At 42.7% G+C, this 57,671-nt stretch carries 48 protein-coding genes (1 of these 48 running past the window's edge); 15 read left to right on the plus strand and 33 right to left on the minus strand.

All coding sequences use genetic code 11. The annotated features are described in order from the left end of the window. Both speB and NST31_RS05745 read right to left on the minus strand, forming a co-directional pair. Window positions 1–354 carry the start of an agmatinase gene (speB, locus tag NST31_RS05740; protein ID WP_339164481.1) on the minus strand. The gene continues 597 nt to the left of window position 1, outside the view, so 354 of the gene's 951 nt are visible here — the first part of the coding sequence; it begins with the start codon at window positions 352–354; the stop codon falls past the left edge of the window. A gap of 26 nt (window positions 355–380) precedes the next feature. Then, entirely contained in the window at window positions 381–1,331 is a 951-nt protein-coding gene (locus NST31_RS05745; protein WP_339164483.1) for a D-2-hydroxyacid dehydrogenase, read from the minus strand. Window positions 1,332–1,485: 154 nt separating this feature from the next. On the opposite strand from NST31_RS05745, the gene NST31_RS05750 reads away from it, so the two are divergent. Beyond that, a complete protein-coding gene (locus tag NST31_RS05750) occupies window positions 1,486–2,373 on the plus strand; it encodes a LysR family transcriptional regulator (RefSeq protein ID WP_339164484.1) in 888 nt (295 codons plus the stop codon). A 91-nt stretch (window positions 2,374–2,464) separates the two neighbouring features. Here NST31_RS05750 and NST31_RS05755 read toward each other — a convergent pair whose 3' ends face one another. The 6 genes from NST31_RS05755 to NST31_RS05780 form a co-directional block, all read right to left on the minus strand. Next, complete coding sequence (locus NST31_RS05755) at window positions 2,465–2,794, minus strand: DUF3870 domain-containing protein (RefSeq protein ID WP_077113158.1); 330 nt, start codon at window positions 2,792–2,794, stop codon at window positions 2,465–2,467. 13 nt (window positions 2,795–2,807) lie between these two features. Further along, window positions 2,808–4,028 (minus strand): L-2-hydroxyglutarate oxidase, encoded by a 1,221-nt coding sequence (gene lhgO, locus NST31_RS05760; protein ID WP_339164485.1) that lies wholly within the window; start codon window positions 4,026–4,028, stop codon window positions 2,808–2,810. 21 nt (window positions 4,029–4,049) lie between these two features. Next, the gene (locus tag NST31_RS05765; protein WP_339164486.1) at window positions 4,050–4,715 is read right to left on the minus strand and encodes a GntR family transcriptional regulator; all 666 of its coding nucleotides are present in this window, start codon (window positions 4,713–4,715) and stop codon (window positions 4,050–4,052) included. Between the two features lie 129 nt (window positions 4,716–4,844). Further along, complete coding sequence (locus NST31_RS05770) at window positions 4,845–6,242, minus strand: APC family permease (protein ID WP_339164488.1); 1,398 nt, start codon at window positions 6,240–6,242, stop codon at window positions 4,845–4,847. A 71-nt stretch (window positions 6,243–6,313) separates the two neighbouring features. Continuing rightward, on the minus strand, window positions 6,314–7,762 hold the full coding sequence (locus NST31_RS05775; RefSeq protein WP_339164489.1) for an aldehyde dehydrogenase family protein: 1,449 nt from the start codon (window positions 7,760–7,762) through the stop codon (window positions 6,314–6,316). Between the two features lie 1,226 nt (window positions 7,763–8,988). Then, window positions 8,989–9,444, minus strand: a complete 456-nt coding sequence (locus NST31_RS05780; protein WP_339164491.1) for an N-acetyltransferase — start codon at window positions 9,442–9,444, stop codon at window positions 8,989–8,991. Window positions 9,445–9,616: 172 nt separating this feature from the next. Between NST31_RS05780 and argJ the strand changes: the two genes are divergently transcribed. Beyond that, window positions 9,617–10,774 carry a bifunctional glutamate N-acetyltransferase/amino-acid acetyltransferase ArgJ gene (argJ, locus tag NST31_RS05785; RefSeq protein WP_339164493.1) on the plus strand — a complete coding sequence of 386 codons (1,158 nt, stop codon included), beginning with the start codon at window positions 9,617–9,619 and terminating at the stop codon, window positions 10,772–10,774. Window positions 10,775–11,279: 505 nt separating this feature from the next. Here the strand turns inward: argJ and NST31_RS05790 are convergent. The 4 genes from NST31_RS05790 to NST31_RS05805 all read right to left on the minus strand — a co-directional run bounded on the left by NST31_RS05790 (window position 11,280) and on the right by NST31_RS05805 (window position 14,408). After that, the gene (locus NST31_RS05790) at window positions 11,280–12,005 is read right to left on the minus strand and encodes an amino acid ABC transporter permease (RefSeq protein ID WP_339164495.1); all 726 of its coding nucleotides are present in this window, start codon (window positions 12,003–12,005) and stop codon (window positions 11,280–11,282) included. Between the two features lie 14 nt (window positions 12,006–12,019). Further along, on the minus strand, window positions 12,020–12,718 hold the full coding sequence (locus tag NST31_RS05795) for an amino acid ABC transporter permease (protein WP_139345696.1): 699 nt from the start codon (window positions 12,716–12,718) through the stop codon (window positions 12,020–12,022). A 77-nt stretch (window positions 12,719–12,795) separates the two neighbouring features. After that, on the minus strand, window positions 12,796–13,644 hold the full coding sequence (locus tag NST31_RS05800; protein WP_077113148.1) for a transporter substrate-binding domain-containing protein: 849 nt from the start codon (window positions 13,642–13,644) through the stop codon (window positions 12,796–12,798). 11 nt (window positions 13,645–13,655) lie between these two features. Beyond that, on the minus strand, window positions 13,656–14,408 hold the full coding sequence (locus NST31_RS05805; protein ID WP_077113193.1) for an amino acid ABC transporter ATP-binding protein: 753 nt from the start codon (window positions 14,406–14,408) through the stop codon (window positions 13,656–13,658). A 187-nt stretch (window positions 14,409–14,595) separates the two neighbouring features. On the opposite strand from NST31_RS05805, the gene NST31_RS05810 reads away from it, so the two are divergent. Beyond that, a complete protein-coding gene (locus NST31_RS05810) occupies window positions 14,596–15,753 on the plus strand; it encodes an acyl-CoA dehydrogenase family protein (protein ID WP_077113147.1) in 1,158 nt (385 codons plus the stop codon). A 373-nt stretch (window positions 15,754–16,126) separates the two neighbouring features. Further along, window positions 16,127–16,363: a hypothetical protein gene (locus tag NST31_RS05815; protein WP_077113146.1), complete on the plus strand. Its 237-nt coding sequence runs from the start codon at window positions 16,127–16,129 to the stop codon at window positions 16,361–16,363. A 426-nt stretch (window positions 16,364–16,789) separates the two neighbouring features. Here NST31_RS05815 and NST31_RS05820 read toward each other — a convergent pair whose 3' ends face one another. Beyond that, a complete protein-coding gene (locus tag NST31_RS05820; RefSeq protein ID WP_321189690.1) occupies window positions 16,790–18,196 on the minus strand; it encodes a sigma 54-interacting transcriptional regulator in 1,407 nt (468 codons plus the stop codon). A gap of 321 nt (window positions 18,197–18,517) precedes the next feature. On the opposite strand from NST31_RS05820, the gene NST31_RS05825 reads away from it, so the two are divergent. The 6 genes from NST31_RS05825 (at window position 18,518) to NST31_RS05850 (ending at window position 28,585) form a co-directional block, all read left to right on the plus strand. Then, window positions 18,518–19,774 carry a M20 family metallo-hydrolase gene (locus NST31_RS05825; protein WP_077113144.1) on the plus strand — a complete coding sequence of 419 codons (1,257 nt, stop codon included), beginning with the start codon at window positions 18,518–18,520 and terminating at the stop codon, window positions 19,772–19,774. 31 nt (window positions 19,775–19,805) lie between these two features. Then, on the plus strand, window positions 19,806–21,410 hold the full coding sequence (locus NST31_RS05830; RefSeq protein ID WP_077113143.1) for an amidohydrolase: 1,605 nt from the start codon (window positions 19,806–19,808) through the stop codon (window positions 21,408–21,410). 29 nt (window positions 21,411–21,439) lie between these two features. Continuing rightward, window positions 21,440–22,882, plus strand: coding sequence for a sodium:solute symporter family protein (locus tag NST31_RS05835; RefSeq protein WP_077113142.1), 1,443 nt, complete (start codon window positions 21,440–21,442; stop codon window positions 22,880–22,882). 1,067 nt (window positions 22,883–23,949) lie between these two features. Beyond that, window positions 23,950–25,581, plus strand: coding sequence for an amidohydrolase (locus NST31_RS05840; protein ID WP_339164497.1), 1,632 nt, complete (start codon window positions 23,950–23,952; stop codon window positions 25,579–25,581). Between the two features lie 74 nt (window positions 25,582–25,655). Continuing rightward, window positions 25,656–27,011 carry an amino acid permease gene (locus tag NST31_RS05845; protein WP_339164499.1) on the plus strand — a complete coding sequence of 452 codons (1,356 nt, stop codon included), beginning with the start codon at window positions 25,656–25,658 and terminating at the stop codon, window positions 27,009–27,011. Between the two features lie 248 nt (window positions 27,012–27,259). Then, the gene (locus tag NST31_RS05850; protein WP_339164500.1) at window positions 27,260–28,585 is read left to right on the plus strand and encodes an aspartate aminotransferase family protein; all 1,326 of its coding nucleotides are present in this window, start codon (window positions 27,260–27,262) and stop codon (window positions 28,583–28,585) included. A 284-nt stretch (window positions 28,586–28,869) separates the two neighbouring features. On the opposite strand, the gene NST31_RS05855 is transcribed toward NST31_RS05850, so the two are convergent. The 8 genes from NST31_RS05855 to NST31_RS05890 all read right to left on the minus strand — a co-directional run bounded on the left by NST31_RS05855 (window position 28,870) and on the right by NST31_RS05890 (window position 40,249). Continuing rightward, complete coding sequence (locus tag NST31_RS05855; protein ID WP_339164501.1) at window positions 28,870–30,225, minus strand: aromatic acid/H+ symport family MFS transporter; 1,356 nt, start codon at window positions 30,223–30,225, stop codon at window positions 28,870–28,872. 1 nt (window position 30,226) lies between these two features. Continuing rightward, the gene (locus NST31_RS05860) at window positions 30,227–31,900 is read right to left on the minus strand and encodes a long-chain-fatty-acid--CoA ligase (RefSeq protein ID WP_339164503.1); all 1,674 of its coding nucleotides are present in this window, start codon (window positions 31,898–31,900) and stop codon (window positions 30,227–30,229) included. Continuing rightward, the gene (locus tag NST31_RS05865) at window positions 31,839–33,014 is read right to left on the minus strand and encodes an acetyl-CoA C-acetyltransferase (protein ID WP_339164504.1); all 1,176 of its coding nucleotides are present in this window, start codon (window positions 33,012–33,014) and stop codon (window positions 31,839–31,841) included. The genes NST31_RS05860 and NST31_RS05865 overlap by 62 nt, the downstream gene beginning before the upstream one ends. Window positions 33,015–33,230: 216 nt before the next feature. Further along, a complete protein-coding gene (locus NST31_RS05870; RefSeq protein WP_339164505.1) occupies window positions 33,231–34,937 on the minus strand; it encodes an acyl-CoA dehydrogenase family protein in 1,707 nt (568 codons plus the stop codon). Between the two features lie 141 nt (window positions 34,938–35,078). Further along, entirely contained in the window at window positions 35,079–35,885 is an 807-nt protein-coding gene (locus NST31_RS05875; RefSeq protein WP_339164506.1) for an enoyl-CoA hydratase-related protein, read from the minus strand. Continuing rightward, entirely contained in the window at window positions 35,869–36,726 is an 858-nt protein-coding gene (locus NST31_RS05880) for a 3-hydroxyacyl-CoA dehydrogenase NAD-binding domain-containing protein (RefSeq protein ID WP_339164508.1), read from the minus strand. Before NST31_RS05880 ends, NST31_RS05875 begins: the two co-directional genes overlap by 17 nt. A gap of 388 nt (window positions 36,727–37,114) precedes the next feature. Beyond that, window positions 37,115–39,298: a helix-turn-helix domain-containing protein gene (locus tag NST31_RS05885; protein WP_339164510.1), complete on the minus strand. Its 2,184-nt coding sequence runs from the start codon at window positions 39,296–39,298 to the stop codon at window positions 37,115–37,117. 387 nt (window positions 39,299–39,685) lie between these two features. Continuing rightward, the gene (locus NST31_RS05890; protein ID WP_339164513.1) at window positions 39,686–40,249 is read right to left on the minus strand and encodes a hypothetical protein; all 564 of its coding nucleotides are present in this window, start codon (window positions 40,247–40,249) and stop codon (window positions 39,686–39,688) included. 844 nt (window positions 40,250–41,093) lie between these two features. Between NST31_RS05890 and NST31_RS05895 the strand changes: the two genes are divergently transcribed. Together NST31_RS05895 and NST31_RS05900 are read left to right on the plus strand one after the other, a co-directional pair. Further along, entirely contained in the window at window positions 41,094–41,906 is an 813-nt protein-coding gene (locus tag NST31_RS05895) for an IclR family transcriptional regulator (protein ID WP_339164515.1), read from the plus strand. Beyond that, window positions 41,903–42,661, plus strand: coding sequence for an IclR family transcriptional regulator (locus tag NST31_RS05900; protein ID WP_339164517.1), 759 nt, complete (start codon window positions 41,903–41,905; stop codon window positions 42,659–42,661). The genes NST31_RS05895 and NST31_RS05900 overlap by 4 nt, the downstream gene beginning before the upstream one ends. 175 nt (window positions 42,662–42,836) lie before the next feature. Here the strand turns inward: NST31_RS05900 and NST31_RS05905 are convergent, their stop codons facing one another. Continuing rightward, window positions 42,837–43,451 carry an FAD-dependent monooxygenase gene (locus NST31_RS05905; protein WP_339164519.1) on the minus strand — a complete coding sequence of 205 codons (615 nt, stop codon included), beginning with the start codon at window positions 43,449–43,451 and terminating at the stop codon, window positions 42,837–42,839. Between the two features lie 107 nt (window positions 43,452–43,558). On the opposite strand from NST31_RS05905, the gene NST31_RS05910 reads away from it, so the two are divergent. Continuing rightward, window positions 43,559–43,918: a hypothetical protein gene (locus NST31_RS05910; RefSeq protein WP_339164521.1), complete on the plus strand. Its 360-nt coding sequence runs from the start codon at window positions 43,559–43,561 to the stop codon at window positions 43,916–43,918. 143 nt (window positions 43,919–44,061) lie between these two features. Here the strand turns inward: NST31_RS05910 and NST31_RS05915 are convergent, their stop codons facing one another. From NST31_RS05915 to NST31_RS05925, 3 genes are read right to left on the minus strand one after another with little or no spacing between them, the layout of a single operon-like run. Further along, window positions 44,062–45,174 (minus strand): cupin domain-containing protein, encoded by a 1,113-nt coding sequence (locus NST31_RS05915; RefSeq protein ID WP_339164522.1) that lies wholly within the window; start codon window positions 45,172–45,174, stop codon window positions 44,062–44,064. A 14-nt stretch (window positions 45,175–45,188) separates the two neighbouring features. After that, window positions 45,189–45,683, minus strand: a complete 495-nt coding sequence (locus NST31_RS05920) for a DinB family protein (RefSeq protein ID WP_339164523.1) — start codon at window positions 45,681–45,683, stop codon at window positions 45,189–45,191. 5 nt (window positions 45,684–45,688) lie between these two features. After that, on the minus strand, window positions 45,689–46,621 hold the full coding sequence (locus tag NST31_RS05925; RefSeq protein ID WP_339164525.1) for a fumarylacetoacetate hydrolase family protein: 933 nt from the start codon (window positions 46,619–46,621) through the stop codon (window positions 45,689–45,691). A 159-nt stretch (window positions 46,622–46,780) separates the two neighbouring features. Here NST31_RS05925 and NST31_RS05930 point away from each other — a divergent pair, with 159 nt between their 5' ends. Then, entirely contained in the window at window positions 46,781–47,548 is a 768-nt protein-coding gene (locus NST31_RS05930) for an IclR family transcriptional regulator (RefSeq protein ID WP_339164527.1), read from the plus strand. Window positions 47,549–47,560: 12 nt separating this feature from the next. Here NST31_RS05930 and NST31_RS05935 read toward each other — a convergent pair whose 3' ends face one another. Further along, window positions 47,561–47,695 (minus strand): hypothetical protein, encoded by a 135-nt coding sequence (locus tag NST31_RS05935; RefSeq protein WP_339164528.1) that lies wholly within the window; start codon window positions 47,693–47,695, stop codon window positions 47,561–47,563. Between the two features lie 856 nt (window positions 47,696–48,551). On the opposite strand from NST31_RS05935, the gene NST31_RS05940 reads away from it, so the two are divergent. After that, the gene (locus NST31_RS05940) at window positions 48,552–49,841 is read left to right on the plus strand and encodes an AMP-binding protein (protein ID WP_339164531.1); all 1,290 of its coding nucleotides are present in this window, start codon (window positions 48,552–48,554) and stop codon (window positions 49,839–49,841) included. 46 nt (window positions 49,842–49,887) lie between these two features. Here NST31_RS05940 and NST31_RS05945 read toward each other — a convergent pair whose 3' ends face one another. From NST31_RS05945 to NST31_RS05975, 7 genes are all read right to left on the minus strand, one after another. Continuing rightward, window positions 49,888–50,430 (minus strand): hypothetical protein, encoded by a 543-nt coding sequence (locus tag NST31_RS05945; protein ID WP_339164533.1) that lies wholly within the window; start codon window positions 50,428–50,430, stop codon window positions 49,888–49,890. Window positions 50,431–50,459: 29 nt separating this feature from the next. After that, window positions 50,460–51,686: an NAD(P)/FAD-dependent oxidoreductase gene (locus NST31_RS05950; protein ID WP_339164534.1), complete on the minus strand. Its 1,227-nt coding sequence runs from the start codon at window positions 51,684–51,686 to the stop codon at window positions 50,460–50,462. A gap of 484 nt (window positions 51,687–52,170) precedes the next feature. Next, the gene (locus NST31_RS05955) at window positions 52,171–52,587 is read right to left on the minus strand and encodes an acyl-CoA thioesterase (RefSeq protein WP_339164536.1); all 417 of its coding nucleotides are present in this window, start codon (window positions 52,585–52,587) and stop codon (window positions 52,171–52,173) included. A 138-nt stretch (window positions 52,588–52,725) separates the two neighbouring features. Next, a complete protein-coding gene (locus NST31_RS05960; RefSeq protein ID WP_339164538.1) occupies window positions 52,726–53,655 on the minus strand; it encodes a 2-dehydropantoate 2-reductase in 930 nt (309 codons plus the stop codon). A gap of 70 nt (window positions 53,656–53,725) precedes the next feature. Next, window positions 53,726–54,997, minus strand: coding sequence for a TRAP transporter large permease (locus tag NST31_RS05965; protein ID WP_339164539.1), 1,272 nt, complete (start codon window positions 54,995–54,997; stop codon window positions 53,726–53,728). Beyond that, complete coding sequence (locus NST31_RS05970) at window positions 54,991–55,485, minus strand: TRAP transporter small permease (RefSeq protein WP_339164540.1); 495 nt, start codon at window positions 55,483–55,485, stop codon at window positions 54,991–54,993. Before NST31_RS05970 ends, NST31_RS05965 begins: the two co-directional genes overlap by 7 nt. Window positions 55,486–55,653: 168 nt before the next feature. Then, the gene (locus NST31_RS05975; protein WP_339164541.1) at window positions 55,654–56,703 is read right to left on the minus strand and encodes a TRAP transporter substrate-binding protein; all 1,050 of its coding nucleotides are present in this window, start codon (window positions 56,701–56,703) and stop codon (window positions 55,654–55,656) included. Between the last annotated feature and the right edge of the window lie 968 nt (window positions 56,704–57,671).

Below are 57,671 nucleotides of genomic sequence, written 5' to 3' on the forward strand. Positions count from 1 at the left end.
AATCGGGACGATTTCCTTTTTATACATAGGAGCCAAAACTTCGACTATATTCTTATATGTTTCTTGGATAAATCCCGGGACAACCGGAATATCTCCATAATCTACAGCGGAAATATAATCAAATATATTGATTTTGTGGTGATTCGAAGAGCAGCGCACAAGCGACGAGAAGTTGCGAATGGCTTGCGGTCCAAACCTTGCTCCTGTTCTGAATGTTTGCCCCGTATCAAAAGGGACACCTATGATGGCCACGTCTACATTTTCCAATGTCTTCACATGCGGAAGCCTCATAAAAGTACTGATCCCACTAAACCTGGGCTCCTTAAAAGTTGAATCTTGTCTGTATTTCACCATGTGCTTTCCCTTCTTTCTACATGACGTTAATGAAAATCCACCTTATTGACCATAAACTGAAGAGCATTCTGTTGATAATAGCGAAAATTTTCAAGGAACATTTGAAGAGCACGGAACATGTACATATTCGTTCTGGCGGAAGCATGAGGTGTAATCAACACATTTTTCATTCTCCAAAATGGATGTTGAGCTTCAAGCGGCTCGCTTTTAAACACATCCAAAGCCGCACCGCCTATTTTTCCTGTTCTTAAAGCTTCTAACAAATGCTCTTCAACAATGACATCCCCTCTGCCGACATTCATAAAAATGACTTGATCCTTCATCAGTTGAATGATATTTTTGTCGATGAGATTTCTCGTCTCATCAGTAGATGGAAGCGCACTGCAAATATAATCACAACATGGGACTATTTCCTTCAACCGCTGAACACGATGGACTTCATCAAAGCCGGCCATATGACGTCCGCTTCGATTTACTCCGATTACTCTCATGCCAAGCGCCCTTGCTTTTCTGGCAATTTCCAATCCAATTACACCCGTTCCCAGCACTCCTAACGTTTTGCCATAAACTTCAGACATTCCAGCAGTATATGACCAGCTCTTCTGTTCCTGAAGCTTTATAAATTGTGGTATATGTTTTGCAAAATAAAGAACGGCGAAAATCACATACTCACTGATCGGAATCGCATGAATCCCTTTTGATGAAGTGACGAGAATGTTCTTATCTTTGATTGGGGTTATCGGCAATTGCTCCGTCCCGCTGCTTAAGACGTGGATCCATTTCAACCCTGGAAGCTTCCGCAATTCCTCAACGGTGACAGCATCATCAAAGTTTCCATAAGTGATCAGAATTTCCACAGCATTTTTCTCCCTTTTGCTCAGTTCATTGATTGTTCTTTGAACGACAGGAACTTGCGTTTCTTTCGCTATTTTTTGTCTCATTTCAGCGGATAAGTCTGATGTTGTACAAACAATCACACAAACACCCCCATTACATTTAACATAGCATGGTGCATATTGATTGAGAAATTGAACTTTTTGATCGTTTTCATCAATCGCTTCTATGGATACATTTCTATTGGCCGATCTATGGTAAACTGTTGGCAATATGATGTACAGAGGTGGCGCGGGAATGGAATTGAGGAATTTAAAAACGTTTCAGGTGGTGGCAGAGTGCTTGAATTTTACGAAGGCGGCGGAGAAACTGAATTTTACCCAGCCAACTGTTACGGCTCAGATTCAGTCACTGGAAAAAGAGTTGAATCAACTATTATTCTTTCGTGTTGGAAGAACCAATCATTTAACGCCGGCCGGCAAGCTGTTAAAGAAGTATACTGATGAACTTTTTTTGATCGTGGATCGAATGGAATCCGCCTTTGAAGATCTCGAAAAGCCAAACGGTTATCTTCATATTGCTGCTTCTGAATTTTATTGCACCAACTACTTTCCTTTCATTGTATCTGAGTTTTTAAAGACATTTCCCGATGTCCATATCAACTTAGCTTCTTGTAACAGTAACGAGGTCATAAAAGGAATTGAATCCAACACTTTCGATTTAGGCGTTATTGCAGGGGAAATAGTAAGAGAAGAAATAGAAAATATCATTTTAGATGAAGAAGAGCTCTTATTAGTCGCAGCAAAATCTGTCTCTGAGCAATTGTCAGTGAACGAAATCATCAACAACTTGCCTTTTATCAGATACAGAATCAGCGGGAACTACAAGGCCCTCATTAACCACTATATACAACAAACAGACTTTTCTCCGAAAAAAAATATTGAATTCGGCAGTGAAGAAGCAATCAAACGCGCTGTCTTAAAAGGAACAGGCTATGGACTGCTATCTAGCAATCTCATAAAAAAGGAGCTAAACAATGGAATGTTGATTCCTATCGAGTTGACGGATCAAAAGATCAGCTTTAAAACATCTCTTATATATTTGAAGAAAAAAGAGGAGAAAGAGGAGTTACAGTCTTTCACAGAAGTTGTCAAATCCTTGTGGGTAAAAGCACCCGAAGAATAAAAGCTCAACAATGCCCGTCAAGGGGCTCGCTGAGCTTTTTGATCAAATGGTTCCTTATAACGATTCCACACTTCAGGAGGAACTCCTCGCCTTATTTTTCCCCTTCAGTGATTTGCTTGAAATGCAAGTGCAAATCTTTCATGGCCGCAATAAGCGCGTTGGTCGCTTTCCCTTTATAATACGTTTGAATGGCTTCTATCTGTTCATCAATGCCATCCTTCAAACTGGTTCCTCTTAGAAGCCGCCCGATAAAATCACTTCCATGTTCAGTTGCAAGAGTAGCGGAGGCTTTTAGTATGACCCCATACTTTACATCAATTTCTGCTGTAATGGTCAGTGTCTCGTAGACGCTTTTGGCAGCCATTCCTTGCGGCAGGCGCGCATGGCCTGCAATGAACATCGTTTTTGCATTAAACTCCATCGATATCCCCTCTTTATTGAATTGTGACAGCCGCTTCTTTAAGGTGTGACTGTTCAGGAATTCTTCGTGCCACTTCTTTTCCGATTTCTATTGATGCTGTTGCAGCCGGTGATGGTGCATTACATACATGGATCGAGCGTTGCCCCATAATAATGTGGAAGTCGTCCACCATGGAGCCATCATCTTTTAATGCCTGGGCGCGAACGCCGGCAGGTGCCGGTACAAGGTCATCCTCTTGGATTTCCGGAATTAATGCTTGAAGGCTCTTCGTGAACTGAGCTTTGCTGAATGACCTGATATATTCTTCCATTCCCTCTTTCATAAACTTGGACGCAAGTTTCCAAAAGCCGCCGTATGTTAACGTTTCAGCCAAGTCTTTAGGATTGAAGTCCGTTTTCTTGTAACCTTCTCGTTTAAATCCAAGCACAGCATTGGGGCCCGCATCCACTTCGCCATCGATCATGCGGGTAAAATGGACGCCCAAAAACGGAAACTTGGGGTTTGGAACCGGGTAAATCAAATGTTTAACGAGATACCGCTTTTCCGGTTTCAACTTGTAGTATTCCCCACGGAAAGGCACTATTTTCATGTCCGTTTTATAGCCTGCGGCAGCAGCAACCCGATCACTGTGAAGGCCCGCGCAATTAATGACAATGCCGGCTTTTATCGTTCCATTATTCGTTTCGATAACGACCTCATCATTTTCTTCATTGATTTTCTCTACTTTTGTGTTTAACAAAATATCGCCGCCATGATCGGCAATGATTTCTGCAAACTTTTCACTCACTTGCCTGTAGTTGACGATACCAGCCATAGGTACGCGAATGGCCGCAAGACCCGCCACATGAGGTTCAATTTCTTTCAATTCGGCTGACTCAATTTTTTCAATAGCCAGTTCATTTTGCAAACCGCGCTCATACAAGTTGTCAAGAAGCGGCAGTTCTTCAGGTTTCGTCGCCACAATGACCTTGCCGCATATGTCGTGATCAATATTGTGTTTCTGGCAAAATTCAGTCATTGACTGGCTTCCTTGTCTGGCAAAACGCGCTTTATAGCTCCCTGGCTTATAATAGATTCCCGAATGGATGACCCCGCTGTTATGTCCTGTTTGATGCGTGGCAACAGCGGATTCTTTTTCAATCACAACCACTTTGGCATTTGGAAATCTGTCATATATGGCCATGCCTGTTGAAAGCCCTACAATACCGCCGCCTACAATCGCAAAATCATACATATTTTTATACCCCCGTCCAAGTTAAGTATGTTTTTTCATGTGTTCCATGCACTTGATCAAATTATTTTTTGTCCGCAAAATATGATACTCCACCGCAGCCCTTAGCTCAGCAGGATCTCCCCGTAACGCCGCTTCATATATAAGGCGATGTTCCCTTTGCGTTTCTTGATAGTAGTCGATTAATAAATTGGGGGCGATTGGTGAAATCCCCAACATTTCGACCATTTTCTGAACGCGGGGCCACGGACAGCCGCTTCTGAGTGTCTGATGGAAGGAAGCATTCAGTTGGATATATTGATCATTTGTTTCATCTGTTAACTCGAGTGTCTCCATTTGAATTAAAATATCATATAAATGTTGTTTATCTTTCTCGGTTAAATAAGGAAGAGACTTTTCCACCGCCAGTCCCTCCAGCATGGAGCGAAGGTGATATATTTCTTCTATATTGTCTTTTGTAATCGGTGTAACGACTGCTCCTTTATGAGGAACAAGCTCGACTAATCCTTCAATTTGGAGTTGCGTCAATGCTTCACGTATGGGCATCCTGCTTACCTTGAGGCGTTCTGCCCATTCCTCCTGGATTAAACGATCGCCTTCTTTTAACGTACCATCCAAAATGGCTTTTCTAAGCCGTTTCGTGACGTTTTTGACAATCGTCGATTTATTTGACGCGGCATCGTTCGACAATGATATCCACCTCTCTTTATTTTGGATACAATCCATAGTTTATCATAGAAGTTTAACGTTTTCAATCAGGAATTTTACAAAAAAATGAATCCAATCTTCATCAAATTGGATTCATTTTACTTTATATGACTATCCTATTTTTTTGTTGTGATGATAGCGAATTTCACCGGATGAAAAATTTTTTCTCATGGACAACATGAGCAAGAAACCGAGAAGCATCCAACCGGCAAAAATAGCCCACTCATATGGCCAAATGAGAGCCGCCGGCATTCCGGGCATGTATAGAATAACGAAGAAAATACTCATAAGAACGGCCAGCCACCCGACAATGCTTGACTTTCCGGCTTTAAATGGCCTCTCCATTTCCGGTTCGTTTTTGCGGAGCTGAACAAAAGCCACCGCAGCCAGCAAATAAGCAATAACAATAGCAAGTCCACCCGCGTTCACAAGCCAGAGAAGCATGGGCCGCCCAAGTAGCGGGCTTACTGTTGCCAAAGTACCGATAAATAAGACAGCGTTTACCGGAGTTCCGTGTTTGGGATGAAGCTTGCCAAACCAAGAAGGAATCATCTTCTTATCGGCCATCGCATACAAAATCCGGCTTCCTCCGATAATAAACGCGTTCCAACTCGTAATAATACCCGCTATTCCTCCGAGTATCAATATAATGCCAAAGATGTCGCTTCCAAACAATTTGGCCATTGCATCAGCCGTCGGGAGTGTAGAATTGGCCAGAGTATTATGATCAAGGCCCAGTCCAACCGCAAATATAATGGCAACATACCAAACAACGGCCATTACAACAGATACGATTAAAATTTTCCCAATTGACCTGGCGGGAACGTTCATTTCTTCCGCTGTTTGCGGAATCACATCAAAACCGACAAACATAAATGGCGTCATAATCGCAACGACCATAATACCGCCAACTCCGCCAATGAATAGCGGCTCGGCATTGGCAGCTTCACCGTTAAAAACACCACCAAAAATGAGCATTAATCCAATAATAGCGATAATAATCGTCAGTACCATTTGTAAAAAGGCGGCGGATTTGATGCCGAGATAGTTTACAATTGTCACAAAGATGGAACCGACCACACCTACAAGAACCCAAGAAAGATATACATCATAACCATTAATCGTATACATGAAACCGACTTTATAGTTTGGAAAAATATATTCGATCACTGTAGGCAGTGCCACCGCTTCAAATGCTACAACCGAAATGTAACCGAGTGCGAGCATCCATGAAGCTGTAAAGGAGCTTTTAGGACCAATTCCCCTTAAGACATATATAAGCGCACCACCTGTCGTAGGCATGGAAGATGCGAGTTCTGCATAAGTCAGACCAACAAATATAACGAGGACGCCTCCGGCGACAAATGCAATCATCGCTCCAACCGTACCGGCTCCAAGAATCCACTCTCCGGATAACACGACCCAGCCCCAACCAATCATGGCGCCAAAGGCTAAAAACAGGACATCCCAACGAGATAAAACCTTTTCAATATTTCGATCTTTTTGCATTACCTTTCTCCTTTATTCATTTATAAGAGATTCTGCTGAAAGACTGTCCGCTTTCAGCAGAGAACATGTTATTACTTCGCGAATGGGTTAAAAGTTACCGTTTTATTTGTTGTAAAGAATTCAGCCGCAGCCTGTCCCTGTTCTTTTGGTCCTTGGCCGGAAGCTTTCGTTCCCCCAAACGGAGCCTGTGGCTCAGCACCGCCAGTCTCTCCGTTTATTTGCACCATGCCCACTTCACTGTTTTCGATAAAATGAAATGCTTTTTCCAGGTTTGTGGTGAAGATCGCTGCGCTTAGTCCGTAAATCGTATCATTTGCTTTTTCAAGAGCCTCTTCATAATCGGCCACTTTCATGACTGCCACAACCGGCCCAAAAATTTCCTCTTTGGCAATTGTCATTTCATGAGTAACATCACCAAAGATCGTTGGTTCGATGTAGTAACCGCCATTAATATCAAGCGTTTCACCACCGTATAAAAGCGTGGCGCCTTCTTCTTTCCCTTTTTGGATATAACCTGTAACTGTATCGAACTGTTTTTTGGAAGCAACGGGTCCCATCGTGTATTCCTCTTGTAAACCGTCGCCGATTTTGATTTGCTTTGCTTGTTCAATTACTTTTTCAACGAATTGATCATGAACAGGTGCTTCAACATATACTCTGCTGGTTGCTGTACAACGTTGGCCTGTTTGTTTCATTGCCCCTTCTACGACGAGACGAGCGGCAAGATCCAAATTGGCATCCGCAAGTACAACCGCCGGATTTTTGCCCCCAAGCTCCAACTGATATTTCTTTCCGTTTGCCGTTGCCTGTTGAGCGATTGTTTGCCCAACTGCGTTTGAACCAGTAAACGTAACAGCCGATACATCTTCATGCTCTGTCATGACTTCTCCAATAACAGAACCTCTCCCTAACACAAGGTTTAGTACGCCTGCCGGAAGACCTGCGTCCGCAAAAACCTTGGCGATTTTTGCAGCAGTGATACCCGTTTCTTGTGCCGGCTTCCAGACGACAGGGTTGCCGAATACGAGTGCGGGAGCCAGTTTCCAAATGGGAATGGCGATTGGAAAATTCCACGGGGTAATCGCCGCCACTACCCCGACAGGAACACGCAGCGCAAGCAAAGTCGATCCGGCGTTCGCCGAGGGTAAGACTTCACCAGTTTTGCGGTACCCTTCCTGTGCGTAATATCGCAAAATGGATGCCCCGCGCAGAGCCTCCCCCTTCGTTTCAATAAAGCGTTTTCCCATTTCCAATGTGGCTGACTTGGCGATATCATCTGCCCGCTCTTCCAAAATATCAGCAGCTTTACGAAGGATTTCTCCTCTTGCCACCGAAGAAGTCGCTTTCCAGCCTTTGAAAGCAGATTTTGCCGCTTTAATGGCTCTATTCACGTCTTCGGGTGTTGAGACTTCAGTTGAACCGATACATTCATTTGGCTTCGCCGGGTTAAAATGTTCGTGCTTTTCTCCTGAAACAGAACCAACCCATTCGCCGCCAATAAAGTTAAGATAATTTTCCATACGTACTCTCTCCCATCTACATCATTTTTCTCTCTTGTCATTTGTACTTCTTTTTCCAATGTTCAATCCTTTTCAACGACTACATACAGTAGAGGCAGGCACTAAAAAAATCATTCCAGTTTACCGGAGTTTGCATTGCTTTTCTGTCGACAAACCCAATGGAACAAGTCGGACCAGCCGGTTCGATGCACCGTATTTCGGAAAAGTTATTTGATATAAAAGGATTCCAGCTTGTACTGCCCAAACGTACTGTTTTCAACGAAGTGCTTCTCTTTCGTTTCCTCTATTGCGGCCAGGGAAGCTTGGTACAATCTGATTTCCGGAAAATATATTTCCGAATCGGATGCCCGTTCTTTCTACCAACACCGAGTGCCCAGTTTAGATCAACCGCAAATCCCCATCGAAAACAGTTTCCAGACGAAGAAAACTCCTTGTATTTCACTAGAGATGAATCCGATAACATTTTATTCGTAAAGCCTTTCATAAAGTGTAAGAAGGAATGGTGAATCGCCCCTAACAGGCCCGATGACTTTTCTCTTAAAGGGGTTTCACATTTGAAAAAGCTAGAGATCTTCCCGCCAAAAAATGGGAACAGCCCCTTTTTTTGAAAAGGTCACAATATTAAGAAGCATCCGACTGTTAAAAGCAAGTCAAAGCGGATCATATCGCTTCTTCCCCCAAAGTTTCGCGGCTACGCTGACAGGAATCGTCTGAAAACTCTTTACAAATCGGAGGGAATGCGGAAAAAGCGGATACAGGATGAAGGCGAATGCGTTTTCGCTACTTTCTCCTGTCCGGCCTGTTTTACATTGATGAAGTCTGATTCCCATTGGCAAAATACGCTCTGGTGACAGATACATAGATGACGGCTTTCTTCCTCTATTCCAGAACTCTTCTTTCCCGCAGTCACCTTCTTTTTCATCAGTCATCATGTTTTGTTGAGAAAAGGATATACAGTTAGAAAAGTTTTCCAATGAAAAAAGCCAGCAACTACTGTAAATGGATAATCCGCAAGACGTGTTACTATCATTTACATTCGTTTACTGGCTCTAAATCTACGTAATGCTTTGTTTACGTTTTCTCAACAAAGTCTGGTTAGATTTGACAGTTTTAAACTTATGTTTATATTATTTTTAATGTTATTTACAAGATAACGATTATTACTATAACAATAAGTTCACGAATCTGTCAATGTTGTTTTATATTAATGTAATTTTTGAACAATATCACAAATGGATGGCCATGGCTACTTCATCACATGCTGGAAATTTTGGACAATGAATGCAATCGGTCCAAACCTTTTGGGGCATCTCCGTTTTTTCGATGATTGTAAAACCGCATTTTTCAAAAAAGACAACTTGATATGTCAACGATATCAACTTGGAGATACCAATATTTTTCGTTTCTTCTATAATTTTCTCAACAAGCATCTTTCCTATTCCACGGCCTTGTGCTTTTTCGGAAACAGCAAGTGATCGAATTTCCGCAAGGTCTTGACCAAGAATGGCCAGGCAGGCAACACCAACCACCTCTCCACCCTCACTTGCTACAAAAATAGACTGGATGTTGATGACGAGCGATTCGCGCGTCCTTGGCAGCAGTAATTCTTCCTTAGCATATTTATTCACCAAATCATGTACTTGATCAATATCTTTCAAAGTTGCTTTGCGGATTTCGACCATTGATTATCACCTTTTTATTTAATATATAACTTATCTTACTGAACGACAGGTGAAAGTCAATACATTTATTCATATTTATGCACATTTTTAAATAATTATTCAAAAATCCCTTTCTTTCACGTCTGTCCATTGTATAATATAAATAAAAACAGATAAGGCAGGGATGATTCTAATGGAAAATCCGCTTACCTTCCCGAAAGGGTTTTTATCTTGCGCAAAAAATGTGGGCATTAAAGATGAAACACTTGATTTCACCGTCATATACTCCGAAGTCCGCGCGGCGGCGGCGGCGATGTTTACGCAAAATCAATTTTGCGGAGCACCTGTCGTTGTAGGCAAAGAACATATCAAAAATGGTTATTTGCAAGCATTTGTCATTAACAGCAAAAACGCCAATGTAGCGACCGGGGAACAAGGCATCGAAGATGTCCATCACATCATTGATACTCTGGCGGAGGAGCTTGCCGTCAATCCGGAGGACATTTTGCCATCTTCCACCGGTGTGATCGGAGTCCCTCTACCTGTCAAAAACATATTGGCAGGCATTCCCGGCTTGAAAAAGGAGTTAACAAAAGAGGCACTACAAAAATCCGCCGAAGCCATCATGACGACAGACACCTTTCCAAAATATCGTAAAGAGCAAGTGGGCAATGCCACTGTATGCGCGATTGCCAAAGGGTCCGGCATGATTGAACCAAACATGGCGACCATGCTCAGCTATATTGTGACAGATGCCGAAATTGCCCCTGAACATTTACAAAAAATATTAAAAAGAGCGGTAAATGTATCGTTCAATATGGTTTCAATTGATGGGGATACGAGCACGAGCGATACTGTGGCGATCATGGCCAATGGCCTGGCAGGCCCTGTCGATCTTGATGAATTTGAACGAGTATTGACCGCGATGCTCATCAGCTTGGCCAAAGACTTGGCCCGTGACGGGGAAGGAGCAACAAAGCTTGTAGAGGTGAGCGTGTCAGGGGCCAACAGTGAACCCGAAGCTAAAAGAATGGTCAAGGCGATCATTAATTCTCCCCTTGTCAAAACAGCCATCTTTGGGGCCGATCCGAATTGGGGCAGGATTATTTCAACGATTGGAAATGCGGATTTCACCATTGACCCAGCTAAAGTATCCGTTTCATTTGGTGATCTCATCGTATTTAAAGAAGGAGAACCGACAGCGCCCAACCAAGAAGAGCTGGCGAAATATTTGAAAGGGAACAACATCGGGATTTTTGTTAGTCTCGGTCAAGGCCCAGGGAACGCCACAGGCTGGGGATGTGACTTATCCTATGATTATGTACGCATTAATGGAGAATATACTACGTAAAAAGAGACGCCTAAAAAATCTCTAACATCAATCAGTTGGAAGAAAACAAAGTGCTTCCCACCGACTGTTTTTTAGTTGGGGGATCTCCCTGCCGGCGCATGCCGTCATTTATGGGAAGTTGCGGACCGGTGTCGCTTATGATTTTTCATGCCCCGAAACAATAATTGAATAATGAAGAAACCCAAAACAGAAGATGGAGCGTTTTTTTTCGGTTGTCTATATAAACCCGAGATCGTTTTGATCCACTGTATTCATCTGGATCATCTTGCTGTGCGCCGTACAGAACGCGGGAATTTCAAATTGCAGCGACTTCCCGGCCCGTCTATATTGATCGCAGAAGGCTGTTCGACTTGAAAAAAAGAGCACGCCTATCGTCTAGACGAACAGGCATTGTGCGCGAACATCGATACAGGGGGCAATCCATTTCGTTTCTGGATCGGGCCATGCTTCTATTAAAAACGATGAGAAATGAAAAGGCCCATCCAGTCCCCTTTCAAAAAAGTCTTCACGCCGCCACTTTTGCATCCGAATGAGATTCGTGGCGGCGCATTCTTTTTTCAAGCTTCGCGAAAACAACCTCAAAAAACAGGCAGATGACCCAATAAATAATGGATGCCACTAAATACATTTCCAGAAATCGGTAACCGTCATTAGCAATAATTTTAGCAAGCGCCATGATCTCCACGACTTTAACGGCAAAGGCAAGCGACGTCGCCTTCATCAAACTAATAAATGTATTGCCTAAATTGGGAAGCGCGACTAGAAACGCTTGGGGCAGTATAATCCTCCGCAAGCCTTGTGCCGTTGTCATGCCAACAGAATAGGCCGCTTCCATTTGTCCAACATTCAGCGCATTGATGGCAGAACGGAAAATTTCCGCCTGATACGCCGCCGTATGAAGCGTATAGGCGATAAACGCATAAATAAGCGGTGAAATACCTTGGGCATCCATGTTCAGGCCGAACTTCGCATTCAAGTAATCTATGAGAACGGGAACACCGTAAAAAAACACATACAGCTGAACCAAGAGCGGCGTGCCTCTTATAAAGGAAATGTACAAAATAAGAAAACGATGTAACACCGGAACGCGGTAAATTCTGCATAAAGCGATCAACAAGCCAAAAATCGAGCCAAACACCATCGCGACAACCGCAATCGACAGCATGACAGGAACACCCTTCAATACGTCCGGAACATGTTCCAAAGCAAATTCCAAATTAATGATAGACATTCATATCACTACCTTTATTCAGATAAGCTAACCCGCCCTTTTTTAAACAGTTTTTCCATAAAACCAATCACGCTTTCAATCAAGATGCACGTTCCCCAATACACGAGGGAAATGACGACATAGATTTGAAACATTCCCATGCCATGGTTGTTTCCCAATATGATGCGCACTTGCCCCATAATATCGATAATGCCAATCGTAAAAGCGAGTGACGTATCTTTCAGGAGCTCGATGATGTTATTTCCGAGGTTCGGCAACGAAATGACAAACGCCTGCGGCAAAACAATCCTTGTTAAAGCCTGGGAATAGCTCATTCCGACACTGTAAGCAGCTTCCAATTGGTCCTCTCCGACAGCAAGATACGCGGACCTGAAAACTTCCGACAAGTAAGCGGCCGTATGAAAAGAAAAGGCCATCACAAGAAAGACAAGCCGGTCCCAACTATTAATATCGATATGGAAAGCAAGCAGTAATTGCGGCAGGCCAAAATAGACGAGAAAAAGCTGTACGAGCAGCGGCGTGCACCTTGTGAAAGATAAATAAAAGGTAGCCAACTGATACAACATCGGCTTTTTCTGAATACGGATGACCGCGATTACCAACCCGAGAATGATGGAAAAAAACAAAGAAAGGCCGAGCATCAGGAGTGTGAGCGGCAATTTCTCCAATACTTTGACAAATAAATCAAGCCAGCCTGCAAACCCCGAATTCATATTCATTCACCACCTGAAAGACGCTATGATCATGAAAGTCCGCGCCGGGCGGCACCGGGCGGCCCAACACGGAAACATTATGGTTCAAAATGAAATCCTTCTTCATTCATGTAATCAAGATCTTTAAAGAAATCTACGCCAAACCATTTTTCGGCCAGCTTGGACAATACGCCGTCTTCCCGCAATTCAACCGTGGCTTCATCTATCTTTTTGGCAAGCTCTGTATGGTCCTTATGGTATACCGTCCATATCGGTTCTTTTGATATAATGCCGGCCACTTTCAAGTCAAGATCCAGCTCTTTTTGAATTTCATTGAACGTTGTGACGTTCATAAACATCGCGTCGGCCTTGCCTTTATCAACAAGTTTGAGATTTTCCGCATTGGAAGGAGCATCCATGCTTTCAATCGTTAATGGACGGTCCTTATGTTGTTCGTTATAAGCGTTTAAAATAGTGCGAAGACCTCCGCTTGGAGACATCGGCGGGAATTTTTTCCCCACCATATCATCCAATGTTTTAATATCATCTCGATCTTTTTTTGTAACGAGCGCTGTCAATGAATAGCCAAATTCATGCTCCGGATACAGAAACTTTTCTCCCCTTTCCGGATTTTTAAAGAACCAGTTAATGGCAAAGTCATATTTTCCCGTATCAACGCCAACCAAATTGGATTCTTCCTCTCCCCACACATATTCAAAGGTATATTCCGGAAGCTTTTTTTCTATTTCTTTCATATAATCCATGTCATATCCAATCGGATTGTTATTTTCATCGGCATACAGAAACGGAGGATTCACTTCATCACTAATCGCTACCTTCACCACTTGTTTACCATCTGTTTTTTCTGAATCTGCTGAACTTTGCGAGCAGCCCCCCATAAAAGCAAAGAGCGTGAATAAAGCGGCTCCCAGTAAAACTTTCTTCATTCCCTTTCCCCCTAGATTGCGTAATCTTCTTCTCTGACTAATCTCTTTAAAAATTGCTTTGTCCGATCATGTTTTGGGCGAACAAGAATTTCCTCCGGCACGCCTTCTTCGACGATCTGGCCTTCGTCCATAAAAACGACACGGGTCGCCACCTCGCGAGCAAATTCTATTTCATGGGTCACAACAACCATGGTAATCCCATCACGCGCAATTTTTTTAATGATGGACAGAACTTCCCCAACCATTTCCGGGTCAAGCGCAGATGTTGGTTCATCAAATAAAATAACGGACGGATTGAGGGCCAATGCCCTTGCTATACCAACGCGCTGCTGCTGCCCGCCGGAAAGCCGCGACGGGTACTCATCCATTTTTTCTGCAAGGCCCACCTGCTCAAGCAACGAGATCCCAATCTCCCTTGCTTCCTGTTTGGATACTTTTTTGGCCACAATCAGACCTTCTGTTACATTTTCCAAAACGGTCTTATTTTTAAACAGATTGTAATGTTGAAAAACCATCGCTGTTTTTCTTCTCAGCGCCAATATATCCCGTTTGGAAGGATGATTTCCCTTCACTGTAAAACCGTCTATGGTAACTGTGCCTTCATCCGGGCGCTCCAAGTAATTCATACATCTTAATAACGTTGTCTTTCCGGAACCGCTCGGGCCGATGATGACCAGCACATCCCCCTTTTGGACTTTCAAGTCCACCCCTTTTAATACTTCATTCTTTTTGTAGCGTTTGGTGATATTTTCCAGTTCAATCATAACCATCCCTGCACTTTTCGAATAGTATATAAAAGACGTTAACATAATTATTCTTACCTGTAAAGTAAGGATTAACCTGAATGCCTTGACGCTCCTAGTAAACTCAGATATATTTAAGCCTATAAAACAAATAGGAATTCTTCATTTATCATATATATGACATATAAAAATCCGGGGTGAGTATGACTTGAAACAAATATTTATCAAAACCAATACGCAAAAGAAATGGCTGCAAACATTAAGCGAAGAAGGTACAGAATTCAGCACTCGTTCAGCCGATACCGATGAACAGAGTAAATTTCCAAAAGAAAATATCGATGTGCTAGTGAATCTTGGTTATACAAGTTTGCCACTTCCGCAAACATACGGAGGAAAAGGCATCGGCATTTATGACATGGTGCTATTCCAAGAAACAATCGCAAGCAGCGATGCCGCAACAGGACTTTCGATTGGTTGGCATATGGGCGTAACAGGTGAGCTTTATGAAAAAAAATTATGGGATGACAGCAAATTGGCATTTTTTGCGGAAGAAGTGCTGAATGGCGCTCTCGTTAACAGGGCTGTCAGCGAAGCCCAAACAGGCAGTCCGACAAGAGGCGGCCGGCCCGGTACAACAGCCGTGAAAAAAGGGGGAAAATGGGAGATATCGGGCCGAAAAACATTTACGACCATGTCCCCGGCTTTAACTTATTTTCTCACTTCTGCGTGGATTGAGGAAAAACAAGCCATCGGGTTTTTCCTCCTTCATAAAGAATCGGAAGGTTTATCCATTGAGGAAACATGGGACGTGATCTCAATGAGAGGGACGGAAAGCCATGATTTAGTGCTCGATCGTGTCACCGTAGATGACTCCATGCTGATGGAAATCAACGAGGGCCCAAGAGGAAACAAAGTAAACGGATGGATTTTACACATCCCGGCCTGCTATCTTGGCATTGCGCAGGCTGCCCGCGACTTCGCCCTCCGTTTCGCGCTGGAGTATTCCCCGAACAGTATTGAGGGAACGATCAGTGAACTTCCCAATGTGCAGCGCCTGCTTGGGGAGATGGACTTGGAGCTAACCAGGTGCCGGCACTTTATATACAACGTGGCGGAAGCATATGATGATGAAGCGCGGAGACCATACATGACAAACGAACTTGGCGCAGTCAAATATACCATTACGAATTCGGCCATTGACATTGTTGATAAAGCGATGCGTATCGTCGGCGCCAAGAGCCTCCAGCGCCAGAACCCATTGCAGCGCTACTACCGCGATGTCAGGGCCGGTTTGCATAACCCGCCGATGGATGATGTCACCATACTAAAACTGGCGCAAACAGCCATCCAAAAAGGAGCGAATTGAAAGAGAGCGGCTGCATCTCCTCTTCAAGTCGATAATAATACCCCGAAAGACGAGAGGTAAGTGAAGAGTATTTTCTAATACCGAGAGTAAATATAAAAAATGGAAAGTAACTTCCGAAAAACGCAAATAAAACAAAATAGTAGAGAGTATTTTCCAAAAGGCAAGAGCAAAAATCGAAATAAGGAATAGTATTTTCATAAAGACGAGAGGGAATCTAAATAGCAGAGAGTATTTTCCAAAATTCAAGAGGGAATCTAAATAGCAGAGAGTATTTTCCAAAATTCAAGAGGAAATCGAAATAAGGAAGAGCATTTTCATTGCGACGAGAGGGAATCTAAATAGTAGAGAGTATTTTCCAAAAAGCGGATAGTAAATGAAAAAAGTCGCCGGGGATCTCAAAAAAGACGAGCATTCCCAAAGGGTGAACGGACTTGCCGTGATGAAACATCAAAGGTTTCTCAACAGCCTGGAAGCGGCCGAATCCGCTCACTTTTTAAATGAAAACCAATCATTTCTTTCAACAAGGAAATGCTCAGACACTCTTCTATTTCGTGATAAAGCAATATACTACGCAGATGTTCCAGAACCTATTCGTTATAAAACAAATTGAAGCGATTTCCGCCATGGAAGAAGGGTTTTGTGGCAATATGAAAAAGAGAGCGGCTGAATCCGCTCTCTTTTCCTCACTTTTTCTTCTCTTCTGTCTTCGTTTTTTTCGAGCCTTTGCAGTTACCGCATAGTTTGCAGCCTGATTTTGCGAGACACATCTTCTTTTTCCTCCCCAAAGAATAAATGTCCGTTGAATCAGAAAACCGGCATAAAAAAACCAGCCGTCATTTACAATGAAATGTAAATGAACGACTGGGTTATTCTGCGTGACTCCTGCGGTCTTCCCGCTGGTTGACAGATTTGGCAGTCTTCTCATTAACGATAAGAATGAAAGGCGTACTATTTTGCCGAACCTAGTAAAAGGAAGTTTCACCAGAAAGCAAATTTTGTACGTCTACCTTTATTGTACAGGCTTTCAAAAATGGTGTCAATTGTCTCTTTGCAGCTTGATGTTATATTTCTTCAGCCTTCTCATTAAAAGTGATTGTGTAATGCCCAATTGTTCCGCCGTTTTTCGGGTCGTTTTAAATTTTGCATAAGCCTTGCCGATGATATCTTTTTCCACTGATTCCAGTATATCTGTCAACGAATCCCCTTCCCCATAATGGGCGAGATGGAAAGAAGGTTCTTCCTCCTTTTTCATATGGAGCGGTAAATCTTCCAATTGAATGTAGTCGCCCGAACTGATAATGACCAGGCGTTCCATTAAATTTTCCAATTCACGAATATTCCCCGGCCATTCGTATGTTTGTAAGTTCGCAACTGCCTCGGAAGTCAGCCGGTATGACCGCTTATGCTTTTTATTGTACTTATCCAGATGAAATTGCAATAACCCCGCAATATCCTCCTCCCTCTCCCGAAGTGAAGGCACACGTATTGGTAAAACATTCAACCTGTAAAACAAATCTGAACGAAAGTTGCCTTTCTTTACTTCTTCCACTAATTCAAGATTGGTGGCAGCAATAATTCTTACATTTGCGGAATGATATGCTGTGGCGCCTACCGGAAGAAATTTCTTCTCTTGCAAAAATTGCAAAAGCTTTGCTTGAAGGTGGATGGGAAGTTCGCCAATTTCATCAAAAAACAGCGTTCCTTTATCAGCCAGCTTGATCAGGCCTGCTTTTCCCCCTTTATTCGCTCCGGTAAAAGCCCCCTTCGCATAGCCAAACAACTCTGACTCTATTAGAGATTCCGGTATCGCCCCGCAATTTATTTCAATAAACGGTTCGCTTTCCCGTTCACTTAATTCATGAATTCGCCTGGCAATTACATTTTTTCCAACACCTGTTTCGCCACTCAGCAGAACCGTCGAATCTGTGGGGGCAATTTTGTCAACCGTATTCAACATAGCTTGATAAATCGGACTGTGACTAATAAAAAAATGCGAACCCGCTAAGTTTTTCTCGTAATGTATTTTCGCAATTTCCTGGCTGTACCTTTTTAACAATGCCTGTGTTTCTTCCAGTTCGTTAGTAGTATGGACAATTTCCGTAATGTCCTTCGTCTGAGCGATGATACAATCTATTTTTCCGTCTTCATCTGTAATGGGATACCCGGTGACAATGAATCTGAGGTCTTTGCCCTCAGATGTTTGTACCGTGCTTACTAATGCTTGCTTTTCAATAACCATTTTTGTGACTGATGGCTTAAATATACCTAGTTCTTCCAGTAAGTAAACACTTTTCCCGATAAAAAACGACTTCGGTTTGTTTGAGAAATTTGCACACGCTGTATTCAGCCATAATACCTGACCTTCTCCATCAGAAATCAAAACTCCGTCAGAGAATGCATTCAGAATTTTTGTGAAATATGGATGTTTCAAAAGCTCTTGCACTTTATTCAATCCATTCACCCTCTCCATCTGTCATTAGAGTAAAAATAACAGCCCATTTTGATTTGAAAACGATTCAAAAGAGAAATTTACCGTTGTTTTTTAAGAAATAGTTGAGTCAATATCGACTCAAATCTGTATTTCTTGAGTCGCTTTTGAACAACAATTGTAAACGCAATCATCGTAATCTGTCAAAACGGGGGCGTTTTTGCTCCCATAACCAAAAAATCTTGGCACAATTATTGCTCTTAGTAAAACCCATAGAACGTGCCAATGAAACAGTATTTCATAAAATATAAAGGTGATAAGGAGGTTGGCGAAGTCATGAAACGAGATTTACAGATTCATATGGACCGCCTCATGAGAACAATTGACAAAAGTGCCGATATCGGCAAACTCCCCTGCGGGGGAATACGCCGGCTCGCGCTGACGAATGAGGATAAGAACATGCGGGATTTATATATACGCTGGTTGAAGAACATTGATTTGGAAGTTCGTGTCGATGATTTTGGCAATATTTATGGCAGGAGGGAAGGAAAAAATCCCAATGCCGCTCCGGTGTTGATTGGTTCCCATCTTGATACACAGCCCGAAGGCGGAAGATACGACGGAATACTCGGTGTGCTAGCTGGACTGGAAGTTTTAACCGTATTGAATGAAAGCGGTATACAAACAGACAGACCGATTGAACTCATCAATTTTACAAATGAAGAGGGAGCCAGATTTGAACCGCCAATTTTAGGTGCCGGTGGACTATCGGGACATTTCGATCACCAATTTGTTTACTCTCGTACAGACCGGGAAGGGAAAACCTTTTTAGATGAATTAAAACGGATCGGCTATCACGGTTCAAAAAGAAACCGCATTCAAAACGCTTATTGCTATTTGGAGCTCCATATTGAGCAAGGTCCCGTATTGGAACATAAAAATGTGGATATCGGCATCGTGACCGGCATTCAAGGAATGAATTGGCTGGAAGTGAAAATCACCGGGCAATCCGATCACGCAGGACCAACGCCGATGAACATGCGGAAGGATGCCCTGTACGCGGCTTCCAAGATGATACAAATGATTAAACAAACAGCCGTAAACTTTCATCATGAAGCTACGGCTACAGTAGGCAGGCTTTCTATTAAGCCAAACTCGATCAATTGTGTGCCCGGGGAGGTCACTTTCTCTGTCGATATCCGCCATTCGCATGACACCATCAAAGAACAATTGACCCAATTATTAATAGAAAAAATCAGCGTTTGTGCTGCCGCTGAAAAAGTTTCAGTTCAAATCGATAAAATTTGGGAAAGTTCCGCGACCCGCTTTTCCGAAAGTTTGATTAACATCATTGCCGAAAATGCCGACAAGCTTGGTTATAGCAACCAGAAAATGATCAGCGGAGCCGGGCATGACGCAAAATATATGAATCGAATAACCCCGACAGCCATGATATTTGTTCCAAGTGCTGATGGAAAAAGCCACTGCCAAGAAGAGTTTACCACGCCGCAAGAGATTGAAAAAGGTGCCAACTTGCTTTTGAAGACAGTCTATCAGTTGGCAAATCATCATACTAACGCTTCCTTCCTGTAAGAAAGCGCCACATCAAGAGGAGGTATATGAAATGTTCGCAGATGTAATCTTTTATAACGCCAACATTTACACGATGGATGAAGTCCGCCCTAACGCAACTAAAGTGGCAGTCAAGAACGGAAAAATGATTGCTTTTGACGAGAATACAAACCAGATGAAAGGTCCTTCCACAAAACTAGTAAATGTAAATGGAAAAACGGTCTTACCAGGATTTATCGAAAGTCATGCACATCCGTTACAGTACGCGGCAAAATTGCTGCAACTTGACTTGAGAGCAGAAGTAACACCCGACATTGAAAGCATTCTTCATGCAGTAAGGGAAAAAGCAAAAGTAACGCCAAAAGGAGAATGGATCCTTGGGACGGGATGGGACGACAGCAAAATAAAGGAAAAACGCTTTCCTACAATGGACGAGCTAAGTGAAGCCGCGCCAGATCATCCCGTATTCCTAAAAAGGACTTGTTCACATAATGCTGTGGCCAATAGATTGGCTTTTAAGGCGAGCGGCCTGCCTGATCTTCCTAAAGATCCTGAAGGAGGTCATTTCCATATTGATCCTAAAACCGGCAAACCAAGCGGTCTCATACAAGAAAACGCCATGCACGAGTTTTCTGTCCCTCTATTTTCTATTGAACAATTAAAAGACGCGATGATGCAGGCACAGAAACAATTTTTCCAGTGGGGAATTACGACTGTGCATGAAATGGCCGTCACTAAAAACGACATGATCGTGTACCAACAGCTTCAAAAAGAAGAAAGTTTCCGTTTGAAAGCCCGCCTTTGGCTCTGGGCAATTGATTTAATGGGCTGGACCGGTGTCCAAGATGAGGCTCTGAAACTTGGAATTGAAAGCCATTTAGGAAATGACCGCCTGAATATTCAAGGCTTAAAGTACATGCTCGATGGAAGTGTCGGCGGCAAAACAGCAGCATTGAACAGGCCTTATGAGAATGATGACAATAACAACGGCATTCTATACATGCAGCAAGACCATTTAAACAAGCTCGTATCCCAATCTATTAAAAACAATTTGCGTGTATCCATCCATGGGATTGGTGAGCGGGCAATCGAAATGGCTCTGAAGGCTATTTCAAATGCGGCCACCCCCGAAGAAAACAAGAGAATGCGCAACAGAATCGAGCATTGTACCTTACCGACAGAAGAACATTTAAAGCAAATAGCGCAATATGGAATCATTGCCGCTTCTTCCATTGGATTTATATACTCGATTGGAGACAGCTATTTGGCAAACCTTGGAAAGCAGCGGGCAGAAAAAGTATTTCCGCATGCTTCCTTTAAGAAATATGGAATTATGTCCCCGGGAAATTCAGATTTACCGGTATGTGACGGCAATCCGCTGCTTGGCGTCTATTCTGCCGTCGTCCGCAAGACGATTGGCGGTCAACAACTTGGAACAGCAGAAGCCATTTCAGTGGAAGACGCGATAAAAGCTTACACCATTGACGCCGCCTTTTCAGGCTTTGATGAAAACATAATCGGTTCACTTTCCATTGGAAAATATGCGGATTTCATCGTATTGAACCAAGACCCATTTAAAACGGATCCGGAATCACTCAAAGACATGAAAGTAACTCAAACAATTGTTGAAGGAGAAATCGTCTTTAGCGACACTTAAAAATATCCCTGAAACGAGGAGAAATCAATATGTATCATTCACAAGAACAAATGATTTTGGGTGGACTTGTCATTGTCTATTTCCTGTTTCTATTTGGAGTCTCTCTCTATATAAATCAAAAAAGTATCAAAACGTATGATGATTATAACGTAGCCGGAAGATCCGTCTCCATTTTCCCATTAATCCTGACGTTCGTCGGCACCGCTGTCGGCGGGTCCACTTTGCTCGGCTATATGGAAAATGGGTACAGGTTTGGCATGGGCCAGCATTGGCTGAACTTCGGCACCCTTTTTGCGGGTATCATTTTAATGTTTTTCTTTGTTAAAAAGATTCGCCAATATGGAGAAAAATACAATATGGTTACGATTGCCGATTTTACAACGTTGCGCTTCGGGGAAGGGGCCCGCTTTCCAACAGTCATCAGTATTTTAATTGCTTACAGTGCCATAACCGGCATGCAATTTGTTGCCATTGCGACTATTTTGAATTTGACCATCGGACTTAGCATCACAACAGGAATTATCATTAGCTGGATTATGCTGACGCTCAAAACGTACTTTGGCGGGATGAAATCCGTTATTTGGCAAGACGCCTTTCATGGAACAATCCAGACGATTGGAATTTTCACATTGTTTGTTGTTGTTATTATTGCATCTGGCGGCTGGGGAAATATGACAGAAAACGCCCTGGCAATGAATGAAAGAGCCAATTTGAGCGTCTTCAACATTTCGGCCACGCAAGTTTTCGTCTATTTATTAACGATTGGCGCCTATCAATTTGTCAGACAGGATCTATGGCAACGATTTTGGGCGGCAAAAGATTTGAAAACGACCACACGCGGCTACTGGATTTCCATCGTACTGGCATTTTTAACAGGATTTTTCGTGATTACGATTGGAGTAGCAGGCAAGTACGGCTTACAGATGGGAGACATTAATCCGACATTGAGCTACTATGAAATCATCGGGAATGTTTTCAATTTTCCAATGATTATTGTAATGATCATTGCTTTATTGGCTACCGTTATTTCTACGGCGGACTCGTTTTTCATGGCAGGGGCCTCTTCTATTGTCAACGATATTATTAAGCCGCGTCTCAAGCTTCAAAACGATAGAAAGCTTCTAGCATACAGTCGTTTATCAGTCATATTTGTTTCCCTATTTTCTTTGCTGCTCGCATTATATATTCCGCAACTCGTTAATTTGTGGGTAACGGGAACAGCGATGTTAGTTTCCTCCCTGCTGGCACCGGTCATTTTCGGGTTATTTTGGAAGGGCGCTACGAAAGCGGGCGGCACATGGGCAATGTGGATCGGGCTGTTTATTGCGGTAGGTTGGCAAGTAGCAGGACATCCATTCGGCATTCATCCCGTTTTTATTGGATTGCCGGTGTCAACCATTTTGGTAGTCGTTATTTCATTACTGACCAAATCCAACAACTCAAATGTCCATTATGAAGAAAAAGTCGTTTAATATTATAAATGTTTCATGTACCTTTCCATCAAAGATGGAAGTGTGCAGGAAACACAAAGGGACCGGGACATAACTAAATCAGCTGTTAAAAAACGAACAATAAAGTGAAACTTCATTCAGTAGGTCTTCTACTGAATGTTAGTTGAACCAATCGGGCATTTAGGTGCCGTTTTCTCACACTTAGACCTTTTGTATTCACGCAAGATTTTGAAGTGGGAGGCTTACGGCACCTTACATGCCGGATAAATTGTCCTAGGTATATACGCAAGCTTTTAGCGTAGTCAAAATATGTTGACGTAGAGATGATAGGGATTTTTTTGCTATTTAATATTTGCTTGTGTCTCAACCCCTTTAATTTGATCAAAAACACAAATCCCCGTTTTCCGATTTGCTGGACACATAAGTGTACACTTGGCACTTGCGATTCGGATTTTGTCTGGAACGGAAGAGTACCCGTTTATGCTGATGCTGGCTGGAACATTGTATCATGGGTCCATCATTGAAAAATACATGATGCCCTTTATGGATGAAAAATGATATATATTAAGCAAATCTTTTAGCCGCCTTTCCAACGAGGTGAACAATCTTCCATAAATATGTTGGACCGCGGAAATACATCCATTCTAATAGGCTTCCTTGCCATTCATGACCTCAAGCCGTTTGTAATAGACCTCTTAATGCAAGGCCATTCCCCAAAGCTCATGTACGAAATCTTCCTCTCGCTTTGCGAACATCGGCATTTTCTGAACCCCGAAGCTTGATGCGCCAATCAGCGACTCTCTCATTTAATCAATGCAAAATTGAATAGGTTATGTAAAATCGCATTATCGTATTATTCAAAGAGCAATTTTATGATTAATAGCATAAAAGATTACTTCAACCTCCTACTATAGCCGGACAACTGTTTTTTTGCGTGATCGCAAGATCTTTTTTACACAGAATGCTCGGGAAATAGGTATAAGAATAGACACGACTTAAGTAAATTTATAGTTGGCATAATAATTGCATCATAATTATATGTAAATCCCAACCACTATAAACATATCAATACTTGGGAGGAGAAAAAAATGAAAGCGGATCTGATCATACAAAGTAAAGCCGTTTTTACAGGCTTAAAAGAACATCCTGAACACCTGGCTGTCGCCATAAAGGATAATAAAATCCTTGCTGTATGTAAACCTCAGGAAGCAAACAAATACATGAGTGATGAAACGCGCCTGATTGATGCCGGGGAAAAGCTCGTTTCGCCAGGTTTTTTTGATTCACACATTCATATTATGGCCGGGAGTCTCTTTAACTACTATGCCGTTCCTTTAAGTGATACGTTATCTGCCAAAGATGCTGCCGAAAAAGTGAAAGCGTATGCAGATGAACATCCTGACAGCTCATGGATTATTGGAACCGGATGGGATTATACCGCATGGGGGGACAAGCATTTTCCCGATCGGCACATCCTTGACCAGTATATTTCTGACCGGCCTGTTTTTCTGATTCATGCAGAAGGGCATTATGGCTGGGTCAATACGAAAGCGCTTGATATCGCCAACATAAAGCCGGACACGGCCAACCCGGATTATGGAATCATTCATAAAGATGGGGATGGTCATCCAACAGGCATTTTAATTGAATCCGCGATGTCACTCGTTGGCGAATATGCCTATAACTTTTCTGATGAACAGAAAAGAAAAATGGTACAGCTTTTCTTGGACCACGCCGCAAGCTTTGGTGTGACCGCAGTGAACGACCTTTATTTGTCCCGGGCCCATGAACAGTTGGAAGGGTACGCCACTTTTAAAGAATTTGATGAAAACGATTTATTAACTGTCAGAATCCATCTATATCCACCGCTAAATGGTGATTGGGAACAAGCAAATGAATTCCGGACAACATTCACTTCATCAAAGCTGAAAATGTCCGGTTTAAAGCAATTCATTGACGGGGTTGTGACCGGCTATACCGCTTACATGCTTGATGTGTATAAAGATAAACCGGAAACAAGAGGTGAAATCGGCTTTTCCGAAGAACAGCTTCAAGAATGGGTCACAGCCGCCGATAAGGAAGGTTATCAAATTAAATTTCACACAATCGGAGATGGCGCTGTCCGGCTTGGCCTCGATCTATACGAAAATGCTCAAAAAGAAAATGGCAAGCGGGACTCACGCCACACCCTTGAACATATTGAGGTCATTGCCCCGGAAGATATACCAAGATTTAAACAATTAGGCGTGCTTCCTTCGGTCCAGCCTTACCATATGGCCTTAATGCCGAGAGAAAGCCATACAGAAAGGGTTTCAAAGGAAAAGTTCCCTTATATTTATCCGAACGCCCTCTTCTTCAAGGAAGGACATGTCATGCCTTACAGTAGCGACTATCCGATTGTACCGCTAAATCCGATGCTGGGACTTTATCATGCAGTAACACGCAAAGATTATTCACTGGAAGATACTTGGAATGAACAGGAAAAAATTACATTGGCACAAGCTTTAAGAGCCTATACTTACGGATCTGCTTACAGCGTGTTCCGGGAACACGAAATGGGCACATTAGAAAAAGGAAAGCTTGCAGATATAGTTATTCTCGACAGGAACTTGTTTCATGTTCCGGAAAAAGAAATCCTCGATGCTAAAGTTGAAATGACAATGGTTGATGGAAAAGTAGTTTATGAAAAAAATACAAAAAAGCTTGTGAATCATCCATAAGATGCTTCCTTGTTTGAAGCCCCTTTATACAACATTTTATTCGTAACCGCTCACAAGCCAAAAGGAGGATTTGTATGCAACAAGACCAAATGAAGCGCTCCCTTACCCTTATCCCGGTTGTACTTTTCGGATTTTCATTTATGGCACTGGCGACTGTTTTCAGCACGTATGGAATAGCTGCGGAATTGTCGAACGGCATGGTATCGGGATCCTATTTATTGGCGCTCATTGTCATGCTTTTTACCGCCTATAGTTATGGTCAAATGGCGAAAGTCGTGCCATCGGCCGGCTCAGCTTACACCTACACGCAAAAGTCGATCAGCCCACACGTCGGCTTCATGGTCGGCTGGGCCGTGCTAATGGATTATTTATTCATTCCGATGGTCAACTATTTGCTGTTTGGCATCTTTTTCTCAGCGGCTTTTCCGGCCATCCCAAGCTATATTTGGATCCTGGGGATGCTTCTGCTCGTTACGCTCATCAATGCCAGAGGAATCAGGCTGGCCACCATGGCCAATGCAATGATCACGATATTTTCTCTGGTGTTTATCTTCATATTTATCGGCTTTTCCGTAAAAGAAATTGTTGGCGGAGCGGGTACGGGCACCCTTTTAAACGTGAAGCCATTTTTCAACCCAGATGAATCTTTCTCTTATATTGTTGCCGGTGCAGCCCTATTATGTTTTTCATTCCTGGGCTTTGATTCGGCAACGGCGTTTGCGGAGGAAACCGTCAATCCGAAAAAGACGATTCCCCGCGCTGTCATGTTGATCACCCTTGTAGGCGGAGCCGTTTTCATGACGGTATCTTATTTTGCATACAATGTATGGCCGGACCACACGACATTTACAGACCCGGATTCAGCATCTCATGAGATCATCACTTTTGTTGGCGGCAAATTAATGGCCACCTTATTTCTGGCCGTTTATGCGGTAACGGTTTTTGGATCGGCAATGTCTTCCCAGGCAAGTGCCTCTCGCGTGCTATTTGCCATGGGACGTGACGGACAACTTCCGAGTTTTTTTGGCAAGCTTCATCCCAAATTTAAAACACCTATCAATAATATTTTATTAATCAGCGCCATCTCCCTTCTTTCTTTAGTGTTGAGCTTGACCTTGGTGGCGTCTTTCATCAACTTTGGAGCGTTTATTGCCTTTATCTCCGTCAATATCGCGGTTATTTCTTATTACTTTATTAAAAAGAAAGAACGGTCCTTCAAAGGAACCATTCTTTACTTGATCCTTCCGGGTATTGGGGCCGTGCTTGATATATGGTTATTATTGAATTTGGACATCCACTCAAAGGTGTTGGGAAGCATCTGGTTTGCTCTCGGTTTTATTTATCTGCTCTTTTTAACAAAAGGATTTAAACAAAAACCGCCTGAGCTTCATTTAAGTTTGGAAAACGATTCACAAGATAGAACAGCGTAACTGTAGAAACATGAATATGGGTCGAAGCCGGGACTAATGATGGCCGGCTCCACTCCATTCCCTAAATTGGATCCAAAAATTACTTTTTTTTAACAAGAGGCAAATCAAATACTCCTTACACAAAATCTTGGAAAAAGGAAGTCAACCCCTTTCTTTTCTAAAATTAATCATATATAATCTATAGTTGTGAAGATTAATTACATAATGCCACTGGATACAGCGACATTTGGAAAAAAGGAGCGATATCAATGAGCAACAACGAAGCGTTACGACAAGAATTGGTTGAATTGGATAAAAAATATTTTATTCATCCCACTTCTTCACTTCAAGATCAACAAGAAAAAGGCCCTTCCATTATTTTCGATAAAGCAGAAGGCGTTCATGTTTATGATCTGAATGGAAAAAAATACATTGAAGGAATGGCGTCTCTTTGGAATGTTAATATTGGCTATGGACGGAAAGAATTGGCTGAAGTTGCCAAAGAGCAAATGGAAAAATGCGCTTATGTCTCTAGCTTTACCGGCTTTAGTAATGAGCCAGCCATTCGCCTTGCTGCTAAAGTAGCTGAAATGACACCTGGAGATCTCAATGGTGTTTTCTTTACGTCCGGTGGTTCTGAATCAAACGATTCGGCATATAAACTCGTACGTCACTATTGGAAAGTAAAAGGCAAACCAGAAAAAACAAAAATCATCGCTCGCAGAAGAGCGTATCATGGAGTAGCTTCCGGTTCTACAAGTGCAACAGGTATCGAATCTTTCCATGAATTTACTACTTCTCTTGCACCAGGATTTATTCACATCGATCCGGATGATCCAGAAGATTTCAGAAGAGCTATTCAAGAAGAAGGCGCAGATACCATTGCTGCATTTTTAACCGAGCCTATCCAAGGTGCCGGAGGCGTTAACTTCCCGAAAGAGGGATACCTCCAAGAAATTCGCAAAATCTGTGACGAGCATGACATCCTGTTCATTGCTGACGAAGTCATTAACGGATTCGGACGTACAGGAAAAATGTTTGCATGCGAACATTTCGGCATCGTTCCAGATGTACTCCTGTTAGCAAAAGGTATCTCAAGCGGATATATCCAATTGGGTGCAGTTGTTGTACGTGAGCATATCCATCAAGACTTAATCAAATACTCTAAAGGGGTATTGATGCACGGATTCACTTACAGCGGACATCCAACAGCTTGTGCCGTCGGCTTGAAAAACATCGAAATCTTGGAGTCTGAAAACATGGTTGAAAACTCCAGAGTCATGGGAGAGCTTTTAGGCAGCAAGCTAAAAGAACTTCAAAACGAAACAGACATCGTTGGTGAAGTTCGCTATCTCGGATTGATCGGCGCTATAGAAATCGTCAAAAACCAAGAAACAGGTGAACGCTTCGAAGAAAAACTTTCTGGAAAAGTTGTCGCAGAAGCAAGAGAGCGTGGACTCATCTTGAGAAATGTTACTTACTGGGAAAAAGACACAATCGTTTACTCCCCTCCACTTTGCATGACTGAACAAGACGTAAACGACTTTGTCAGCATCCTGAAAGAATCGATTCTTCACATTCAAAAGTCTTTATAATAATAAATACCGACCCCCGCAGAAGATACATTTCTGCGGGGTTTTTTTGAAGTGTTTAACCGCTATTTAAATGTCATTGCCCAGCCCAATCAAATAGCAGGAGTCGGCGATTGTGACACGGTCTTTTTTCCTTGAAAGCTCGTCCTTCTTGAATATGCTGATGCAAACGCATACAACTTTCAGTCCAAAGCCCGGATCGTCATTTTTAACATTGTTATAGGCATGTCGGAGCAATTGTTGCGATCGGTTATGTTGGTTTTCTAAAATTCACTCAGAAGCGCGTTTTAACTGGACTGTTTCTTATATAAGGGGATTCCTTGACTGTCTTTATACTGATATTGATACGCATACTTTTCTTGAACGAGCAAAATAGCAACGGCGCCAATAACACAGGCTAAGCTAATAGCCATAAAGTTTCCCTGGACAGTCAAATTTTGCGACATAAGCAGACCTACCAAAGTCGGCGACAAAATCCCCCCTAATCTTCCAAAGGCCATCATCACTCCAAGTGCTGTCGATCTGATCTCCGGCGGATAATATTGTGATACGACCGGATTAAGCAAGTTATGAATTCCAATCGAAGCCGCCCCAATCACGCCAACAAGCAGATAAGCCAGCACGATATGCTTGGCGACCGAAATAAATATGAGTGACAGGGCTCCTGAACAGAACAATGGAACAAGCACTTTTTTGGCACCATATTTGTCCAGTAACGGCCCAATGGCAATCGTGCCGATCATCGCTCCAACATTGAGCAGCGCCAAGAAAAGCAAGCTCGAACTAAGATCATAACCTGCTTGAATCATTAACTTTGTCAACCAAGTATTCATTGCATATATCAAAATAAAACAACTGAAAGAAATGACCCAGAACATGACAGAGCTTAGCGCGCGCTTTTCACTAAGCAGCACTTTAATAGATACGCCCTTTGCTTCTTTGCCACTGGTTGAAAAGATTGTATTTTCACTAAGCATTTCGCTTGGAACCGTCTTTCTCAATATTTTTCGTATTTCATCGCTTTTTCCTTGACTAGCCAATATTCGCAATGATTCAGGTAACGCCTTTACCATAAAAGGAATGAGTAAAAGCGGGATCGCCGCCAACCAAAAAAGTGGTTTCCAACCATATGTTTCAATAGCAAATTTGCTGATAAGAGCGATGAGCATCGAGCCGACAGAATAGCCACAAAAAATAAGAGCCACCATTGTGCTCCTTATTTTCTTTGGGGCAAACTCGGTTGACAACGCAACCACGTTCGGCATAACACCGCCAAGGCCAAGTCCCGCAAGAACGCGCAAAATAGCAAAAGAGACGGGAGTATTTGCAAATCCTGACAAAAATGTGAATAAGCTGAACATCACTACGCTTATAATGACAATTTTTTTCGGGCCGATTCTGTCGGCAATGATACTCATTCCAACAGCCCCGACGACGGTTCCAATGACCGTATAACTGCCGATTGCTCCTGCTTGTACGGGGGTAAGCGACCATTCCTCCATCAATACAGGGACGACAGCTCCGTAAATCGCCGTGTCATACCCATCAAACAAAATGATGAGGAAACACCAAATCAGCAAATTCAGATGAAAGGGTTTAAAGCCGCTTTTATCATAGATCTCATTTGCGTCTACCGTTTCCATATTAAAAACCCCTTTGTTGTTCAATCTTTTCTTTCAGTTTTAATTTGCTTATTTTCCCCGAAGGCGTGACAGGCAATTCATTCAATATCATGATTGTATCCGGAATTTTATACTTTACAAATCTCTGTTTCATATATTCCGCCAGGGATTCTTCGCTTGCTTTCGACCCTTTTTTTAAAACAACACAAGCACATGTGATTTCTCCATAAATTTCATCAGGCAGGCCAATCACTGCTGCATGAACAATGTCCGGGTGTTGATGCAGGCTTTCCTCCAGTTCCCGTGGATAAATATTGAACCCGCCGCGGATGATCATTTCTTTTTTCCGCCCGACAATTCTCACGTAACCGCTTTCATCAATTGTCGCTATATCCCCCGTATAAAACCAGCCTTCATGATCAATGGCTTTAGCCGTTTCTTCCGGCATATTGAAATATCCTTTTGTCACCACGGGGCCCTTACAAGCGATCTCTCCAACCCGTCCTGTTTCACACTCTTCCCTGTTTTCATCGACGATTTTGATGCGTACACCGGGAATGGGGCGTCCCACAGTTTCTGAGCGAAGCTCATCACTGTCCTCAAAGCCTGTAATCGTAAGGGTTGCTGACGTTTCAGTCATCCCGTATGCCACAAGAACGTTACAGTTCATTTCTTTCCTGATTCTTTTAACCACTTCCACCGGACATGGAGCAGCCGCCATTTCACCAGTACGTAACGAGCTTACATTATATTTGCTAAAATCCGGATGGTTTAGCTCCAAAGTAAACATAGTCGGCACACCGGGATGAACAGTTACCTTCTCTTTTTCTATCAATTCCAGCGCCTTTGTAACGGAATATTTTTCCATCACGATCAGTTTTCCTCCGCAACTGGCTGCCCGAAGAATAAATGTAACGCCAAAAATATGAAAAAGAGGATTTGGCATTAAAAAAATATCTTCTTCGGTACATTTCATTACCTTGGCCGCAGATAATGTACTATACAGCACGTTTTCATGTGTCAACATCGCTCCTTTGGAACGACCAGTCGTTCCAGAGGTAAACAGAATGGCAAATAGATCTTCCTTTGGCTCCACATGAAGCGGTTCTTTTGGTGATCCGCGCATCATCAGTCTCGAGTAAGAAATAAACTCATCCTCTTCAAAACCGACTGAAATCAACTTTTCAAGCGTTTCAATCTCATATCGAAGCTCCTGAAAATAAGCTTTTTCTCCACAAAAAATAAGCTTTGCCTGCGATTGTTCAACCACATAGGCACTCTCTTCTTTACTAAAAAAAGGATTGATCGGAATGATGACAGCACCGGCACGGGCAATGGCATAAAATGCGATTATAAATTCCAATGAATTTTGTAAAGCAATCCCGACGTGGTCTCCACTTTTAACACCAAGTTGGATCAATTGATTGGCAAGCTTCGTCACTTCCTGGTCAAGCTCGCCGTAAGTCATTCTTCTTTCACCGACAACGGCGGCTTCCCTGTCGCAAAATGTTTTTGCGGCTTCCTTCAATGTATTGCTGACATTGAGAGCCTTCTGTAATTGTTTCATTTCCTCACCCGATTTCTGTAATGGCATTCCTTTCCATGGAAAAGTGATAGCTTTTGCACGATCATACTTATAGCGCTTCCCAAATGGCCGCGATTCCTTGTCCGCCCCCAATACAAACAGCTGATGCACCGTATGTTTCCTTTCTTCTTTTTAACTCTTTGACGATCGTATAGGAGATTCTTGTCCCGCTGGCCGCCAATGGATGCCCCAATGCTACGGCTCCCCCATTTACATTTCCAATTTCCGGATCAAACCCAAGTTCTTTTTGGCAAGCTAAATATTGGGCTGAAAATGCTTCATTAATCTCGATCAAAGAAATATCTTTCAGCCGCAAGTCCGCTTTTTTCAAAGCACCTTGAATCGCTGGAACTGGGCCGATTCCCATATATTTTGGTTCAACTCCCACAACGTCCCATGAGACGAGACGCGCGATCGGTTTTAGTTCGTTCTTTTCAGCGTAATCACTTGAGGTGATAATAACGGCCGCGGCGCCATCCACCATGCCACTCGCATTTCCCGGTGTGACGACTCCATTTTCGACAAACCTGGCCGGCAATTTCGCTAATTCTTCCCTGCTTGTTTCGCGAATATGCTGATCATGCTCTATTACCTCATCACCTTTTCTCCCCTTTACCGTAACCGGAACGATCTCCTCTTTAAAATAACCTTTACTTCTCGCCTTGATTGCCCGCGTGTGGCTTCCCAGTGCGTGTTCATCCACTTCTTCTCGTGAAATATTGTATTTTTCAGCTAGATTTTCAGCGGTTTCGGCCATCGTATATCCGCAGTTTGTGTCAAGAAGCCCATCCCAAAGCCAGTCTTCAACAACAGGACCACCAAGCTGGCTTCCCCACCTCATCCCGCGAATGACATGGGGCACTTGGCTCATATTTTCTGTTCCGCCCGCCAATACAACATCCGCTTCACCGTTCAATATATATCTCGCTCCGGTCAGAATGGTTTCAATGCCGGTGCCGCATACACGATTGATGGTAACGCCGGGAACTTCCAAGCGGGCGCCTGATTTCAAGCCGATATGTCTTGCCAGCATGTGGGCATCCCTGCTGGATTGCTGTACATTTCCGAAAACAACCTGATCAATTTCTTCAGGACGGATTCCTGATTTTTTAATCGCTTCTTTTGCGGCAATAACCCCTAACTCCGTAGCGTTTATCTCTCGAAAGGAGCCCGAAATTTTCGCAAAGGGGGTCCGCGCGCCTTCTACCATTACAATGTGACTCATTGTTTGCACCTCTTTCATATTCTAGCGCATCCCGGAAATGAATTTTTCACATAAAGCGCAAGCCTTTCAAACAGTCAATAAATGTCTTAAAAAATGGGCAAGTGCCCGTTGAGCAACGTACAAGCGGGACCACTCCGCAGGGCTTAGGTACACATATTAAAGAGAATCCCCACACTCATCCGGACTATGATAGATTTATTTAAAGTGCAATCATGTTTAAATGATGTATTTTTCCGCTGCAATCACTCTCGCGGCGATACGCCGCTTTCGTTCTACGATATTATGAGGAGTGCTGCTCATCAGGCGGCCTGCTGTATGAAAAAGTGATTCCTGGTGGTGATGGAGATGGTGGAGAATATTTAAAGCATTAACGAAACACCATTGAGCTTTTTCATGAACATACACTTTGACGCAATCAACCATCTGGGCACTTCGTTCCTCGCCCAAGTTGGCAAGCGATTTTTCGGCGCGTAACACCGCGCTTTCACCAGTGTAAATGGCGATGATCAGATCAGCCAAAAACGCTGCCGCTTCCTGTTCTTCATTCATATCGGCCAGTTCGGACTGCTTGAGAGCCTGAATCGTTGAATGGCCATACTCTTTCATGAGCGCAAGTGTTTGTTTTTCCTGTTGAAGCGGGCCGTTCTTGAATGGCTGATGATCAGTTTTAGATTTCTCACTTTTCAATAAACTCGCTGCGATAATCATCCGGTTGATCTCATTCGTTCCTTCAAAAATCCGGTTGATCCGGGAGTCGCGGTATATCGCCTCCACCTCATACTCAGCCATATATCCGTATCCGCCGTGAATTTGAACAGCTTCATCGCTGATAAAATCAAGTGCTTCAGTTGACATTACCTTATTAATGGAGCATTCGACCGCAAAACCGGCAAGCGTTTTTCCATAATCACCGCCATGCGCCTGCATTTCTTCAAACCCTTTCTGCATCGCTCCCGCTGTTCGGTAGATGGCACTTTCATTTGCGTACGTTTGAATGGCCATGTCGGCAAGTTTTTGTTGAATCAATTTAAAATTCGAAAGTGGCTGGCCAAACTGTTTGCGTTCATTCGCATATTTGGCGGCAAGTTCAATAGCTCTTTTAGAAGATCCTAATGCCGATGCGGAAAGTTTAAAACGGCCCATATTCAACACATTAAAGGCAATGATATGCCCGCGGCCCATTTGACCAATCACATTTTCAACGGGAACGGCCACATTGTCCAAGATGAGCGAACGGGTTGATGATCCCTTCAAGCCCATTTTTTGCTCTTCCGGTCCCGTGGCCAACCCTTCATAGTCTTTTTCCAAAATAAAGGCGGTCATTTTTTCCCCGTCCACCTTGGCATAAACAATAAATATGTCGGCAAAAGCAGCATTCGTAATCCACTGTTTCTCACCGTTTAACATATAATGGCAGCCATCCTCAGATAAAACCGCCGTTGTTTTTAAACTCATTGCGTCAGTCCCTGAAGAAGGTTCCGTCAATGCATAAGCTGCTATTTTTTCGCCGCTTAGCAAGTCAGGCAAATAGGCGGCTTTTTGCGCCTGATTGCCAAAATAAGCTATCGGCAACGCGCCAATCCCCGTTTGTCCACCAAATGTAATCGAGAATGAACGGCCCAAAGCCATTTTTTCACCGATAATGGCTCCGCTGACTTTGCCGAGATCAAATCCACCTTCCTCCTCAGGAATATCCGCTCCGATCAATCCAATTTCTCCTGCTTGTTTCATCAAGCGCACTGTTTCAGCAAATTCCTGATTTTCGATTTTTTCCAAAGCCGGTATGACTTCGTTCACAACAAACTTTTCGGCCGTTTCCGCAATCATTTTATGTTCATCTGAAAAATCTTCGGGAGTAAAAATGTCTTCGGGGAAGATGTTGCCGTCCAAGAAGTTTTTAATACCCGCATTTTTTGTCGCCATTCGCTCAACTCCTTTGATACCCATAAAAGGCGATCCGCTTTTCAATCTTTACTGTACTTTTCACATCGCTAAGGTGTAAAAAAGAAGCATCCGAAAATGAGTAGAGAAGGCTGTATATCCGAATGCTTCATAAACTCGCCCTTACCGTCCGGTATATACAGGCTTTCTTTTTTCAACAAACGCAGTCAATCCTTCTTTTCGGTCCTCTGTAGAGAAGGCATTACCGAAACAAGTGTTTTCAATCGTTAAACCTGTTTCCATGTCCGTATTGCTTCCCGCGTTCACAGCGACTTTCAACATTTGAAGTGCGACCGGAGGCTTTTGGGCAAGCTTTGCGGCCCACTCTTTTGCCGCAGCGAGCACTTCGTCCGCCGGTACAACTTTGTTTACAATGTGTAATTCATGGGCGCGGGCAGCATCGAACATATCACCAAAATACAAAAGTTCTTTCGCTATTCCTTGTCCGACTATTTTTTGCAGGCGCTGTGTCCCCCCTCCGCCAGGGATAATTCCCAAGCCGACTTCCGGGAAAGAAAACTTCGCTCTTTCTGAACAAATGCGCAGATCGCAGGCTAAGGCAAGTTCAAAGCCGCCGCCAAGGGCCAAACCGTTAATCGCGGCAATAACCGGTTTCGTTGCATTCTCAATTTGCGTAAAAACATTTCTGGAAACCTTGTTCATTTTATGAATGCCCACAAGGTCGAGTCCGGACATTTCATTTATATCCGCGCCCGCTACAAACGCTTTTTCGCCGCTGCCGGTCAAAACGATTGCCCGGACATCTTCATCCTCATCCAATTGTCCAAAAAGAAGCAAAAGTTCCTTAAATACTTTTGTGTTTAAAGGGTTCACCGGCGGACGATTGATCGTCACAACCGCTACGTGATCCTCGATGTCACAAAGTACAAATTCCAGATCTTTTTTCTCCCGCTTATTTGTTGTAATCATAAAAACCAGCTCCAGTCTTTTTCCCGTGCCTTCCCGCTCTCACCATTTGCTTTATGAGAAGCGGAGGTGCAAAACGGGAATCGTTGAATTCTTTTTGAAAGTATTCCATGACATAATAGCCGATATCAACCCCGGCAAAATCCTGAAGCTCAAATGGCCCCATTGGATAGTTCAAACCAAATTTCACTGCCTTATCGATATCCTCCTCCGTAGCAACGCCTTCTTGCAATAGGCGGATTGCTTCAATAAACTGCGGAATCATAATGCGATTGACGATAAAGCCGGGTGAATCTTTTTTAACTTCCACCACTTCTTTTTTCAAGCGGATAGATAGCGCTTTCAACACTTCGACAGTTTCAGCGCTCGTTTCAAATCCGCGAACGACTTCCACTAACTTCATCAATTGTGCCGGGTTGAAAAAGTGCATGCCTGCAACCCGATCCGGGCGCTTCGTTGCAGAAGCAATTTCCGTAATGGACATTGAGGAAGTGTTTGTAGCTAAGATGACATCTGCGCGAGTGATCTCGTCCAGTAGGGAAAACACTTCTTTTTTCAGAGCCATGTCTTCCAAAACGGCTTCAATAACGATATCTGCATCTTTCATCTCTTCCAGATTTGTTGTTATTTGAATTCGGGCAAGCGTTTCTTGTTTTTGCTCTTCCGTCATTTTGCCCCGCTCGACACTTTTGGACATAAATTTTTCCATCCGGGATAAAGCGCCCTCTAAAAAGCGGTCTTCGATGTCCCGCAAAATTACATGAAAACCGTTCAGAGCAGCGAGATTGGCAATCCCTGATCCCATTGAGCCGGCTCCAACTACCCCAATCGTTTGTATAGACATGATTCCATCTCCTCTATTCATCATTCAAAACATTATCTAAATTATAAATGTTAAATGTACGATTATGTACATACACATTGTAGGAAAAAAGCGCTCTCGTTTCGACATTTGTTCAAAAACATTTTTTCGCAAAGGCTAAACGATACAGGGATTTTTCCAAATTTGCACTAACTCTACTTAAGAAGCCCCACCATAACTTTCCGATATAAATTCTGTTTATGACATATTTTTAAAAAAGGCTGTCCGAAAAGTAAGATTGCAGCTTGAACATTTAAAAAATTAAAACCCAAGAATGCTGTAAAATCAGCATTCTTGGGTTTTAAATGTTAGTGCATTTACTCAAATTTGGACTTTTTAGACAACCCCCACACCTAACTGTTCTTTCTTTTCAGATCATTTTCCCGCGCATATCGTACAGTTTAAAAGCCATCATCAAGTTAAACCGGACTTCGGCATCTCTTAAATCTCCACCAAGCAGTGCTTCTATTTTTTCTAAGCGGTATAATAACGAACTGCGGTGGATAAACAATTCTTCCGCAGTGCTTTTGGCATTTCCATTATTTTGCAAGTACACTCTCAAAGTATGAAGTAAATCCATGTTTTTCCCTTCTGAATATTTTTCCAAGCGGCCAAGCTGATGTTCCAAAAATAAATTAGTTGCTTGCGCATTTTCAAGTTGATGCAAAATCGTATAGGAACCAAGTTCTTCAAAAAAGGCATATCCCTTTTCTTTAAAGCGGCTTTGAACAATATTTAATGCTTGTCTCGACTGCTCGCCGCTTACATAATAACCTTGTATATTGTCTGTCTTTCCTCCGACTCCCAGCAATACATCGCAGTGAATTCCACTTCTTTTGGCGGCTTCCTGAATATCTTTGTAAAAATCCGGCCAAAACCCCTGCGTATCTTTTTCTGCCGGTACAATGAATACATATTGCTCTTTAAACGTGGCGGCTAACATGTCTTTCCTTTTTTCCACGACAAAAATTTTTATATAATCCCAAATAATTGATTTTTTAGCCTGTTGCTCCAGCAAGTTACAGCCTGCTAATTCGGTTTCCGAAAGTATAATCGCCAGCAATGCCACACGATGAGGATTGTACAAGTCCCACAAAAACAAGTTGGCATACTGAAGGATGCTCTCTTTATTTTCAATCTCCTCTGCGAGAAGCTTGCTGATGAAGTTTTCCTTTGCCTGCTCTGTCGCATCCAACACCAGTTTTTGCTTAATAAATTGAATGGAGCAAATGTTTCGGGCCATTTCAATCATGATTTTGTCATAGTCATCCAGTTTATCACCGGACATGCCGACCGCCAAATAACCGAGTAAATCACTCCCGCTATTAATGGGCCAAAGTGAAAAGGTTTGATTGAATTGCGCAAGAACGATGTGAGAATGACTCTTTCTTCTCGCCTTTTCGGCCTCCGTCCGCAAATGAGGGATCAGGTTTTCCTTTCCACCGTCCATTACGTGGGTTAACGGCCGCATAAAACGGTCAAATAAAACAACTGATGAACGAAACAGTTCGCCAAGCATGGATATGATTCCGGAAAACCCTGCTTGCTTGACCGTTTCTTTTACGAGCGCCTGCTGATATTGCAATAAGAAATGCAAGCGGTTTCGATTTTCTTTTTCATTATTATAGAGCCTGGCATTCTCCAAAATGGCGGCTATGTGATTACTAAGCAGGCGCAGCATATGCAAATCTTCTTCTACAAATCCCCCGGATTTCTTCCTTTCTACATGGAGGACGCCGATCGTCTTTAAATCTATGGATATGGGGATCGTTAATTGCTTCCCGCCTGTTTTTTCCAAAAAAGGGAAATATTGTTTTAATAGGTGATTTTCTTCGATCTTCACCTGCTTTGGAGCGGTCATTTTTCCATATGAAGGGGGTTGGAAAATAAAACAGTTATCAGGATCGTTGTAAAGATAAATACAGGCAAATTCGGCATTTGTCCCTTTTCCGGCTCGCGTTGTAATTTCTTCAATGCTTTCTTCAAACGGTGCATCAATAGAAAGATTTTTTGTAATCCATTCTATACCTTCTATTTTTTTTAATTGCATTTCCTTGCTTCTCGTCATGGAAATGGCTAATGCAACGTCCTTCCCGAATTCATCAAAATGCTTTCCCATTTCAAAGAGCGGGACATAACGTAAGAAACCGATCATGCAAAATCCAAACGTATGCAGTTCGTCCTTGATGGGCACCGTAAACCATGTTTGCACGCTCGAACTTTTCAATAAGGAAAAAAGTTTGCACTTCACGGCGGCTGAACTTACCTCTTTATCTGTTAAACTGCGTTCAAGCAACTGAGCGGAACAGTCGTCCACTCTCAGTGGAAACGAATCCCTCACCTCATTAATATTTCCGCTCCACGTCTTTGGCACAAAATGCGCATTTTCAACAAATACCACACCGACAAAATCGCAGTATAACTTCGCGCGAAACGAGTCACTCAAATATTGCAATGCTTGTTCTTCAGTATCTATTTTAATCAATTGGCGCGACGTTTTTCTCAAATGCTGTTCAACTTTTCTAATAACCTTCTCCCTTTGAGCTTCAGCCATTGTAAAACGCTCCTCTCTTATCCATTTATTATAGGACAAAGTATTCACAATGTAACTTTCAGCGTTATTTTTCACTTGTTTGAGGCGGTATTTTTGCACATCCATAAAAACCCAGCTATCTTTACAATAATAATGAACCGCACCTCAATGTTAGACAATGAGGTGGCACTTCATTACAGTGAAAATAGCTGGGTTTCTGCATTATTTATGTAATGATCATAAACGTTGTTTATGTTGAAGCTAAAAAAATTTGTTGGCGAATTACGAAATAGAACTCATCGAAGTAACAAAAAATCCAATCATTATGCCCCAATCCCGCCCGATTGTTGAAAATTGTGCCGTAACACCAACATTGCAATATTTTCAAGATAAACACTCAAAGGTAGATTATGATGTATAAGTACCTCTTTTGGGAAACTGTTTGTTTTTAATCCGATGCTGGAACGACAGAGTCGCAATAAATACAGTTACTCCCCATACGAACAATCCCCCGTACGTCACCACATATACCCAAATGGCTAGCCCTTCGGCGTATCCTTTTGGAAGCACTCCGAAAAATTGAAGAGTTGTCATGAAACTGATAAGAACAGTCAACACCCCAATTGACCATCCTGGTATGATTAATAACCATTTTGGCAGTTTCTCTCCCCAGGAAGTCACGAAAGCCAAAGCAAATAAAGATGCCAGTATCGCCAAAACAGCTGTGAAATCTATTCCGATGGTATATAACGTATATAGAAAAGCAGGTCCTTCCTTTAATGTATCACCAAACGCCGCGACATCTTGCGCAGCTTGTTTTGTTGTAAGCCCTACGGTTGATCCCCATGCCCAAAGCGATTTTAAAATCGCATACGGCAACAGCGCAAAAGCTGCAACATAGCCCCATCCTTTAGTCAAATAAGTTTTGGCAGCTGTTTCTGTCCTTATATGTTTCTCATGTTTTAAACTCAAAAGACATGTTCCCTTCTTCTTTTAGATATGAAGCCGATTTTATTGAAACGCCACTTTTCCATAGATTGCTGACCAACATAAGCAGCGTAGTTAATACTGGAATGAAAACACTGTAATATTATCATTTCAATCATATGAGCAGAATTTAAATTACAAGCGAAAAACTTGTCAGTTCTGCCATCAACTTTTGTACCAAGAGCAAGATGTTTTATAAAATCGCAATCATGTATTCGCAACTACAGTAACGCTCATCTTGAATATGTCATAGAAAGTTCTGCCATCACGCTATTCAACAATTTGTTCTATAAAGTTAATACATATCTAAACGGGCTTATATCCGCCATCCACAGTTATTTCTTCTAATTTCATGAAGATGGGAATTAATCAACATTTATTGGGATTCCAAAGATTGGTGTTTTCGAGAACATTATCAGTTTTACGAGCATGTTCCGTTAACATAGAGGCATATATATTGTTCTTATCAAGCATGTGTTTTCCCTAAAGTTGTAATTGATTGTTAAAAACAAGCTCCCCTTTACTTTCGTAGAATGGTTTCTTGCCGGATAGTCATTTTTTATTCCAACATTCCCTCTTTCCTTTGCTATTAAGTAAGCTACTCACTCATTTTTAAAATGGAGTATTTTACGAACATTGTCAACAAGAACTTTCCTATGCAACACGCAAGATTTGATTTAAATTGTAAAGAGCTTACATGTACGGGATACTCCTAAAGTGACAGTTCACAAGAAAAAAGAAAACATATAACTTGTTCATTTTACAATCGTACTGAACATATGTATTTCCGTTAGAACTTGGTTTGACCGATCGAATGCCTGGCATTAAAATGAATATAAGAAAATTTTCGAAAAAAGGTGAAGAAATGCCGGAGGAACAGAAAAGAACTTCCCTCGAGAACGCATTGCATGTTTTGAAGCTTTTTTCCATGGACGAGCCGGAAATGAGCGTCACCGATGTTTCGAGGAAGCTTCAAGTAGCAAAAAGCACATCCCACCGCCTTTTATCGTCACTCGCTTCGGAAGGCTTTGTGTATAAAGACCCGCATACAAACCTTTACAGCCTGGGATCTTCCATCTTGTCACTCGTTCAAATTGTCAACTCACAAATTCCAATAGCCAATGAAGCGGTTCCGATTTTAAATATGCTTGTGGAAACAATCGGGGAAAATGCCCATTTGGCGATATTGGAGGGGCTCGATGTCGTGTACTTGCAAACGATTGATGGAGTTTACTCGTCTGTTGATTACATCCATTTGGGAAATCGGAAGCCCGCTTTTTGCACAAGTGCCGGCCAGGCAATCCTCGCCTTTCATCCAAAGACGGCGGCGCGCGCTTCACGCCAATTGCGGACTTATGCCGTAAATACAATCACATCTCCGGACGCTTTCTTCCAAAAACTAAAAGACGTCCAAAAGAACGGCTTTGTCATATCTGAACAAGAATATCGGGACGGCATTACCGGAATCGGCGTGCCAGTTTATAATGATAAGAAACAAGTTATGGCTTCCCTCAGCATTACAGCATTAACACAAAGAGTTTCATCAGACAGGATAAAAAATAGATATGTAACCCTTCTGCAAAAAGCGTCCGGTAAATTAACTGAGATGATTATATGGAGAAAAAGAAGTGATATAAAATGAGCGGATCAACTCTCTCATCTGTTACAAATGCTTTACGGATCCTTCGACTTTTTACGCCCAAAAGACAAGAGCTAAGCTTTACGGATATTGTCAGGCATACAAACCTGCCAAAAAGCAGTACACATCGAATGATTGCCACCTTGGTCAAGGAAGGCTTTCTGTCAAAAAATCCGCGAACCAACCATTACCGTCTCGGGCTGGCTATTCTACGTCTCGGCGGTGTCATTTTCAGCCACCGCGAATTATATAAGGAAGCTCTTCCCATCGTGAAAAAGCTGTCTGAAACATTGGATGAGTCGGCTCATATTTGTTTGCTGGAGAATATGGATGTCGTCTATTTATTCCGGGTGGAAAGCCGTCATCCAGATCGACTGTTAACACAAATCGGCCGCAAAAATCCCATTCACTGTACAAGTGAAGGACTTTGTATTTTAGCCTTTCAGGACAAGAGAACAACACAAAAGCTTCTGGTTTCCGAGTTATATCCTTATACACCCTACACGATTACCGATCCAAACGATCTTCGTGCCCTCATAGCCGATATTCAAAAAAACGATTATTGTATTATGAAAGATACTTATTATGAGAACTATACAAGCATCGCAGCCCCTATCCGGGATTATACAGGCACGGTCGTGTCTTCCCTTTCAGTGATCGGACATTCCAGCCGCATTACAGAGAAAAAACAAGACATGTTTATAAAAGAAATCCAAAATGCGGCCCAAAAAATATCTCGGCATCTCGGACACTATTAAAGCCGCGCCCCTTTAAACCGTGCGGCTTAAGTTTTCCCGCTTTAACTGGCAGTAAGCTCCCACTAAATCGAGATTTGGGGATCAGCTGCCTATAAGACTCGGATTTCAAGAGTTCGAGGAAAAACGAGATTGATAAGTCGGGAATTAACTCCCGGTATCAGCCCGATTGGACCAACTAACGATCAACATGAACGCTGATGGGAGTTTCGCTCCATCTTCTTTTATGATATCCGTATAAAAAATCAGTAGCTTGATAGTTTCGTGATGTGTGGGACTGGAATAGTTTGTCCCGCATGATGAGAATCAGGGGATCTTCCGCATGCAAAAACCTTTCCCATAGCCTGGCGTTCGCTTGAACGCTGGCTGTCCGCGATATGCGTTCTTTTTGATATATTTGAAAAGCGGACGAGTAGTCACCTTGACGGAGCAAGCTGTCCGCAAGCACCAAAGCGTCTTCCAATGCCTGGCACCCGCCTTGAGCCAAATATTGAAGCATGGGATGGGCAGCATCACCAAGGAGGGTAATATTTCCCTTCGTCCAATTTTCCAATGGCAGGCGATCATACATGGGCCAACGAATTTGGCGGTCAATAAACGAAATCGCCTTTTCAACCAGGGGATGCCCACCTGCAAAACGGCGGTCCATCTCCTCCGGCGTCCCCCAATCACCAGAGTTCGGTTTGTAGTTGTATGACTTAAAAACAACAACTTGATTGAACAACTCTCCCCGGCGAACAGGATATTGTACAAGGTGCAAGTTAGGCCCGATCCACATAACAACGTCTTCCATGTTAGCATCCGAAATTTCCCCGATGGGGATCGTGCCACGGTATAAAAAACACACCGTTTGATGCTATAATAGCTGTATTACCACTGGAACAGAAATGAGGTGAAATAATGGAAAAACTAATGGTGCAAATTCTTGACAAGATTCAAGATCTACAATCTAACATGAACAGCCGTTTTGACATAGTGGAAACAAGAATGTCGAAAATGGAAGCGAGAGTGTCTCATTTAGAAGCAGAACAACAAGTGATGAAAGAGGAGATATCAACCATCAAACAAACGATGGTGACAAAAGAAGATATTGCCGATGTTGCCGACATTCCCCACATCAAAATGGCTGTCATGGAAATATCAGAGGCAGTCAAACGAATGGAAGAAACCCAAGAAAAACACGAACGCACACTGGACTTGCTTTCACGGCGCTCGATTGATCAAGAGGCTGATATTGCCAAACTGCGCCAGATTATATAAATCTATCTCCTTTGCTCACATCACCTCAAGAATGAATCCAATCTAACAAAGTCGAGTTCCTTCTATTATATATACACCGTTTTTTCCCACTCAAAAAAATCCATTTCCAAAGATGTTTCTCGGAAATGGACTTTCATTTATTTTTACACGATGACAGGTTTAAATTCTGATTTCACTTCCTGATGGCCATTATTCATATCAAGCTCCTGCTTTCTTTCGAGGCCGAATTTCTCCAGGATAGGCAAGTCGTTTGTTTGGAAGAGGTACGCGTCTTTCTCTGCTACGTGTTCATGCCACGCCCAGTTTGGCACAACGAAGTAGTCGCCTTTTTCCCAGTCAAAACGGACACCGTTTATAATCGTATAACCAGCACCTTCATGAACATGATAAATGGACGCATGAGTATGGCGATGTGCCTGTGAATGGAATCCTTTCGGCAACTTTTGCATCCAGGCTGCAATGGTCGGACAAGCTGTTTTTCCGTTGGAAGGATTGATATACTCGACAGCATAGCCGTCAAATGGATCTGGCTCGAATCTGCTTAAACCTTGGAGCGCAGCTTCGGTATGCTTCCATTTAAAATTTCCGAGCGGCGCTTTTTTCTCATAGCGATCCCCAATCGGACGGACCATTCCACCTTCATACCGCTGTTGGGAATAGTTATCCGGCAAAGAAGGCTTCTCCAGTTTTTCCGGATAAGGCTCAAAAAATGTTCCGCCAAGATAGTAGATGGTTGGAATATCGAGGCAGTCCATCCAAATCATCGGTTTGTCACCAGGGTGTCCATGCCCGTGCCAAAGTCCGTTTGGTGTTGTTAAAAAGTCGCCCCGTTCCATGAACAGGCGCTCTCCTTGAACGATGGAGTAGGCTCCTTCTCCTTCCATGACAAATCTTAAAGCATTTTGCACATGACGGTGGGATGGTGCTTCTTCACCAGGCAAAATCAATTGAACTGCCGCATACAGGGTTTGCGTCGTGGATGCCCATCCCCAAGGCTTGCGGTAATTCAATCCAGGGTTTTGCAAATAGATCGCACGCCGTTCGCCGCCTCGGTCCGGTGTAAAAATCTCGGTTGCCTCCATTAGTTTTTTATGGAGCAGGTCATACTTCCAAAGATATGGTTGCGCATGCGGTTCGGGAGTATGCTTCATCAGATCAGGGATTGCGTTCCATAGCGGTCCAAGGTGATATTGCTCAATGTCTTTATTAAAATCCTGGACTAAACTGCTTTCAAAAAACGAACTTTTTTCAGCCATTTTTCTTCTCCCCTTTATTGTAATTTGGACAAATTGCGTTGAATTTGTCCATTATGACCTTGGATATGCCCGACGATCAATTTGTCAATAATAAATTGGACCGGTTTTCGGTCAAAGTTCGGATTGCGGCTTGGCGCGATCAATTGAAGCTGTTCATCCGTCAATTTACTTAACGTTTCCTCTGTTTGAGCCGGAATGTTCTCTAGATCTTTGATGACGTTTTCAACTGCCAACTGATCCACCGCCGCTTCGTCTACAGCTTCTAAACGAATCTTATTTGTATGGTCTCTTCCCCACACATTTTTGGGGCTTTGAATAATTTGACGAATTTCTCCCAGCCAGAAAGGAATCGCTTCAGCTACATGTGCGATCACTTGCATAATCGACCATTCTTCGGCTGATGGCTTCCAACGGATCGTATCTTCAGAAAGATTTTTTACCGTATTCACCATCTCATGGATTGCTTTCTCCACATCACGAATGGCTTGTTGTTGGATTTTTCCGGGCATGCCCATTATCCCTCCACTCTTTTTACTTTGTTCTCAAGAACTCCTACTTTATCGACTTCGATACGAACGACATCTCCATCTTTCAAAAACGCTTGGGGTTCTCTCGCCACACCTACTCCTCCCGGTGTACCAGTCAAAATGACATCTCCCGGTTCAAGCGTCATTAATTCAGATAAAAACTCTATGAGACGCTGAACAGTAAATACGAGATTCGCAGTATTAGAGCGTTGTCTTTCTTCTCCATTAACCGTTAAGGAAATGTCAAGTCCAAAAGGGTCGGCCAACTCATCGGATGTAACAAGCCAAGGCCCCATCGGCGCAGAACCGTCTACAACTTTTCCTTGAAGCCATTCAATCGTCCGCCGCTGAATGTCACGGTATGTGACATCGTTGACAATGGTATAACCCGCAACATATGCAAGCGCCTCTTCTTGAGAGACATTTTTTGCACGCTTTCCTACGACAAAGGCAAATTCAGCTTCATAGTCAAGCTGTTCAGAGATTGGAAAAAAGGGAATATGATCTTCCGGTCCGACAATCGTATTGGCAAATTTCGCGAAAACAACCGGATGTGTCGGTAATTCACGTCCCATTTCCAAAATGTGTTCCCGGTAGTTGTGGCCAACACAAATCATTTTTCCAGGATTGGTTACAGGAGCCTCTACTTTTACATCTCCTTTTCCGAAAACAAGCTGCACAGCGCTTTCATTGTTCAAAGCATATTGAACAGACTCTTTTGCAAATGCAAGACTTTCTTCTCCTCCTTGCAGAAAACCTTCCATATCAGTCGGAATATAGGCTTCTGCAATTTTTTCAGCCCTGATTTTTCCTTCTGCTTGCAACTTCGCTTGAAACGCCGCATTCAGATCAATGACTTGTGCCCCTTCAACCGCGCCGATTCTTGTAAAACCGTTGTGTGTAAAAGTGACCAGCTTCATTTTATCCTCTCCCCTTAATTCACTTATAGTTAACATTGTTCTCTTTATTAAAATGTATCGTATCCGCTTTCAGATGTCAATATTGAAAAAAACAACAGTTGGACAGATGAATAAAATTATGACATGATAATTTCAAATGTTAAAAGGAGTGTTTTTGGGGTGGAAAAAAAGAAAACACTCCCTGTTATACAGTCACTGCAAACAGGGATTGGCATACTGGAATTATTTGTAAGCGAAGACCGGCCCCTAAAGTTTTCCGAGATTCAGGAGCTGACAGGCATCACAAAAAGCAACTTGCATAAATATTTAAACACATTAACGATTACAGGATTGCTGCATCGCGACAAAGACCAGGGAACATACCATCTTGGAAGTAAATTAATCGAATTTGGAAATGCCGCAATTGGAAGTGTGGATTTAATCCAGAAGGCGACCCCCTATTTAAAAAAAATCAGCCGGGAGTTGCAACTTACCGCATTATTATCCGTTTGGACACATGATGGCCCTGTCATCGCCAATATTTGGAACAGTCAACCGGGACTGAATATCGGTGCGCAAATTGGGACTCGGCTGCCCGTTCTTTCATCGGCCGGGAAAGCCTATTTGGCTTTTAAAGATGAAGCCGCCGTCAAAGAATGGAAACGGAAAGGGCTGGAGTACATGCCCTTTGAGTCGAAACAACAGCTTGAAGAAGAACTGCCCAACATCAAACAGCATTATTTTTCATATGCGGCTGAACCACTCGTAAAGCAGATATCCTCTTTCAGCGTTCCAGTACTAGACTACAAATATGATATGATTGGCTGTATTACGATCGTTGGCTTTACCCAGCTTATTCCCACCTCCCATGAAAATGGTATGAGCACATTTGTGATTGAACAGGCGTTTGAGCTTTCCGAATGCTTTGGCTGGCAAAAAGAGAGCTAAATTTCTTTTGGGTCAGGAATAAACAGAAAGCCCCGTATAGAGTGCGACCGGTGTTGGCGCGAGAGGATGATTTTTTATTCCAATCCACGCATGCGACGACGCACTCGTAAAAAATAGAGATGGAACTGCCGGCGTAAATCGTTCCAAGTTCCATCGCCCCCTCCAATGCACCGGCGATAAGTGCGCCTCCCCCAATGCCGATATCGAAAAAAGCCCAATCAGCGCTTCGTGAAAGCTTGAAAAAAAGCCCCCGTCCGAAGCCAATCTATCCCGCCGCCAATGCTCATCTCTCCATAAAACATGCCTGTACCATAAAGCACTCTGGAAAGACAATCTCATTAGCGCCATATTGATTACACTAACGCCCAGTGAACGGATAAAAGAAGGACAAAATCATCAACAGCCAGTAAACACAGCTTTGAATGAAAAAGCACTGGAATAAGCAGAGCAAAATAAGCGCGTAAAATGGAAATCGCAAATATGGCTTGTTTTTTCTTCCCGGGGATATTTTGTTCCTAGACCAAGCGATCGCGCCCTAACACGCTTATGTCCAATTTTCTAAAAATCGTCAGTCTACTAAAAGGCCGGGAAACCCAGAGCCAAGTTTTTAACTTGACAGAATTCTCCATCCCTTCCCCACATTCGCTAAGATCGTTCCTGTTGTAGTCCATTCCAAGCCGAGGAGATGCCATTACGAATAAGCGGAATAAAATGATTGTTTACCCCAATTTTTCAATCCACGCAACTATTCCAAGGAAGATCGCATCACTAGGACACCTGCAGTACCGATTGCACTATAGAAAAAACATATGGAAACATTTTCGACTGAAAAATTCGCGACAACCAAGCCTCCATCTAAGGAAAATTCTCCTCTCGTTTATATTTTGAAGTGATGAATTTCGCAAAAGTTCCATATAGAGGAACTATAAAGTGTTTAAAAGCGCTTTCTTACCATAACATAAAGTTAATGATTCATTATGCCGGTCGAAAGGAGAATTTTATCATGGCCAGTCATACAGCTTATCCCGTCTATGAATTTCATACGACTCTTGAAAGCTACCAATTGCACAAACTCAATCAAATGCTCGTTTTTCTTGTAAAAGAAAATGAATTTTATCGAAGCAAATTAACTGGAATCACATTGCCTCTTCGTTCCATGGCTGATGTATCAAAGCTTCCTTTTACGACAAAGCAAGAATTGGTAGACGATCAAACGCAATTTCCTCCTTACGGGAAAAACCACACATATCCCATCCAGAGCTATGCGCGCTACCATCAAACATCTGGTACTTCCGGACGGCCACTCAAAGTGCTTGACACAAAAGAGAGCTGGGAATGGTGGGAGACATGTTGGGAAGAAGTTTTCCGTTCAAGTGGCATTAATAAAAATGATACCGTTTTCCTGGCATTTTCTTTCGGCCCGTTTATCGGTTTTTGGGGTGGATTTGAGGCCGCGAAAAAGATGGGAGCTTTTGTAATTTGCGCTGGGAGCCAAACTTCGAAAGAAAGATTGGCGACAATGATGGAAAATAATACAACTGTCTTGCTTTGCACACCGAGCTATGCTCTTCATTTAGCCGAAGTTGCCGAAGACATGGACCTTGATCTTCCAAACTCGTCCGTTAAAACGATTATCACCGCGGGAGAGCCGGGTGGATCTGTTCCATCGATTCGCCGGCAAATTGAAACAGCATGGGGAGCAAAGTTGTACGACCATGTTGGTATGACGGAAATGGGGGCTTACGGTTATTCATGCCAGACACAAAACGGCATTCACGTGAATGAATCGCAGTTTATTGCCGAGATTTTGAATATGGAGACGAGTGAACCCGTGAAACATGGTGAGAAAGGCGAACTCGTATTAACCAATTTGGGGCGTTACGGATATCCGCTTATCAGATACAGAACAGGAGATGTCGTGATCAACCATCAGGAAAAATGCCCGTGTAACAATCATTTTCGATTCTTGCCGGGCGGCATTATCGGCCGCGCCGATGATATGGTTGTCATTCGCGGTATTAATATTTATCCATCCTCCATTGAAGCAATCGTTCGGGAATATCCGGAAATCAAGGAATTTCGGATTATTTATTATACAAGCGGGGACATGGATCAAATCAAAGTCCAAATCGAAACAACAGATACCAGAGTTGAAAAGAAGCTTTCAAGCGGGCTGCGTGAACGAGTTGGGCTGCGCATTGAAACAGAAGCTGTTGAACCAGGCGTGTTACCCCGCTTTTCCATGAAAGCGAAACGGGTGATGGATCAACGGAACAACAGAATTACAATATGAGAAGCGCAAAAAGCTGTCCGGACATTTCCCGGTACAGCTTTTTATATTATAACAAGTATATAACGTTTCCCTCCATTCCAAGCGGAAAGTGGCCATACTCAAGCAGCTTCAACAATGGCGAAAACAATTCCGATTGCCCGGCTATTTCCGCAGCAGCAATCAATACGGCGATATACATGGCATGACCCGTCAAAAAGCGGACGGTCTTTTCTTCTTGAAAGGCGGGATAGGCTTTTTCAAAAGCAACATGGAATACAAATTCGGGCAATGCGTCTACCGCTTTTTCCAACAACTGCCCCCGCCCCTGTTCATCCACTTTCTTTTTTAACTGATCTGGAAGCGCGCTCAGTACTTCCCATAATGGGCTTTCTTCAAAACACAGTTTGCTGATCGTCTCTGCCGCTTCCGCCTTGGATATCCACTTGACCGCATAATCGGTTACATGTAGTTTTTTCATAAAATACCGGAATAATGCTTCAGCTTGTTCATGAGGCTTACCTGCATTTTTATACCACTCTATTTTTGATAACCTGCCTGCAAGACCATTGATCGACACCCCGAGTTGGTCTTGATTGAGCATCATAGCCATTTTTCTTCCTCCTTTTGGATCAGTAACATTTAATATTTGGTTGTCAATTCAGGAGGTCCAAATTTCGGTCCATATGGCCCTTCGTCAAGCCAGCGGCCCAGTCTAGGCACAATGGAGACAAGCGAAGCCGCCAGCTCCCTTTTCATATTCATTTCCGGTGAGTCTCCCTGCAGATGATGTAAAGCGGTTGTGGATGCATCCCGGTTCCATTTAGCGGCGATTCTCCTTTCATTGGCCGCCGCCAAAATGGCTGCTCTTCTTTCCTCCTCGTTTCCTGCATGCAGCGCTTTTTCAATACCGCGGACAGCAATCAAAGCATCCGGAACACCCGAATTTAATCCCCGCGCACCAAAGGGCGCAAACAAGTGAGCCGCTTCACCGGCTAAAAGCACTCGACACTGATCATCTGTAAAAGAATCGGCCACTACTTGGTGGAAACGATAACTCGAAACCCACGTAATTCTATCTGCATATTTCGGGTCCATCACTTTGGGAATCCAGCTTTTTACCCCTTCCAAACTAGTAAACTCTTCTACATCGTCACCTTTTAATAGCTGTAAATCAACCCGCCAGCCGCCTTTGAATGGTACATGCATCACATTGCGATAGCCCATGGCTGGATGCTGGTAATGAAATACCCTTTCGATCGGAAGCGGATCATTCTCGTCTTCCTCCAAATCAACAACAAGGAAAGTGTCATGTGTTCGGGGACCTTCAAATTTCAAACCCGCTTGTTCTCTTACTACAGAGCGCGCACCATCGCAGCCAATCACGTATTTCGCTTTCCACTTGCTTCCAGAATCAGTTGTCATACAAACGCCGTTCTCTTGGATATCCAATTTTTCAACAGATTCTCCCCAAATGAATGATACCCCTGCTTCCACACACGCTTCATACATGTACTTTTCAATTTCATGCTGATGAAGTGAAGTAAAATGCGGCAATGCATTCGGATCTTGATTATCCGTTCTACCGTAATTCCGGACATATACTTCTTTCCCACGGTACAACGTCCGCTTAACGGGCCAAATCACTCCGTTTCTGGCCAATTCAAAGCCAAGTCCTTTCCAGGTTTCCTCCAGCAGCTTTAAAGTGGCACTATGCAAATAAATCGCACGGCTTCCCGGCCTTGGATGATCTTTAGGATTGGCTTCAATCACCACACAAGATATCCCTTTTTTTTGCAGCGCCAACCCGGCGGTAAGTCCAACAGGGCCTGCTCCGACTACAACCACATCATATTTATGGATTGTCATATTCTTCTATCCCTTCATTTATTTGACTCTATTATATTCGGGATAGCGTTTCCAAAATAGAGGATTGTTCCTGTATGCGGAACTCTTTACAAATGGAATGAACCAACATAATAAAGGTAGGAAAAACCTGTTTTTTTAAAAAACAGGGTTGTAACTTGTATAGAAAGTAGATGGCAGATCAAAAAAGTGGGCGTATTTTCCAAAAAAAAAAAAAAGCAAATCAAAAAATGGGGAGGAATTACTGGAATCGGCAAGTAATTCGAATAAGTGGAGAGCATTCTCTAAAAGTCGCGAGCAATTCAAAACTTGGTGAGGAATTACCTCGAATCGGCAAGTAATTCGAATAAGTGGAAAGTATCTCCCAAAGGTGGCGAGCAATTCAAAAAATGGGGGAGTATTTTCCAAAAGTTATCACATAAGTAGACCTCAAAAAAATGAGTAATTCCCAAAGGGAGGATGGGTTTGCCGTACGTAAACTTTCGGCTTATTTTTCACGTTTCAAAAATCCAAAGGCTTCTTGGGCTTCTTTTGGAATGGGTACGGCTTTCGGCTGACTATTTTCAATCGACGTCCAAGCCCTCACCTCATAGCCCTTGGCAACAATCTTGTTCTCCCTCTGAAATACATGTTCTACTTTAAATACTTTCTCTTTCATGTCAATGATTTGTGAATGGACTTCTACCAAATCCTCAAAAAATAAAGGAGACTTAAACTGGCAAAAAGTTTCCAATAATGGCAAAATAATGTTCTTCTCTTTTTGCAACTTTGATACAGGCATCAGTGCTGCTCCGACCAACTCGTGAGCGGCCTGATCCATCCAGCGATAAAAATTTGGATAAAAGACGATCCCGGCTGCATCTGTATCTCCAAAGGCCACCTTGATTGTATGTATGTTTTTCATGTTCATTTATCCTTTCTCTATTTTATTGTTTGATTCATGCGCTTTCACTCACACGGGCTTTCCATACAAGTTGTAAAATAAACCTTTTACATCTTCATAGTACCTATGTGGTTAGTAGTTTGTAAAACGTTTTACCCATTAGCTCCTACACACGCTCTGCTCAAGGATTTTCATCAAATGATAGAGAAGTGATAGGTGCGGGACTTTTATATGATGTTTTTTCGCCCTTGCCCATATGGCTCCATTTAGAAAATCAACCTCTGTCTTACGCCTATTTTGAATATCATAATACATAGAGGAATAATGATTTCCGGACATAGAGGGATGACATACACGATATATGGTTTGCTTTACCTTTTCCTTATCAAAATCAACCTGTTCTGCTTTGGCGACAAGATCTATTTCATTTAGCATTCCATCAATGACTTCGGAAATGCCTGAATATGAACCGACATGGGCAACCGTGCTTAATGTCAGCGTACAAAGAGGATTTAAGATTGCATTAAAGGCCGCTTTTTCCCATATACTTTTTATGACATTTTCCGACACACCGGCATGTAAACCTGCTTGCTGAAACAAGGAAACGATCTGGTTGGCGCCATTTTTCCTTTTCCCACCCATATACATGATTTCGTTATAGCCAGACCCAAATGCCGCAACACTCCCAGGCCCTTGTAAATTTGCCGCATATGTTGTCGTTCCGGCAAACAGCTGCTCTTCTTGAACATAGCGCGCCAATACCTCCAAATTTCCTATGCCATTTTGCAACGTTAAGATGCTCGTGTCTTCGTCTATGATAGCTTGGCATCTTGCCATCATGTCTTCAGTATCAACTGATTTTGTAAAAACGATGATCAAATCGATAGGAGTGTTTACGCATTCCGGAGCAACTGCCTTTATATATACTTGATGAACTCCGTCCTCATTTTCTACGCTCAACCCGTATTTGTTAATCTGTTCCACATGAGCTTGCCAACGATCAACAAGGATCACCTCATAACCGGTTGCAAACAGCGCAGCCCCAAACCGGCACCCCATCGCTCCAGCACCCACAATGGCAATATTCATTTTTCCGTCTCCTTATCAATTTTTCATTTTTAGATAAAAACCTGCCCGAAAAATGGAGGCAGGCCTTCAATCAAAAGCCCCAAATAGGGAACATGACCAAAACAGGAATATAGGTGATGACCAACAATGCGACTATTAAAGCCAGCAACATCCATCCAGAATGACGGGATACTGTCATAAGCGGCGACTTTCCTATGTTCGATGAGATGAGAAGCGTGGCCCCAAACGGCGGTGTTGCCATTCCAATAGCTGTATTGACTACCACAATAATGCCAAAAATGACTGGATCAATCCCAAGCATATGGATAACGGGGAGGAACATGGGAACAACGATAACTAGAATCGCCATTGTATCCATAAAAGCGCCAAAGAAAAGCAAAATGACATTGATGATTAATAAAATCACAATTGGATTTTCCGACAATGACAAGAAACTGCTGACAATTGTGTTTGGAATGTTTTCATAAGCCAAGACATAGGCAAATAATGCGGCATTGGCAATCACAAACATGATCGTAGCTGTAGATTTAGAGGAATCCAAAAATATTTTCCATACATCTTTCATCTTTAATTCTTTATAAATGAAGAAACCGACAATCGTTGCATAAACGACAGCTATGACCCCGGACTCTGTCGGGGTAAAAATGCCCAAAAACACCCCGCCCAATAATATGAGTGGTGTGCCCAATGCCCATAGAGAACGTTTTAATGCTTTAAAAAATTGACTAAAGGTAAATGGCGCATTGCTTCCTTTATAACCCCGTTTCTTTGAAATGATATAAACGACGATCATCAGCGAGATGCCAACGATCAGTCCTGCCGGCAAACCGGCTACATATAAATCTGATATAGAGGCCCCCGAAAGACTGCCATAAATAATTAAAGAGATACTGGGTGGTATGATAACCCCCATAGGACTTGCCGCAGACACAATCGCGGTGGCAAAGCCGCGGTCATACCCTTTATCGACCATTGCCGGGATCATCAAGGTGCCAAGTGCCGCAGCTGTTGCGATAGAGCTTCCCGAAATAGCCGCAAAAAACATGCATCCAAGTATCGTTACCAAGGCCAGACCACCCGTCATTTTGCCTACAATAGAATTCGCTAAATCCAAAATTCTTTGAGCCAATCCTCCGGTGAGCATCAGATTTCCCGCCAGAATGAAAAAGGGAATGGCCATCAAAGCTGACACATCTACCCCGGAAAATAAACGCTGGATCACAATGGTTGGTGTTATATCAGCTATGATTATGTAAATAATAGATGAAAAACCGATTGTAATGGCCATCGGAACACCGAGTAAAAAGAACACAACTGTTAAGATAAAAAACATGGCTACCATGATTGATCCTCCTCTAGCGCGACATGTCGTTTTGCACCTATTTTCGCTAATATATGAATCATCATGATGACGGCAGATATTGGAATAACCGAATAGATCCACCCCATTGAAATCCCGATATTCGCCGAGCTTTGTGCACCAACAACTTCAAGTGCTTGAATTCCAAAAATAATAAGAAAAAGGGAGTAAGCAATCATTACGGCCCCTTGAACAGGAGCGAGCCACTGGCGCAAGCTTGGCCATCTGTCTTCAAAGATGGAAACCGTCATATGAGTGTTGTCGCGGGTGGCGGAGGCTGCCCCGAGATAGACGATGCCAATCATTGCAAAACGAGATAATTCATCAGACCAAAGAATGCCTCCTTGAAAAAAGTAACGCAAGGCAATATGAATGGCTAACACGATCGTCATCATGAACAAAAAAGAAGTAATGAATGCTCTGGTCACCATATCTATCCCCTCGCTGATCTTATCCATTATTTTCTTCATCTCTGCCAACTCCCTATATCATTCAAAATAAAGGGCCTGTCTAAAAAGTCCCCTTTAAAGTAATCAACTAAAATTCAAAGCCTAAGAATGTTGATTTTCAGCATTCTTGGCTTTGTTTTTTTTAGTTTTCAAGCTGCAATATGACTTTTCCGACAGCTCCGGTTGATTTTATTCAATAGATTGAATCTTCTTTAGTAAGTCGTCACCATATTTTTTTGTGTAAAGTTCATATACTTCATCAAATCTCCCATCAAACTGGCTCCTATCAAAATTGTTGATTTCCATGCCTTTTTCTTTTAAAATTTCCTCATACTTTTCGTCGTTGGCTTCATTTTCTTTTGAAATTTCTTGTCCGGCCTCGGCGGCGGCTTCCATCACTGCCTGTTGTATTTTATCCGGAAGATTGTCCAATATCGGCTTGCTCGCCATTAAATAAGCAAAGACAAAATGGATGCCTGTCTTGGAAACATATTTTTGAACTTCATCCACTTTTTCATCATGAATGATATCCAACGTATTTTCTTGCGCATCGATTGCCCCTTGTTCAAGCCCCGTATACGCATCTCCCCAGTTCATTTGTTGCGGGTTTGCTTCCAATGCCTTGTATGAAGCAGTATAAAAATCACTTTCAATCACCCGTATGGACAGACCTTGAAAATCTTCGATTGTTTCAATAGGTCCTTTATTATTCGTAACGTGACGAAATCCTCTGTTCATAACGCCCAACATTTTTAAATTCGCATCCTCTGTTAAGCCCATAAACTCTTTTCCAGCATCAGAAAATACAAATTGATTTACATGTTCCCAATCATTGAATAAAAAAGGCAAGTCTACTAGCGACACTTGCGGGGCAAATTGTGAAACCGGCGGTCCGCTAATGACGCCAAAGTCAAGTGTTTGTAATTGCATAGCCTCAAGCAATTCGCGATCCGCCCCTAATTGTCTAAAGGGATAAATGGAAACGCTTGCATTTCCACCCGTCTTTTTCTCCAGCTTTTCTTTAAACAACTGGGAAAATTTCTGGTAATTTGAATTTTCAGGAGCCTGGTGACCAAGCTTAAACTGGTAAGTGGCCTTACTTACAGATGAGGATTGATTACTTCCTTTTTCCCCTTTTTTGTCATTGGAAGTATTGCTTGCTGAATATTGGCCGCACCCTGCCAAAAAGACCAAAATGATAGAAGATAGCAACAGCATAAAAATGAGCTTTTTTCTCATAACCAAAATCCTCCTCATTTTATTTGATTATATTTTTGATAACGGTTACAAATGAGCGCTTTATTCCTGTATATGGAACTAAAATGATTGCATCTGAAAAAAATGATTCTATGAATAGATAATGGACCCGCTTAATTCCTTTATTTTTTGTGCCAACAGCGCTTGATGGCTCCGATTCCAAGTCTATTCCTTGCGGCTCATTGTAACAGATGCTCCACTACTGACAACATGAATGCTATGGACCATTTAATAGAACAGACCCTAACGTATCGACTTTTTCTTCAAGCAGCAGATAATCTTCTATGATCCATGCCGGAAGCAGTTGCCATCCTAAATGATTGAAGTCTCTAAACAAGTATTCATCTTTCTTGGTCTTCTTTTGCTATGACTGTTTGTTTCCAATCTACTGGCACTTTGCTAAACAAAGGATCTTGAGAACTCCCATGCTCCCCGATTACCGGGCTGTATTACGTTTCCTACCTGAAAGAACGTTCAAGCCGGTGAGAATCGTTTAACGTATTTGCCAGGCGAGAAAGCAATGCGTTTTTATAAAAAATAATTCAGTGTATCTACGGGATTGGGTGCGGTTATCATCAATGCGTCTTTTGGATATTCGCTATTGATTGCTCAAAGAGCTTGATATTCCCCTTTAAAAAAGTCCTGTTTGATACAACGTCGTTTCGGTTCAACTCTTGTAATAATCACTATCATATGACTTCCTGCCAAATCGCTACATTCTCCCTTAGGACATTTCTTTATCGGCACACACTTTGGAGATCAGCAAATGATGTAACAAAATTCGTTCATTGAGATCCAGCAAGCATAATTCCTTTCCCGAACTTGGCCCAAGCGAAAAACAATTGCGGAGCCGAGAGTCCCGGCTCCCCCAATGATCGAAACCTTCACGATTACTCCCACCTCTAGGGAAATGATCAGTTTAAAACTGTTATATGAAAATAGAATTTTTT

This window comes from Siminovitchia sp. FSL W7-1587 (assembly GCF_037963795.1).
In the GTDB taxonomy this organism is placed as follows: Bacteria; Bacillota; Bacilli; order Bacillales; family Bacillaceae_C; genus Siminovitchia; species Siminovitchia thermophila.

Coding starts and splice junctions, on each gene's coding strand:
- NST31_RS05750 (WP_339164484.1), top strand. CDS start 1,486: ATGGAATTGAGGAATTTAAAAACGTTTCAGGTGGTGGCAGAGTGCTTG.
- NST31_RS05755 (WP_077113158.1), bottom strand. CDS start 2,794: ATGGAGTTTAATGCAAAAACGATGTTCATTGCAGGCCATGCGCGCCTG.
- lhgO (WP_339164485.1), bottom strand. CDS start 4,028: ATGTATGATTTTGCGATTGTAGGCGGCGGTATTGTAGGGCTTTCAACA.
- NST31_RS05770 (WP_339164488.1), bottom strand. CDS start 6,242: ATGCAAAAAGATCGAAATATTGAAAAGGTTTTATCTCGTTGGGATGTC.
- NST31_RS05775 (WP_339164489.1), bottom strand. CDS start 7,762: ATGGAAAATTATCTTAACTTTATTGGCGGCGAATGGGTTGGTTCTGTT.
- NST31_RS05780 (WP_339164491.1), bottom strand. CDS start 9,444: ATGGTCGAAATCCGCAAAGCAACTTTGAAAGATATTGATCAAGTACAT.
- argJ (WP_339164493.1), top strand. CDS start 9,617: ATGGAAAATCCGCTTACCTTCCCGAAAGGGTTTTTATCTTGCGCAAAA.
- NST31_RS05790 (WP_339164495.1), bottom strand. CDS start 12,005: ATGTCTATCATTAATTTGGAATTTGCTTTGGAACATGTTCCGGACGTA.
- NST31_RS05795 (WP_139345696.1), bottom strand. CDS start 12,718: ATGAATTCGGGGTTTGCAGGCTGGCTTGATTTATTTGTCAAAGTATTG.
- NST31_RS05800 (WP_077113148.1), bottom strand. CDS start 13,644: ATGAAGAAAGTTTTACTGGGAGCCGCTTTATTCACGCTCTTTGCTTTT.
- NST31_RS05805 (WP_077113193.1), bottom strand. CDS start 14,408: ATGATTGAACTGGAAAATATCACCAAACGCTACAAAAAGAATGAAGTA.
- NST31_RS05815 (WP_077113146.1), top strand. CDS start 16,127: ATGAAAAAAGTCGCCGGGGATCTCAAAAAAGACGAGCATTCCCAAAGG.
- NST31_RS05825 (WP_077113144.1), top strand. CDS start 18,518: ATGAAACGAGATTTACAGATTCATATGGACCGCCTCATGAGAACAATT.
- NST31_RS05830 (WP_077113143.1), top strand. CDS start 19,806: ATGTTCGCAGATGTAATCTTTTATAACGCCAACATTTACACGATGGAT.
- NST31_RS05835 (WP_077113142.1), top strand. CDS start 21,440: ATGTATCATTCACAAGAACAAATGATTTTGGGTGGACTTGTCATTGTC.
- NST31_RS05840 (WP_339164497.1), top strand. CDS start 23,950: ATGAAAGCGGATCTGATCATACAAAGTAAAGCCGTTTTTACAGGCTTA.
- NST31_RS05845 (WP_339164499.1), top strand. CDS start 25,656: ATGCAACAAGACCAAATGAAGCGCTCCCTTACCCTTATCCCGGTTGTA.
- NST31_RS05850 (WP_339164500.1), top strand. CDS start 27,260: ATGAGCAACAACGAAGCGTTACGACAAGAATTGGTTGAATTGGATAAA.
- NST31_RS05855 (WP_339164501.1), bottom strand. CDS start 30,225: ATGGAAACGGTAGACGCAAATGAGATCTATGATAAAAGCGGCTTTAAA.
- NST31_RS05865 (WP_339164504.1), bottom strand. CDS start 33,014: ATGAGTCACATTGTAATGGTAGAAGGCGCGCGGACCCCCTTTGCGAAA.
- NST31_RS05870 (WP_339164505.1), bottom strand. CDS start 34,937: ATGGCGACAAAAAATGCGGGTATTAAAAACTTCTTGGACGGCAACATC.
- NST31_RS05875 (WP_339164506.1), bottom strand. CDS start 35,885: ATGATTACAACAAATAAGCGGGAGAAAAAAGATCTGGAATTTGTACTT.
- NST31_RS05880 (WP_339164508.1), bottom strand. CDS start 36,726: ATGTCTATACAAACGATTGGGGTAGTTGGAGCCGGCTCAATGGGATCA.
- NST31_RS05885 (WP_339164510.1), bottom strand. CDS start 39,298: ATGGCTGAAGCTCAAAGGGAGAAGGTTATTAGAAAAGTTGAACAGCAT.
- NST31_RS05895 (WP_339164515.1), top strand. CDS start 41,094: ATGAATATAAGAAAATTTTCGAAAAAAGGTGAAGAAATGCCGGAGGAA.
- NST31_RS05900 (WP_339164517.1), top strand. CDS start 41,903: ATGAGCGGATCAACTCTCTCATCTGTTACAAATGCTTTACGGATCCTT.
- NST31_RS05905 (WP_339164519.1), bottom strand. CDS start 43,451: ATGGAAGACGTTGTTATGTGGATCGGGCCTAACTTGCACCTTGTACAA.
- NST31_RS05910 (WP_339164521.1), top strand. CDS start 43,559: ATGGAAAAACTAATGGTGCAAATTCTTGACAAGATTCAAGATCTACAA.
- NST31_RS05915 (WP_339164522.1), bottom strand. CDS start 45,174: ATGGCTGAAAAAAGTTCGTTTTTTGAAAGCAGTTTAGTCCAGGATTTT.
- NST31_RS05920 (WP_339164523.1), bottom strand. CDS start 45,683: ATGCCCGGAAAAATCCAACAACAAGCCATTCGTGATGTGGAGAAAGCA.
- NST31_RS05925 (WP_339164525.1), bottom strand. CDS start 46,621: ATGAAGCTGGTCACTTTTACACACAACGGTTTTACAAGAATCGGCGCG.
- NST31_RS05940 (WP_339164531.1), top strand. CDS start 48,552: ATGGCCAGTCATACAGCTTATCCCGTCTATGAATTTCATACGACTCTT.
- NST31_RS05945 (WP_339164533.1), bottom strand. CDS start 50,430: ATGGCTATGATGCTCAATCAAGACCAACTCGGGGTGTCGATCAATGGT.
- NST31_RS05950 (WP_339164534.1), bottom strand. CDS start 51,686: ATGACAATCCATAAATATGATGTGGTTGTAGTCGGAGCAGGCCCTGTT.
- NST31_RS05955 (WP_339164536.1), bottom strand. CDS start 52,587: ATGAAAAACATACATACAATCAAGGTGGCCTTTGGAGATACAGATGCA.
- NST31_RS05960 (WP_339164538.1), bottom strand. CDS start 53,655: ATGAATATTGCCATTGTGGGTGCTGGAGCGATGGGGTGCCGGTTTGGG.
- NST31_RS05965 (WP_339164539.1), bottom strand. CDS start 54,997: ATGGTAGCCATGTTTTTTATCTTAACAGTTGTGTTCTTTTTACTCGGT.
- NST31_RS05970 (WP_339164540.1), bottom strand. CDS start 55,485: ATGAAGAAAATAATGGATAAGATCAGCGAGGGGATAGATATGGTGACC.
- NST31_RS05975 (WP_339164541.1), bottom strand. CDS start 56,703: ATGAGAAAAAAGCTCATTTTTATGCTGTTGCTATCTTCTATCATTTTG.